General features: G+C 72.1%; 37 protein-coding genes (1 of these 37 only partly in view). 15 read left to right on the top strand and 22 right to left on the bottom strand.

Features of this window, described 5'->3' with window-relative positions; genetic code table 11:
• Positions 1–375, top strand: partial view of a dihydrofolate reductase family protein gene (locus tag AB0C87_RS21820; protein WP_345172653.1) — the 3' portion only. The gene continues 189 nt to the left of window position 1, outside the view; only the last 375 of its 564 coding nucleotides appear in the window; the start codon falls outside the window, past its left edge; it ends in the stop codon at positions 373–375.
• Positions 376–516: 141 nt separating this feature from the next.
• Here the strand turns inward: AB0C87_RS21820 and AB0C87_RS21825 are convergent, their stop codons facing one another.
• Positions 517–1524: an RNA polymerase subunit sigma-70 gene (locus AB0C87_RS21825; protein ID WP_360579216.1), complete on the bottom strand. Its 1008-nt coding sequence runs from the start codon at positions 1522–1524 to the stop codon at positions 517–519.
• A gap of 277 nt (positions 1525–1801) precedes the next feature.
• On the opposite strand from AB0C87_RS21825, the gene AB0C87_RS21830 reads away from it, so the two are divergent.
• From AB0C87_RS21830 to AB0C87_RS21840, 3 genes are all read left to right on the top strand, one after another.
• Positions 1802–2053: a DUF4873 domain-containing protein gene (locus AB0C87_RS21830; protein ID WP_345172648.1), complete on the top strand. Its 252-nt coding sequence runs from the start codon at positions 1802–1804 to the stop codon at positions 2051–2053.
• Positions 2054–2768: 715 nt separating this feature from the next.
• Complete coding sequence (locus AB0C87_RS21835) at positions 2769–3557, top strand: ABC transporter ATP-binding protein (RefSeq protein ID WP_345172646.1); 789 nt, start codon at positions 2769–2771, stop codon at positions 3555–3557.
• Positions 3558–3624: 67 nt separating this feature from the next.
• The gene (locus AB0C87_RS21840) at positions 3625–5997 is read left to right on the top strand and encodes an ABC transporter permease (protein ID WP_360579219.1); all 2373 of its coding nucleotides are present in this window, start codon (positions 3625–3627) and stop codon (positions 5995–5997) included.
• 80 nt (positions 5998–6077) lie between these two features.
• Here AB0C87_RS21840 and AB0C87_RS21845 read toward each other — a convergent pair whose 3' ends face one another.
• Positions 6078–6461: a DUF5997 family protein gene (locus AB0C87_RS21845; RefSeq protein ID WP_345172642.1), complete on the bottom strand. Its 384-nt coding sequence runs from the start codon at positions 6459–6461 to the stop codon at positions 6078–6080.
• A 55-nt stretch (positions 6462–6516) separates the two neighbouring features.
• Here AB0C87_RS21845 and AB0C87_RS21850 point away from each other — a divergent pair, with 55 nt between their 5' ends.
• The 3 genes from AB0C87_RS21850 (at position 6517) to AB0C87_RS21860 (ending at position 9837) form a co-directional block, all read left to right on the top strand.
• Complete coding sequence (locus AB0C87_RS21850; protein ID WP_345172640.1) at positions 6517–7200, top strand: LysR family transcriptional regulator substrate-binding protein; 684 nt, start codon at positions 6517–6519, stop codon at positions 7198–7200.
• Between the two features lie 94 nt (positions 7201–7294).
• On the top strand, positions 7295–8299 hold the full coding sequence (locus AB0C87_RS21855; RefSeq protein WP_345172638.1) for a hypothetical protein: 1005 nt from the start codon (positions 7295–7297) through the stop codon (positions 8297–8299).
• A gap of 218 nt (positions 8300–8517) precedes the next feature.
• Entirely contained in the window at positions 8518–9837 is a 1320-nt protein-coding gene (locus AB0C87_RS21860) for an MFS transporter (protein ID WP_360579221.1), read from the top strand.
• Between the two features lie 138 nt (positions 9838–9975).
• Here AB0C87_RS21860 and AB0C87_RS21865 read toward each other — a convergent pair whose 3' ends face one another.
• Genes AB0C87_RS21865 through AB0C87_RS21885 form a run of 5 tightly spaced genes read right to left on the bottom strand, consistent with a single transcriptional unit; the run spans position 9976 to position 18047 of the window.
• Positions 9976–11202: a Wadjet anti-phage system protein JetD domain-containing protein gene (locus AB0C87_RS21865; RefSeq protein ID WP_360579222.1), complete on the bottom strand. Its 1227-nt coding sequence runs from the start codon at positions 11200–11202 to the stop codon at positions 9976–9978.
• Positions 11199–14543: an SbcC/MukB-like Walker B domain-containing protein gene (locus tag AB0C87_RS21870; protein ID WP_360579224.1), complete on the bottom strand. Its 3345-nt coding sequence runs from the start codon at positions 14541–14543 to the stop codon at positions 11199–11201. Before AB0C87_RS21870 ends, AB0C87_RS21865 begins: the two co-directional genes overlap by 4 nt.
• Positions 14540–15211: a DUF4194 domain-containing protein gene (locus tag AB0C87_RS21875; RefSeq protein WP_360579226.1), complete on the bottom strand. Its 672-nt coding sequence runs from the start codon at positions 15209–15211 to the stop codon at positions 14540–14542. The genes AB0C87_RS21870 and AB0C87_RS21875 overlap by 4 nt, the downstream gene beginning before the upstream one ends.
• The gene (locus tag AB0C87_RS21880; RefSeq protein ID WP_360579227.1) at positions 15208–16782 is read right to left on the bottom strand and encodes a DUF3375 domain-containing protein; all 1575 of its coding nucleotides are present in this window, start codon (positions 16780–16782) and stop codon (positions 15208–15210) included. Before AB0C87_RS21880 ends, AB0C87_RS21875 begins: the two co-directional genes overlap by 4 nt.
• 47 nt (positions 16783–16829) lie before the next feature.
• Positions 16830–18047: an NAD(P)/FAD-dependent oxidoreductase gene (locus AB0C87_RS21885; protein ID WP_360579229.1), complete on the bottom strand. Its 1218-nt coding sequence runs from the start codon at positions 18045–18047 to the stop codon at positions 16830–16832.
• 154 nt (positions 18048–18201) lie between these two features.
• Here AB0C87_RS21885 and AB0C87_RS21890 point away from each other — a divergent pair, with 154 nt between their 5' ends.
• Both AB0C87_RS21890 and AB0C87_RS21895 read left to right on the top strand, forming a co-directional pair.
• Positions 18202–18834, top strand: coding sequence for a TetR/AcrR family transcriptional regulator (locus tag AB0C87_RS21890; protein WP_345172624.1), 633 nt, complete (start codon positions 18202–18204; stop codon positions 18832–18834).
• Between the two features lie 42 nt (positions 18835–18876).
• Positions 18877–19785, top strand: a complete 909-nt coding sequence (locus tag AB0C87_RS21895; RefSeq protein ID WP_353833084.1) for an alpha/beta fold hydrolase — start codon at positions 18877–18879, stop codon at positions 19783–19785.
• A 108-nt stretch (positions 19786–19893) separates the two neighbouring features.
• Here the strand turns inward: AB0C87_RS21895 and AB0C87_RS21900 are convergent, their stop codons facing one another.
• The 10 genes from AB0C87_RS21900 to AB0C87_RS21945 all read right to left on the bottom strand — a co-directional run bounded on the left by AB0C87_RS21900 (position 19894) and on the right by AB0C87_RS21945 (position 29976).
• The gene (locus AB0C87_RS21900; RefSeq protein ID WP_360579232.1) at positions 19894–21039 is read right to left on the bottom strand and encodes a serine hydrolase domain-containing protein; all 1146 of its coding nucleotides are present in this window, start codon (positions 21037–21039) and stop codon (positions 19894–19896) included.
• 489 nt (positions 21040–21528) lie between these two features.
• A complete protein-coding gene (locus AB0C87_RS21905; protein WP_360579233.1) occupies positions 21529–22191 on the bottom strand; it encodes a DedA family protein in 663 nt (220 codons plus the stop codon).
• 123 nt (positions 22192–22314) lie between these two features.
• Positions 22315–23451: a hypothetical protein gene (locus AB0C87_RS21910; protein ID WP_360579235.1), complete on the bottom strand. Its 1137-nt coding sequence runs from the start codon at positions 23449–23451 to the stop codon at positions 22315–22317.
• Positions 23448–23981 (bottom strand): SigE family RNA polymerase sigma factor, encoded by a 534-nt coding sequence (locus tag AB0C87_RS21915; RefSeq protein WP_360579237.1) that lies wholly within the window; start codon positions 23979–23981, stop codon positions 23448–23450. Before AB0C87_RS21915 ends, AB0C87_RS21910 begins: the two co-directional genes overlap by 4 nt.
• Positions 23978–25432, bottom strand: a complete 1455-nt coding sequence (locus tag AB0C87_RS21920; RefSeq protein ID WP_360579239.1) for a glycosyltransferase family 39 protein — start codon at positions 25430–25432, stop codon at positions 23978–23980. The genes AB0C87_RS21915 and AB0C87_RS21920 overlap by 4 nt, the downstream gene beginning before the upstream one ends.
• Before the next feature lie 252 nt (positions 25433–25684).
• On the bottom strand, positions 25685–26212 hold the full coding sequence (locus tag AB0C87_RS21925; RefSeq protein ID WP_360579241.1) for an STAS domain-containing protein: 528 nt from the start codon (positions 26210–26212) through the stop codon (positions 25685–25687).
• Between the two features lie 11 nt (positions 26213–26223).
• Complete coding sequence (locus AB0C87_RS21930; protein WP_360579243.1) at positions 26224–27657, bottom strand: DUF1254 domain-containing protein; 1434 nt, start codon at positions 27655–27657, stop codon at positions 26224–26226.
• A gap of 4 nt (positions 27658–27661) precedes the next feature.
• Positions 27662–29254: a DUF1214 domain-containing protein gene (locus tag AB0C87_RS21935; protein WP_360579245.1), complete on the bottom strand. Its 1593-nt coding sequence runs from the start codon at positions 29252–29254 to the stop codon at positions 27662–27664.
• A 247-nt stretch (positions 29255–29501) separates the two neighbouring features.
• A complete protein-coding gene (locus AB0C87_RS21940) occupies positions 29502–29675 on the bottom strand; it encodes a hypothetical protein (protein ID WP_353833075.1) in 174 nt (57 codons plus the stop codon).
• 1 nt (position 29676) lies between these two features.
• Entirely contained in the window at positions 29677–29976 is a 300-nt protein-coding gene (locus tag AB0C87_RS21945) for a hypothetical protein (RefSeq protein WP_345172601.1), read from the bottom strand.
• 217 nt (positions 29977–30193) lie between these two features.
• Between AB0C87_RS21945 and AB0C87_RS21950 the strand changes: the two genes are divergently transcribed.
• Positions 30194–31138 carry a helix-turn-helix domain-containing protein gene (locus AB0C87_RS21950; RefSeq protein ID WP_360579247.1) on the top strand — a complete coding sequence of 315 codons (945 nt, stop codon included), beginning with the start codon at positions 30194–30196 and terminating at the stop codon, positions 31136–31138.
• 56 nt (positions 31139–31194) lie between these two features.
• Here the strand turns inward: AB0C87_RS21950 and AB0C87_RS21955 are convergent, their stop codons facing one another.
• Together AB0C87_RS21955 and AB0C87_RS21960 are read right to left on the bottom strand one after the other, a co-directional pair.
• Positions 31195–32223 carry an RNA polymerase subunit sigma-70 gene (locus AB0C87_RS21955; protein ID WP_360579249.1) on the bottom strand — a complete coding sequence of 343 codons (1029 nt, stop codon included), beginning with the start codon at positions 32221–32223 and terminating at the stop codon, positions 31195–31197.
• A 99-nt stretch (positions 32224–32322) separates the two neighbouring features.
• Positions 32323–33315 (bottom strand): zinc-binding dehydrogenase, encoded by a 993-nt coding sequence (locus AB0C87_RS21960; protein ID WP_360579250.1) that lies wholly within the window; start codon positions 33313–33315, stop codon positions 32323–32325.
• A gap of 229 nt (positions 33316–33544) precedes the next feature.
• On the opposite strand from AB0C87_RS21960, the gene AB0C87_RS21965 reads away from it, so the two are divergent.
• Entirely contained in the window at positions 33545–35014 is a 1470-nt protein-coding gene (locus AB0C87_RS21965; protein WP_360579252.1) for a serine/threonine-protein kinase, read from the top strand.
• Here AB0C87_RS21965 and AB0C87_RS21970 read toward each other — a convergent pair.
• Positions 35000–36154, bottom strand: coding sequence for an epoxide hydrolase family protein (locus AB0C87_RS21970; RefSeq protein ID WP_345172591.1), 1155 nt, complete (start codon positions 36152–36154; stop codon positions 35000–35002). The genes AB0C87_RS21965 and AB0C87_RS21970 overlap by 15 nt on opposite strands.
• Positions 36155–36216: 62 nt before the next feature.
• On the opposite strand from AB0C87_RS21970, the gene AB0C87_RS21975 reads away from it, so the two are divergent.
• Positions 36217–37287, top strand: coding sequence for a WYL domain-containing protein (locus AB0C87_RS21975; RefSeq protein WP_353835791.1), 1071 nt, complete (start codon positions 36217–36219; stop codon positions 37285–37287).
• Positions 37288–37357: 70 nt separating this feature from the next.
• Here AB0C87_RS21975 and msrA read toward each other — a convergent pair whose 3' ends face one another.
• Both msrA and AB0C87_RS21985 read right to left on the bottom strand, forming a co-directional pair.
• Entirely contained in the window at positions 37358–37867 is a 510-nt protein-coding gene (msrA, locus tag AB0C87_RS21980) for a peptide-methionine (S)-S-oxide reductase MsrA (protein ID WP_360579254.1), read from the bottom strand.
• 73 nt (positions 37868–37940) lie between these two features.
• The gene (locus AB0C87_RS21985) at positions 37941–38684 is read right to left on the bottom strand and encodes an NAD(P)H-binding protein (protein ID WP_353835792.1); all 744 of its coding nucleotides are present in this window, start codon (positions 38682–38684) and stop codon (positions 37941–37943) included.
• Between the two features lie 81 nt (positions 38685–38765).
• Between AB0C87_RS21985 and AB0C87_RS21990 the strand changes: the two genes are divergently transcribed.
• The 3 genes from AB0C87_RS21990 (at position 38766) to AB0C87_RS22000 (ending at position 41396) form a co-directional block, all read left to right on the top strand.
• On the top strand, positions 38766–39239 hold the full coding sequence (locus tag AB0C87_RS21990; RefSeq protein ID WP_353835793.1) for an Rrf2 family transcriptional regulator: 474 nt from the start codon (positions 38766–38768) through the stop codon (positions 39237–39239).
• A gap of 61 nt (positions 39240–39300) precedes the next feature.
• On the top strand, positions 39301–40590 hold the full coding sequence (locus AB0C87_RS21995) for a VWA domain-containing protein (RefSeq protein WP_345172581.1): 1290 nt from the start codon (positions 39301–39303) through the stop codon (positions 40588–40590).
• A gap of 2 nt (positions 40591–40592) precedes the next feature.
• Positions 40593–41396 (top strand): hypothetical protein, encoded by an 804-nt coding sequence (locus tag AB0C87_RS22000; protein WP_353835794.1) that lies wholly within the window; start codon positions 40593–40595, stop codon positions 41394–41396.
• The last annotated feature ends 104 nt before the right edge of the window (positions 41397–41500 follow it).

Genomic DNA, 41500 nt, shown 5'->3' on the forward strand with positions numbered 1-41500 from the left:
GACCAGCAGCCCGGCGCCACACCGGCGCACATCGAGTTCGCCCGCCGCTGGCGGGACATGCCGAAGGTGGTGTTCTCCTCCACGATCAGGAAGGTCGACTGGAACGCCCGCCTGGTCACCGGCGACGCGGTCACCGAGATCACCCGGCTCAAGGGCGAGGACGGCGGCCCGATGGACATCGGCGGCGCCACACTCGCCGCCGCGGCGATGCGGGCCGGGCTGGTCGACGAGTACGTGCTGGTCACCCACCCGGTCCTGGTGGGCGGCGGCGCGCCGTTCTTCACCGCGCTGGACAGCTGGGTGAACCTGGACCTGGTCGAGACGCGGACCTTTCCCGGCGGCGTGGTGCTGACCCGGTACGAGACGAGGCGGTGAGCGCGGGCCGAATGCTCGGAAGATGAGGACGACGGCGTCGTTGACCGCGATGGCTTGAAGACGCCCCGCCGGCGACGCCGGCGGGGCGGTGGTGTTCCGCGGTGACTTCGGTGCCGCCGACCGTGCGCTGGACTTGTCCGATCACAGCGTCGCGGGCAGGTCCAGCCATGGTTTGTCGGTGGCGTCGAATCCGGTGAGCTCGGCGATCTTCCCGTCGACGATGCGCAGGACCGCGATGTTGAACAAGCGGTACTCCGGGTCGCCGGGGGTGCGGAGGTAGAGCACGGCGGCAGGCATGCGGTTGACCGTCGTGGCGATGCAGCGCCAGTCGTCGCGGCCGCGCTGGAAGAGCCCGCCGGAGACCCAGCCGTCCACCGCGTCCTTGGCCGTGACGGTCAAGGTGCCCCGCTCGGGCAGCATCACGAAGCGCAGGTCGTCGCGCAGCAGGGCCGTCAGCCCGTCGAGGTCGTTGCGCTCATGGGCGTCGATGTACGACTTCACCACGCCGCGCTCGTCCTGCGACAGCTCGTTCGTGGCGGGACTCCGCCAGTCGAGGCGGCGGCCGGGCAGCTGCTCGCGCATCGTCACGCGTGCCCGCTGCAGTGCGCTGGTCACCGATGCGACGGTCAGTTCGAGAGCGCCCGCGACCTTCGACGCCGGCCAGCCGAGGACGTCGCGCAGGATGAACACCGCCCGCTGCCGCGGCGGCAGGTGCTGGACGGCAACGATGAACGCCAGCTCGATCGTCTCCCGCGCCACCAGCGATTCCTGCGGGTCCTCCGGGAGCATCCGGTCCGGGTAGGGCTGCAGGTAGCTCACTTCCGAGCCCGCGTCCGGCAGGTCGGCGGGCACGGGTGTGCGGTCGTTGCGCTTCTCCAGGAAGTCGAGGCAGGTGTTCGTCGCGATCCGGTACAGCCAGGTCCGCGGCGAAGCGTGGCCCTTGAACGACGCCCGCTTGTTCCACGCCCGCAGGAACGTCTCCTGCGTCATGTCCTGGGCGTCCTCGTAGTTCGCGAGCATCCGGTAGCAGTGCACCTGCAGCTCACGCCGGTGGCGCTCCGTGATGAGCGCGAACTGCGCCGTGTCATCCGAGCGGGCGGCCGCGATGAACGCGGCCGTGTCGGCGCCTGGCGGCGTGGCGTCGGTCATGGTCGTCAATCCTTCCGCGGGTGGCGAGGGGCTGCCAGAACTGACGACGTGGCGGAGGATTTCTGATCGGTGAAGCAGCCGACACCGGGCCGTTCGCCAGGCCGGATGGGTTGGGGTCGATCCAGGCACGTGTTCGGCGCCGCCGGGCGCGACGCCACTCGTCCAACGAAGGGTATGCCCCGAGCGCTTCACAAGGCGGCCTGGGAACGTCCGACCCTCGCACTAGGGTTCGTCTTATGAACACATTCCGCACCAGCCGTGATGAGAAGGCCCCGGCGTGAGCCGGTACCGGGGGTCCGCCACCCTGATCGACAGCGCGGGAACCGAGATCGAGGTCTACGTCGATCTGCGCGCCAAGCAGCGGGAATGGTCCGGGACCGCGACCATCGCCGACTTCGATGCCGACGGCTCTCACGACCAGACGCTGAGGCTGCCCGACGGCCGCGAGGGGCAGGTCACGCTCAACGGTTCGCAAGCCTGGTCCGACGTCATCACGCTGGTCGGAAGCGGTCCGCCGCCCTTCGCCTAAGCGGGGGCCGAGGGAGGTTCGGGCACCCCGGCGGTCACCTGACGGGCTTGCCGCGCGCCTCCTCTAGCGGCTGCCGCATGTCTCGATCGTGGGCATCTCAGCTCCTGCTCGCCTGCCGGGGCGACGGGACCTCACGCGTCCCCTCCTGAACGCCCGGCCCCGGCCGCCTGGACGCTCACCCCATCCGCGGTGCGCGGCGTTGTCCTGCTGACGCGGGCACTCGCCCGGCTTCGACGGTCTTTCCGTCGCCGGGCTCACGGGCTGGATCGATGGCCCACTGCACCTGGGGCGCTCTGCGCTCTTCAGCCCCGGCACTTACGGCCTCGCTGGCTGCGGCGGCAACTCCGCGGGCGTGCCGGAGATCGCCCATCAGCCCGAGCCAGGGTCCTTCGTTCGACCGCCCTCGGGCCGCCGACGGACGGCACGCCTGCGCCGCGGAACAGCCGGTCACAGGCATCGTGACCGGCCGTGTCTCCCCGCTGTTGCGGGACAACCCTGAGAAGGACCCTCGGGAAGATCGGGGATCGTTCGGGGTGCTCCCCAATGGCGAGGCGGTGTCACCGACCTCAAGACTCGACCCATGAGCTTCGCCAGCTCGCCGACGCGTCGAGCTCGATGAGTGGCGCCTACCCCGCGGGAGAAATGAGTTGCAGTGCGCCTTGTAGGAAGACGCCGGAATCGCGGCGGCCTGGCCCCGGTGGACGCCCTTCCAGTAGTGGTGCGGCTGGACAACGTGGTTCGCCGTTACGGGGGCGGTCAGGCCGAGGTGGCCGCCCTGGATGGCGTGTCGCTCGACTTCGGACCTGGGACGTTCACCGCGATCATGGGGCCGTCGGGCTCCGGCAAGTCGACGTTGCTGCACTGTGCTGCCGGGTTGGACCGTGTGGACGAGGGCCAGGTGTGGTTGGCCGGGCAGGATCCGTCCCGTCTGCCGCGGCGGGCGTTGACCGAGCTGCGGCGTGACCACACCGGGTTCGTCTTCCAGGCGTTCAACCTGATCCCGACGCTGACGGCGAAGCAGAATGTGGAGCTGCCGGTACGGCTGGCAGGCCGTGTACCCGACCCGGACCAGGTGGCACGCTCGCTGGACCGGGTGGGACTCGCCGACCGCGCCGACCACCTGCCGACACAGCTTTCGGGCGGTCAGCAGCAGCGGGTGGCGGTCGCGCGTGCGCTCGTCGCCCGCCCCCGGGTGCTGTTCGCGGACGAGCCCACCGGGGCTCTGGACATCCGTTCGTCGCGGGAGGTCCTCCGCCTGCTGCGTGACACCGTGGCGCAGAGCGGAACGGCCGTGATCATGGTGACGCACGACCCCGTGGCCGCGGCACACGCCCAGCGGGTGGCGTTCCTCGCCGACGGGCGTCTCGTCGGCGAGCTGGCCGGTGCGAGCGCGGAGAGGATCGCCGCGCGCATGGCGCTGCTGGAGTCCGGTCGATGGGCCGATGGTCAGGACGGCCACGCGCCGGACCGTTCCGGTGAGGGAGCCGTCCGTGCGCGGGGTTGACCGGCTGACCTGGGAGCTGGGACTGGCCAGCGTGCGGCAGCGCTGGTCGAGCTTCGTGGGAGCGTTCGTGGCCCTGGCGGTCGGGACGATGATCACGGCCGCCAGCGTTCACGTCCTGTCGGCGACCACGAGTACGCCCTCACCAGGGCCCCAGCGTTTCGCGGCGGCTCAGAGCGTCGTCGTCCCGGTCGACGGCCTCGGGACGCCGTTGCCGGCCCCGGCGGGCCTGCCCCGAGAGGCCGTGGAACGCGCCCAGCGCGCCGGCCCGGCCGTGGTGGATCGCAGCTTCGCGGTTCGAAGCCTGACCGGGGGCGGGGCGGAGGCTGTGGGGCACGGATGGTCCTCGTCGTCCCTCGCCTCCTACAAGCTGCTCTCCGGGCATCGGCCGGTCGATGACCACCAGATCGTCGTGACGGCCGACGACACCGGCTCCGCTCCCCTGGGTGAGCAGGTCAGGGTGGTGACGCCGCTGGGAACGGCGTGGTACACCGTCGTCGGCGCGGCAGAGCGCAAGCCGTTCGAGGACGCGGTCTTCTTCACTGACGCGGAGGCCGCTCGCCTGTCCCCGGCTGTGAACGCGGTGGCCGTCCAGGCGCCGGCCTCCGCAGTTCGTGCTCATGTGCCCAGCGAGACCGCCGGAGTGCTCTCCGGCGACCTGCGGCGAGTGGCGGATCCGCCCACTGTCGGCGGTATCGGCAAAGCCCGGTCCGTCGTGCAGATGACCACCGGGCTGTCGGTCTTGGTGGTGGTGTTCGTCCTGATCGCGACGTTCGCCTTCGTCGTCGAGCAGCGGTCGCGCGAGCTGGCGCTGCTGAGTCTGGTAGGCGCCTCGCCCGCGCGGATCCGGAGGATGGTCCGTGCGGAGACCGTGGTGGTCGGCGCCGCCGCGGCGCTGCTGGGGTGCCTGCTCGGAATCCCCGCCAGCCTGCTGCTGCGGTCCTGGATGGTGGCCAACAGCCTGGCACCGGAGTGGTTCCACGTCGGTTTCCACCCCGTGGCGTTGGTGATCGCGTTCCTGGTCGGCATCGGAGCGGCGGTGCTCGGCTCCGCCGCCGCCTCATGGCGCGCGTCTCGCGCCGAGCCCCTCGACGCCCTGCGGGAGACGATGGCCTCGCCCCGCGTGATGTCACCGGTGCGGTGGATCCTCGGTGGCCTGATCCTGGCCGTCGCCATCACGGTCGCGCTCGTGTTCGCCGTGATCAGCCCTTCGAGCGCCGCCAATCCCGGAACCTATTTCGAGGTGCCGATCCTTTGCGCGGCGGGTCTCGCGATTCTTTCGCCGGCGCTGGTCCGCCCTGTGGCACGGGTCGTGACCTGGCCGCTGATGCGCTTCGGCGCGCTCGCGCTGGTCCTGCGGCAGAGCACCCTCAACGGGGGACGCCGTGTGGCTGCCATCGTGACGCCGGTCGTCCTCGCCGTCGGCATGTTCGGCGGGATGATCAGCATGCAGGATTCCGGCCGTGACGCGGCCGCCCGCCAGCGCACTGCCGCGGTCCGGGCCGACTTCGTCGCCACTCCGGACTTCGGCGGCACCTTCAATCTCCCAGCCGTCTCCGCCCTGCGCCACGCCGGCGGCGTCCGGAGCGTCGAAGTGACCGACGAGGTCGTCACCCTGGCCACGAAGGGCGGCCAGGTCCTCGACACGGTCGACGCGCGAGGCGTCGACCTCAGCGCCCTCGGCGACGTGGTGACGCCACGGGTGCGGCAAGGCTCGCTCGACGCGCTCCCCGCCGATGCCATCGTGGTGAGCCGCGACCTGGCCGCCTCCGCCGACCTGCGGATCGGCCAGCTCCTCGTGGCGCGGATCGGCAACGGTCATCGCGTCACCGTGCATGTCGCCGCCGTTGTCGACTCAGTGCTCGGAGGCGGTGCGGCCTACGTGCCCGCCGAGCTCCCGGGAAGCATGACGCCCGGCACAGCGTTCCTCCGCACCCTCCCCGGCAAGAGCGCGACACCGCAGTTGAGAGAACTGCGCGAAGCGGGCGTGCGAATCGAGCCCGTCTCGACGTACGTGGCCCGAGCGAGCCAGGCCGAGAAGGAGGACTCGCACCTCGCGAACGTCGTCATCCTGGGCATCGTGATGGCCTACGCCCTCCTGGCCCTCGTCAACACCCTCGTGACGAGCGTCTCCGCGCGACGGCGAGAGATCGGCGCCCTCACCCTCACCGGCGCCACCCACCGGCAGATCGTCGGCATCGTCGTCAGCGAGGCAGTGCTGGCGGTGGCCGTCGGCACCCTGGTCTCGATCCTCTCCGCGGGAGCAGTGCTCGGACTGCAGCACGTCACGCTGAGCCGCGTCATCGACCATCCACCTCTGGCACTGCCCTGGACCAGTCTCTGGCAGATCGTCGCGCTGTGCACCGCGACAGCCGCGCTCGCTGCCTTCGTCGCCGTCTGGCGCACCCTCGCACGCTTCGAGGCCACACCCACAAGCGTGTAACGGGCCGATGACCAGCAAGAAGGCCTGGACACCGGTCGGGCTGCGGGACGGCCACAGCTCGGCCGGGGGCATGAGGTGAGTCAGGACTTGGCGCGCTGCTGTTTGAGGCGGAGTTCCTCTTCGCGGACCTTGGCCCGGATGGCCTGCTCGCGTACCAGCCAGTCGGGGTTCTCGGCCTTCAGGTCCTCGATCTCCGCGGTGGTGAGGGGACCCGTGATGCCTGCGCGGGCCAGACCTGAGGCGGAGACACGGAGCTTGGCGGCGATGACCTGGCGGGGGTGGGGGCCGTCGCGGCGAAGGTCGGCGAGCCAGGCGGGCGGGGCAGCCTGGAGCGCGTTCAGTTCGTCCCGGGAGACAGGGCCCTCCTGGAACTCGGTGGGCGCTGCCGACAGCAGGATCCCCAGCTTCTTGGCCGCGGTCGCGGGCTTCATGGTCTGCGGGGTCTTCGCCTTGGACGCGCTCATGACCTCAAGGGTAGCCAGCGGCGGGGGGCCGCCTGGACGTGGCTAGGCTGGGGCGGTGACCGAAGGTGAGTTCCGGCTGGCCTACGTGCCGGGAGTGACGCCCGGAAAGTGGGCCGGGGTGTGGGCCGAGCGGGTGCGGGATGTGCCGCTTCGGCTGATGCAGTTCCCCGCCGCCGAAGTCGTCCCCCTGCTGCGGAAGGGCGATGTGGACGCGGCGTTCGTGCGCCTGCCCGTCGACCGCGAGGGCCTCCACGTGATCCCGCTCTACCTGGAGACGACCGTCGTGGTGGTGCCCAAGGACCACGCGGTCGCCGCGGTGGAGGAGCTGGAGCTTGCCGATCTCGCCGACGAGGACGTGTTCGAGCCGCTCGACGAGGTCCTGACCTGGGACGACCGCCCCGGGCAGCCCGCCTTCACCCGTCCCGAGACCACCGCTGCCGCGATCGAGCTGGTGGCGTCGGGGGCCGGCGCCCTGCTGCTTCCGCAGTCTCTGGCCCGCCTCCACCACCGCCGGGACCTCACCTACCGCACCGTGACCGACGCTCCCCAGTCCCAGATCGGCCTGGCCTGGCTTGAGGCCGTGACGACCGACCTCATGGAGGAACTGATCGGGATCGTCCGCGGCCGCACCGCCAACAGCTCCCGCGGCCGCAACGCCCAACAGCAGCCCGCCCGCAAGAAGCCGCAGCGCCGGCGCTCCACCCCCAAGCGCCGCCAGCCGAAGCGCCGCCGGACGTGAAGAAGGCCGCGCTCGGCGGCGGTAGCGTGCACAATGCTCTGCACGGTCGTCTCGTTCCGGCCGGCTGGTACTCATCCTTCCCGTGGGCGTGAACATGGACGCTGAGAAGCAAGGGGCCCCCGTTCAGCCTGGCCGGCTCGCGAACCTCCGGTCCAGGCTCCGCGACGGGCAGGACCGCCCGCCGACCTCGGTCTTCGTCGTCGGCACGCTGTTCTCGGGCTCGACCCTCATCGGGCGCGACATGACCACCCGGATCCGGGGCGCCCACTACGTCGGCGAGCTGAACAACTTCACGCAGATGCCCGACTACAGCCACAAGGACGCCGGCCGAGGCTGCGGGCCCTGCTCCCTGCTCGGCAAGGAGTGCCGCCACTTCACGGACGCGCTCCGGGAGCAGGTGTCCTACGACGACATCATCGGCATGCACCGGCGGTTCGCCCGGTCGCTGGGCGCCTCGGCGGTCGTCGACGGGAGCAAGTACGTCACCTGGCTCCGGCAGGCCGTCGAGCAGCAGCTCGCCGCCCCGGCGGACCGGGCGCAGGTGAGCGCGATCGTCACGGCGCGGAACCCGATCGCCTTCGCGACCAGCTACCGGAACCGGACGGGGGAGCCGCTGTGGCGGGGCGCGGGCATCTGGCGGGACACGTACGTGGACGCCCTCCGCACCGCCAACACGTACGGTCTGCCGCACATCGTCGTCCGCTACGAGGACCACATGGCGCACCCGGAGCGGTCGCTTGAGCGGCTGGCAGGCTTCCTGCACCTTCCGCTGGACGCGGAGCCCGACAACACGAGGATCCACGACACAGGCGGCAACTGGAGCTCCTTCGTCCCGTACGTGGGGAAGGAGCAGCTGGAGGACTACATCCAGCGGCTCGACGGTCCCGGGCGCGCGGAGGCGGAGGACTTCGTGAGGCATGCGCGGGCGTACTGGAACGACGAGAAGCCCCGGGAGGACACCCGCTGGCGGGGCGGCCTGGAGGCCGGTGAGGCCAACGCGGTCCTCAGCACTCCGGGACTGACCGACGTGGCGAGCATCCTCGGCTACAACGTCGCGGAGGTCGTCCAAGCGGCCGTCCGGGGCGCGCCGGCGAAGTAGTCCCACCGGGGAAGGCGCCAGGTCCTCGCTCAGTGTGGAGTGAAAGCCGCTGAACCGAACCGCGGGTGAGGCGCCCCCTGGGTGAGCCCGCCCTGCGCATCGTTTGCGGTTCAGATTGCACATCCATCCATCTCTTGCTTTGTCGTGCACTGGCCGGACGGTCCTTGCCGTGGCGTTTCAAGGGGCGCCATGAGAAGACCACGCAAACGAGAGGAATAATGATGTCCGACATTTCGGGCAAGGATGGAGCCGAGTCCGCAAGGGAGGGCCCGGCAGGCAGGGATCCTGAAGCGGTTCAGCAGGACCCCGGCCTGTTCCGCGCGCTGCGGAACCATCGCAACTACCGGCTGTTCATGACGGGTCAGAGCGTCTCCGGTGTCGGCACCTGGATGCAGCTGACCGCCCAGGACTGGCTGGTGCTGGAGCTGACGCACGGAAGCGGCGCCGCAGTCGGCATCACGGCCGGCCTGCAGGCACTGCCGGTGGCGCTGTTCAGCCTGTACGGCAGCGTCCTGGCCGACCGGTACCGCAAACGGCGCGTCCTCCTGATCAGCCAGGCGGTGATGGGGGCGCTCGCGCTGGTGCTCGGCCTGCTCACCATCACCGGTTCCATCGAGGTGTGGAATGTGTACGCTCTGGCCTTCGGTCTCGGCCTGGCCGTAGCGCTGAACAAACCGGCCTGGATGGCGTTCACCTTCGAGGTGGTGGGGCCCGACGACGTGTCCAACGCCGTGGGCCTGAACAGCGCGACACTCAACACGGCGAAGATTCTGGGCCCGGCCGTCGCCGGCGTACTGATCGCCGCCGTCGGCACCGGTCCGGTCTTCCTCATCAATGCCGCGTCGTTCGCCGTCATGGAACTCGTGCTCTGCCTCATGCGTGAGGACGAGCTGTACGTCAAGGCTCCGCTGGCACGGGCAAAAGGCCAGTTACGCGAGGGCCTGCGCTACGTCCGGGACCACCGCGACCTGCTCATGGTGATGACCATCATGCTGCTGGTCTCCGCGTTCGGCATGAACTTCGCGGTGACCGATGCCCTGATCAGCCGAGAGGTCTTCCACACCGGAGCCTCGTCATTCGGCCTTGTCACGACGATGATGGCCGTCGGCGGGCTGGCCGGCTCGCTGCTCTCCGCCCGCCGGAGGCAGCCGAGTATGCGGGGCATGCTGACCGCGGCGGCAGCCTTCTCGGTGCTCGTCATCGTGACCGGGCTGATGCCGAGTTATTGGGCGTTCGCGGCCATGCACCTACCGGCGGGCATGGCGATGACGTCGTTCGTCACAACGGCCTCTTCTCTCACGCAGCTGAGCGCTCCGGAGGAGATGCGCGGCAGAGTGACGGGCTTGTACGTGCTGACGCTCATCGCGAGCAACCCGATCGGCTATCCCCTGATCGGCTGGCTGGCCGAGATCTTCGGGCCGCGTTCGACCCTGGTCATCGGGGGCTTCGTGTCCCTGGTCTCAGTGGTGGGCGCCGTCGCCGTCATGGCGCCGGTGGCCACGGGGCTGCTCGCACGCGGAGCAGCGCCGCGGCCCTGACCAACCCCGTCGGCACGCAGTGCTGGCGCGACTCACACTCAACGAGTGCTCCAACCAAGGGCCCGGCGTCAGCCGGGCCCTGCTCACTTGGACCGCCTGCCCCCGGACGCGGCCGAGGCGAGAAGGCCGGCGGCCCGGTTACGGGCGGGATTTCGCGGCGGCGTCCAGCAGCCGGGTCGCCGCGTGGTCGAGGGGGATCATCTCCTGTTCGATCCGGCGGAACGGGGTGGGGCCTGCGGTCGCGACGGTGTCGTAGGCGGTCGCCTCGGCTTCGGTGAGGTGCGGCAGGATCGCCGGGGACGGCCTGATGGGACGACCCGCGGTGTCGTGATTCACCCCGTGCCGGGCGTAGTGGTGCAGGTCGGTGGCGTCCATGAGGATCGAGGTGACCGGCTTCGGTGGCGCGTCGTCCGGGGCGGGCTCGGCCAGTGCGGCCCGGAACCGGTCGAGGATCGCGTATCCGTCCGCGTCGATGTCTCCCCAGTAGACGATGTGGTCCGCGGCACGGAGCCAGGGGACGTTCGCTAGGAGGGCCGCGGCCGCCTTGCCGCCGCCCTCGACCACGATGGTGTCCCGCACCGGTGGGAACCAGAGGCGGCAGTCGCGGTTCTCGACGACGAGAACGGTCCGCGGCCGGTAGGCGATGTCGTGCGTGTCGCCGGTGGTCCATGCGTCGTGTCTGCGGCGGCCCGACGCGACGTGATCGGGGTCGACGTAGGTCAGGTGCAGCACGGCCGGGCGGGGGCGGACCTCGTCCCGGACGTCGCGTCCGGCGACGTCGCGCAGCAATGCGCCATGGGTGTCGAGCCACTTGGTGTGCATGCCGGGGACCGGGAGTTGCCGTGCGGTCCATGCGCCCGCGTCCGGGTTCCGGCGCAACCAGGTCACCGCGCTGAGCAGCACCTCCGCGTCGTCGGCTCCGAGCCGGCAAGCGGCCCGGACGGTGGCCGGGGTGAGGACCGCGCCGGCGGACCGCAGCGACGACGCGAGCGCGCGGGCGCGGCCGACGTCCACGGGCGGCGGTCCCGATTCGGAGACCAGGGCGACGGCGGCGTCCAGGCCCGCGACGAGCATGGCGGGGTAGTCGTCCGTCACGCCTTGGACGGACACCGGCTTGCGGACGATCTCCACGCCCGTCGGGTGCCGGCCTGCGAACCCGCGCCAGCGCATGTGCCACTCGTGCCAGGCGGCGTGCCCGATCCGCGCCACCGCGCTGCCGGTCGACACGCCGGGGCGGAGCGGGACGGAGAACGTGACCGGCTCTCCGGCGCCGAGGTCGGCGCACACGGCTGCCGCCCACTTCTGGTGGACCTTGCGGCGGAGCGCCTCGACCGCGTCGGCCGGGGTGACCAGGCGGGGGGTCATGCGTCGGGAACCGCCACGATGGGTTTCGCCCACGACCGCCCCTCAGCGTTCTTGAGGGTCAGGTACTCGGCGTCCACGTGGGGCTCGATCGCGCTGTGCTTGTCGTTGGGGGCGCTGATGACGAGTTGGAAGCCGAGCCCCCGCCACGCGCCGATGGCTCGGCCGGTGAAGTGCGCGTCCGCCTTGATCAGCGCCTCGTCGAGGAAGACGGGGGCGTAGCGGGGGCGTTCGGCGCCCGCGTCGCCGAGCTGGTAGCGCAGCGCGGCGCCGACGATGAACGCGACCAGCTCCTGGGACTCGCCGCCGGACTTCTCCCCGATGTGGTCGTAGACCGCGACGTGCTCGCCGGCGAGGTCGATCTTCTCCGCGCTGATCCGGACGTGGTTGCGCACGTCGACCAGGTCGGCGAACTCGGGCGCCGTGCGGCGGATGCGGTCGATCACCCTGGCCATGCGGTGGTAGGCGCGTTCCCGGTCGGCGTCCGTGGCCGCCTTGTCGATGACGGCGCGCACGTCGCGCAGCTCCTTGCGGAACCGGGCTCGCACCGCGGAGTGGCTCTCCTGCGGGTCGATGCGCAGCCGGTGGCCGTCGTCGGCGAACGGCAGTTCGGCGAGGATCCGGTTGACCGGGTCGATCCGGTCGCGGATCTCGCGGACGGCGGCGGCGAGCTCGCTGTCCAGGCTGGTCAGGTCGTTGCCGGAGAGTCTGAGCAGGCTGTCGCGCCACTCGGTCTCCAGTTCGTGGAGGCCGCTGGTCTCCAGATCGGTGAGCAGGCGGTCAAAGTCGCGGTAGGAGTCCTCCGGTTCGGTGCCGAGGTTCGGGTTCGGCCAGCGCTCGACGAACGTCGAGAACGTGTCCCGCAGCGCCTTGCGCGACCGTTCGATCTCCTCCTCCGACGACGTGCGGTCGGCGCGCATCCGTTCGGAGCCGCGACGGTGCGCGGCGTCGAACTCCCTCAGCGCGGCCGCCGGGTCGGCGCCCTCGGGGACGGCGTCGAACAGCCCCGTGAGGTAGTCCCGGTGCTCCGCGCTCACCTCGGTGCCGGTCGCCGCGGCGGTGTCGAGCGCCTTCTGGGCGCCGTCCACCTCGTCGACGATCGACTCCCACTGCTTCTCGAGCTCGTGCAGCTCCCGCTTCCGCCCGCCGACGCGCTCGGTCAGGTCCTTGATCTCCTGCTTGAGCTCCTCCGCCTCGCGCTGCAGCCGGTCGATCTCCGGGTTGCCCTCGCGGACCTCGTCGATGACCTGCTTCCAGCGGTCCCGTTCGGCGGCGACCGACGCGACGTCCACCTGCTCCCAGGACAGTTCGGTCACCGCCTGGTAGGCGGTGCGCCGCTCCTCGAACGAGTTGAGGGTCCGCTCCGCCTCCGCCTCCCGCGCGACGGCGTCCTCGTGGCGCTCCCGGGCGTGCCCGATCCGGGTGTCGAGGTCGGCGAGCAGCCGGGTGTTGCTGAACCCCAGCAGGTTGGCCCGGCCGTGGCCGCCGTGCGCGCCCCGGCTGCCCTGCGACATCTGGCCGGTGATCGTGAGCGCCTTCGCGTGCTGCTTCAGCAGCTTGGGCGTCTCGACGCAGACGAAGTCGAAGCCGCGGACGAGTTCGCTCTTGAGCCAGGCGGTGAACGGCGACGGCCGGTAGTCGAGCCGGCCGGGGAGCGTCCTGTCGTTCAGTCCGATCTGGTCGTGCATGCCGGTGCGGACGCCTTCGAACTGGATGCGCCGGGGAAGGCTCACCGCGTTGATCGCCTCGCGGAACGCGTTCAGCCGGCCGATGTCGATCAGCATCCGGGTGGCGAATCCGCCGAGCGCCAGGTTGAACGCCTCCCGCCACGGTTCGAACTCCGTGCGCACCTCGATCAGCTCGCCGACGAACGGCAGGTCGTCCGGGGTGACCCCGGCGGCGTCGGCGAGCCGGTCGCGGGCGGTGTGCAGGTCGGCGGGGATGTTGCCGCGGCGGGCTTGCGCCGCCGCGCGCTCGTCGCGCAGGGCGGCCAGGTCGCGCGCGGCGGCCGCGGCCTCCCCCGCCGCCTTCGCGAACGCGTTCTGGGCGGTCTTCCTGGCCTGGGAGTCCGCCAGCGCCCGCCGCGCCGTCTCGGCCAGCGCGGCGAACTCCTCGCCGGTCGACACGGTGGCGCCGATGGCGCCCAGGGCCCGGTCCAGCCGATCCCGGCCGCGTTCGACGTCGGCCAGCCGCCGCTCCACGTTGCGGATCTCCCGGAGCGCGGTCTCCAGCCGGTCGCCGCCGGACGCGCGCAGGGTGTCCAGCAGCGCCTCCCGCCGGGACTCCGCCACGCCGATCGCCGTGGCCGTCTCCGCCACCTGCTGCTCGGCCCGCCGGCGCCGTCCGGTCAGGTCCTGCTCGGCGGCGCGCAGCAGGTCCAGCCGGCGTTCGTGCCACCACAGCGCCGCGGGGGACGCCGGGTCGGTGAACGATCCGACGGCCTCGATCACCCGCAGCCGCGCCGCCGCGCCGTCGATGGCCCTGCGGTGGTCGCGGATGGGGGCCAGCGCCCGCACCTGCCGCCGGGCGGTGATCATCCGCTCGCGGGTGCCGGACAGCTCGTCGAACTGCTGCACCACCTCGTCCGCCGTCGCCAGGGTGGACGGCTCCTCCAGGACCATCGTCTTGTACAGCGCGTCGACGGTGGTGATCTGCTGGCCGGCCTGGATCCGGCCGAGCAGCCCGACCGCCTTGTGCCCGTCCCCGGCGGCGCCGATGCCGAGCGCGGTGTGCAGCCGGGCGGTGAAGTCACGGTCGGTGCCGAAGCACGTCAGGCCCGTCGCGGCGACCGCGTCGCGGGCGAACCTGCTGCCCGCCGGGCCGTCCAGCTCGCGCAGGTCGTAGTCGTCGTCGCGGACGGCGCGGACCACAACGACGTCGTCGAGGGCGCGGGCGGACGCCGGCACGTACCAGGCCCGGATCGCGGTGAACACCGCACCGCCCCGGTCCGCCCAGGTCATCGCGATCGCCGTCCAGGTGTCGCGGCCGTCCCCGCGCAGCACCCGCACCTTCGTCCCGCCGTCCGTCCGCGATTCGTCGAGCTTCCCGCGCGCGTAGGAGAGGATGTTGCGCTGGTCCTTGCCGCGCGGCCGGCCGACCACCCCGCCGTTGGACGCCCCGTTGAACGGCGTGGTGTGCGGCATGAGCAACGCGATGTAGGAGTCCATCAGCGTCGACTTGCCCGACCCGGAACCGCCGCTGAACAGGGTCGCGCCCGGGGCGAACCGGACGCGGTGATACCCGTCGTAGCCGCCCCAGTTGACCAGCTGCAGGTCCCTCGCGACCCACTGCTGCCCGCGCGATGCCGCCGGGATCAGCCCGAACAGCGTGTCGATCATGCTCATGACGCGGCCTCGTTCTGCTCCCGCAGCCACCGGCTCAGCTCGGTGAGCTTCTCGGTGCTCAGCACGACCTCGACCAGCGGCGTGATCCGGTACCGGCCGGCGGACTCCTCCGCGAGCAGCCCGTCCTTGGCCAGCCGCTCCACCGCGTTGCGGATCTCGCGCTGGCCGCGGGCGAGGTTGTGGTCGTCCGGGTCGAAGTAGGTGAGCACGGTCTGCTCCAGCTCCTCGATGTCGACCCGCGCGGACGTCTCGCCGGTCCCGCGTTCCCGCTGGAAGACGGTCCGCAGGTGAACCAGCACCAGGGTCTCGGCCCGGGTGTAGGGGTCGTCCTTCAGCAGGATCGGGACGTCCAGCTCCCCCGAGCGCACCTGCTGCTTGTAGGCGATGCCCCGGTCGTGGTCGACCACGAGCCGGACGAACAGGTCGTGCAACCGCGACTCGATGAGCTGCTGGTTCTCCAGCAGCGTGCGCCACTGCGCCGAGTTCTTCTCCGCCAGCAGGAACCTGCGCTGCAGCAGCCGCACCAGCACCCGCCGCACCTCCACGTCCAGCGTGCCCGTGTCGCCGGCGAACAGGTCGGACGGGTCGTCCTCCATCGCCACCGGGTCGATGAAGCCGGCCTCCGCGCCGGTCGCCCAGTCGTCGTCCGCGCCGTTCGGTTCGCTCATCGCCGCTCCCCCGGCCCCTCGTCGTCGGCGCCGGACCCGTCCGCGGCGGCGGACGGCGCCGGGTTCGCCGCCAGCACTCCGCCGAACGCGAGACGCCGCCGGGTCTGGTCGGGCCGGACCGCGTCGACCACCGCGACCTCGGCCGTGTCGGTCATTCCGAGGCCGTGAGCGATCTCCAGCAGGCCGAGCAGGTCCACCGGCCGCCGTATCCGCTCGGCCGCCGCGCGGAACGCGGCCGCGACGTCGACGCCGTCCGCGTCGCCGTCCCCGGCGAACGCCGCCAGATGCGCGCGCAGTTCGGCGTACTGGGGACCGCCCCATGCCCGGGTGTCCGCGTCCGGCACGTCCTCCACCTCGTCCCATTCCCGCAGCGGCGTGGGCGGCTGGGGCGGACGCAGGTCGCTCAGGGTCTGGCGCAGCTGCCTCACATCGGCCACCGGCAGGCGGCGCAGCGGAGCGACGACCGCGCCGCGGCGCGACCTCGGCACCCACGTGTGGAACCCCGACATCACGTCTCGCAGCAGCTCGTCCACCTGGCGGTCGCGCATCGGGTCGTGGTCGCGGACCTGGGTGGTGATGACGTGCGACGCCTGCCGCTGCGCGGCCAGCACCTCCTTGACGCCCTGCTCGATCCGGCGTGCGACCTCGGCGAGTTCCCGCCGCTGCGGCTCCGGCATCAGCTCGGTGAACCCGTGCCGCAGCACGGTGCGCAGCAGGTTCCACAGGTCGTCGATCTGCGCCGGGTCGCCGATCAGGCGCATCGCCCCGGCGAACGCGCGGCCCTCCGGCGTCGTGTCCATGATCTGCCGGCCGCGCTCCAGGTACTCGCGCAGCACCTCCCCGGTCGGCCGCGCATCCTGCCGCAGGTCGGCGACGACGTCCCGCTGCATGGCCTTGATCGACTCGGCGACGCGGGCGAAGTCGGCGGGCAGCTCCCGCGCCAGATGCAGCACGTTCTCGGCCGCCTCCAGCAACTGGTCGTCGTCGACGGTGTCGATGACGCCGCCCCGTTCGAGCCGTTCGAGTTCCCTCCGGCGTTGATCGATCTCCGTCTGGAGGCGCGCCATCCGGGCCATCACGTCCGGGTCCGCGTCCTGCGCGAGCCGCTCGACCGCCTCCAGCAGCGTCCGGACCCGGGACTCCGAGACCCTGGTGCGCGCCCCGCCGACCCGGCCGGCCACCTCCAGCGCGCCGACCCCGTGTGCGGACAGCCGGTACACCTCGACGTCGTCGGAGACCTGCCGCACCAGCCAGCCCGCGTGCACCCACTGCCTGCACAGGTCACGGGCGTTTCCCGCGGGCAGGGGCTGGTCGCCCTCATCGCCGTAGCCCGCCGCCCGCAACTGTTCGAGGGCGTCGGCGACCTCCGCGTGGGCGTCCGCCACCGCCACCGCCGGCCGCTCCGGCGTGAACATCATCGCGAGCACCGTCACCACGAACGGCGCATAGGTCCGGTGGAGCAGATCGAGCATCGGGTTCTGAAACGCCCGAAGGGCACCCTGATATGCACCCTCCACCCCTCGTGTTCCCATCGCCCACAAGAATAGGACCTGCGCCACCACGCCACGCATCCGAAAGCCGGGCCCTCACTGCCCCCGCGCACCGGTGGGTCGACGGCTCAGCCGGGCAGGTCGGCCAGGACGGCTTCGGCGGCGCGGCGGCCGGACACCAGGGCGCCCTGGATGGACCCGGTGTCGCGGTGGTCGCCGCAGACGTAGCGTCCCCTGCGGATCCGCACCGGGCGGCGCAGCCTCAGCGGCGGAGGCATCGCCGGAAGAGCTCCCTTGATCGGATAAGTGGCGATCAGCTGCCACGCGGCGGCGCCGCCGTAGATCTCGTCCAGCCGGCCGCGCACGCGCGACTCGTCGGCGTCGATCCCGAGCACGGAGGTCGCGATGAGCGCGCGGCCGTCGGCGGAGTACTCGGGCGCCGCGTCGGTGAGGACGAGGGTGTCGGTGATGATCCCCTCGGTGTCCAGGATCTGCAGGGGCTCCTCCAGCGGAGACTTCGGCGCCGCGTGGTAGAAGGTGGTGACGTCCCGCATGACGGGCGCCTCGATCTCGGGGACGAGGGCGGCGGCCCGGACGGGGTCGGTCGCCACGATGACGGCGTCGGCCTCCACCGTCTCCCCATCGGAGGTCCGCACCCCCTCACCGGTGACCGCTCCCACCGCGGTCTCCAGCGACAGCGCTCCGTCCGGCAACCGCGCCGCGAGTTGCTCCGCCATCCGTCCCATCCCGAGGGCGGGGACACCGATCGTGCCGCGTGCGAACGACCGCCAGATCAGGTGGAAGAAGCGGCTTGAGGTCTCCAGCTCCCGTTCCAGCAGCACCCCGGCCAGGAACGGGCGCAGCAGCTTTTCGGTCATCCGCTCGGAGATGCCCCAGTGGCGAAGCTCCGCGGCCGTGTCGCGTTCGGCTTCGCGCAGGATCCGGGGGACGGGAAACGTCAGGTCGCGGGCGGTCATCGCGGCCAGCCCGGCCTTGTCGCGGACGGAGCCGACGTCGGCAAGGGCACCGCTCAGCGCATGCCGGGGATGCTTCCAAGGGAGCATCACGCGCTCACGCCGTCCCTCATGGAACACGAGCAGACCGGAAGCGAACGGCCTCAGGTCCAGGGCCCGGATGTCCAGGACACGCCTGGCCTCGGGATAGGCAGTGTTGAAGACCTGGAAGCCCCGGTCGAGACGGAATCCGTCGACGATGTCGGTCCGCGTCCGGCCCCCGACCCCGTCGGACGCCTCCAGCACCCGCACCGGCACCCCGGCCTCGTTCAGCCTCACCGCACACGCCAGCCCGGCCAGGCCGGCGCCGACGATGACCACGGCACCAGACACGCGACCCTCGCTTCCGTAACGGTCCCCCTGAATGGGCGTTCTGTCTCCCCGGTCCTCCTGCCCCCCCTTTGGCCCCTTATCCGGTCGCGCCGGCCACTGTTAATGCAAAGAATTTCGCGTTACTCTCTAGGCGACCCACGGAGAGGGGCGCCGCATGGACGCGAAGCCGCGCGCGACGGGGGCCGTGAGGCCTGGCGGCCGAACGGCGCGCACTCGTGCCGCGGTGCTGGCCGCGGCCCGGGACGAGCTGGAGGCCGGCGGATACGCCGGACTCACCCTGGAGAAGGTGGCCGCGCGTTCGGGCGTGCATCTGGCCACGCTGTACCGGCGATGGCGGACGGTCGAGGGACTCGTCGTCGACCTGCTGGGCGAACTGGGCAAGACCGAGATCCCGATACCGGACACCGGCTCGTTCAAGGACGACCTCCGGGCGCTCGCGCTGGAGATCGCCGCGCTGTACCGGCAGCCCAGGGCCCGGGCGCTCGTCGAGGGCGTCGTGGCCGCCGCCGTCCGGTCCCCCGAGGCGTCCACCGCCTGGGCCACGGTGATCGCCGAGCGCAACCGCCTCGCGTCCCGGATCGTCGAGCGGGCCGTGGGACGCGGCGAACTGCCGCCGGGGACCGACGGCGTCGCGATCATCAGCGCCGTCGGCGCCCCCCTCTACTACCGGCTGCTCGTCGCCCGCGGGCCGGTGGACGACGAGATCGCCGAGAGCGCCGCAGCGGCCGCACACGCCGCCGCGCTCAGCGGCGTCTTCACCCCCGCCGGATCCCCCGGCCCTCCATAGACCGCGGCGGACAGCCGCCGCACCAGCGAAAGGACCCGCACAATGCGCCAGGACATCGAGTTCGTCTCGGCCGGGACGACCCTCCGCGGATGGCTCTACACCCCCGACGGCGCCTCCGGCCCGCACCCGGCCGTGGTCGTCACCCACGGGCTCGGGGCGGTCAAGGAGCAGTACACCGACGACATCGCCGAAGCGCTCGCCGCGGCCGGGCTGGCGGTCGTCCTCTACGACCACGCCTCGTTCGGCGCGAGCGACGGCGAGCCGCGCCAGGAGGTCGACCCCTGGACACAGATCCAGGGATACCGGGACGCCATCACCTTCCTGTGCACGCGTCCCGAGGTGGACGCCGAGCGCATCGGGGTCTTCGGGTCGAGCTTCTCAGGCGGGCACGTGCTCGTCGTCGGGGCGATCGACCGGCGGGTCAAGGCCGTCTACTCGCAGGTGCCGGTCATCAGCGGCGGGACGACCCTGTCGCGGTTCATCCCCAGCGAGGCGCTCGCCGAGGTGCGCAGGAGCTTCGACGCCGACCGGCTCGCCCGGTTCAACGGCGAGGCGCCGGCGATGATCCCCCTCATCACCGCGACCCCCGGGGAGCCCGCCGCGATGGCCGACCGGGAGACCTACGAGTGGTACCAGACGATCGAGCCGGAGCGCCTGGCGACCTGGCGCAACGAGGTCACGCTCCGGTCGGTGGAGGCGATCGCCGGCTACGAGCCGGGCGACTACGTCGCCCGCATCTCCCCCACACCGCTCATGCTCGTCGTCGCCCAGCACGACATCCTCACTCACAGCGACCTGGCCTTCGCCGCCTACGAACGGGCCCTGCACCCCAAGCGGCTCGTCACCCTGCCCGGCGGCCACTTCGTCGTCTACAACCAGGAGTTCAAGAACACGCTCGCCCTCATGACCGAGTTCTTCCTCCAGCACCTCGCCCCCCGGACGACCGCCTGACCGACCACCCCGCCCCGGGCGCTCCGCCCACCGGGACGCGGTTCGTCTCGGCGGGTGGGAGGCGCCGTTGCGGTCGAGCCGGCCGGCGTGGGGATGTCGGTGTGACCGTCAGCAGAACACCTTGCCCGCGAAGGCGTAGAGCTTGTCGGCCGAGGGCGGCGAGGAGCCGAGGTTCACCGACAGGTTCATCTGCCGCCCGTCGTCGGAGCGGAGCGCGTAGGTGGTGTAGCCGATGAGCTGGCCGCTGTGCCCGATCATGCGCTTGCCGCAGGGCAGCGTGTACTCCTGGAGCCCGAGCCCGTAGGCGAATCCGGCGCCGGTGGGCCGGGCCGCACGCATCGCGGCGAGCGTCGAGGGGGACAGCAGGCGTCCGCCGAGCAGCCCGTCGAGGAACCGGCCGAGGTCCCGGGTGGTGGAGATCATCTCGCCGGCCGCCCAGTCCAGGGAGGGGTTCATGCGCGTGGCGTCCACGGTCCGCCCGTCCGGCAGCAGCGCGTAGCCGTGCGCGTGCGGGCGGGGGAGCCCGGGCCGGTTGCCGGGAACGATCGTCTGCGTCAGCCGGAGCGGGCGCAGCACACGCTCTTCCACCTCCTTCCCGTAGGGCCGCCCGGTCAGCCGCTCGATCAGTTTCCCCACGACCACGTAGTTGGTGTTGGAGTATTTCCAGGTGACGTCCGGGGGAATCTGGGCGGGGACGCGGAACGCCTGCGCGAGGAGCCGGTCGGGCCTGTAACCGCGGAACCGCTGCGCCCCGCGCCAGCGGTTGGTGGACCACCCCGGGTCGCTCATGTAGTCGCGAAGCAGACTGGTGTGCTGGAGGACCTGCCGCACCGTGATGCGCTCGCCGTCCGGGACGACCCCGGGCAGGTGCTCGGCCACCGGGTCGTCGAGCCGCAGCCGTCCCTCGTCGACGAGCTGCAGCAGGACGGTCGCCGCGAACGTCTTGGTGACGCTGCCGATCCGGAAGTACCCGGCCGGATCGGCCGGCCGCCCCGTCCGGACGTCGGACACGCCCGCCGCACCGGACCACTCGCCCCCGCCCGCGGTCCGCACCCGGAGCAGGACGGCCGTGGCCGCCCCGGTCTTCACCAGGTCGTCCAACATCGCCTGGAATCCGTCCTGGGACGCAGGGGTCCGGTCGGACCGCGACTGCGCCGTACGCGCGTCGGGAGCGGCGAGGAAGACCGTGGCCGCCGCGAAGGTCGCCGCCGCACCGGACACCGCGAGAGCCGTCCACCGAGAAATTCTGATCACGGATGAACGCTACGGAGCCGGATCCCTTGCCGCCCATGCGGACGACCGCCCGGCCCTTTGCGGAAAACCGCACCCGCCGCGCTGCGGACTCCCCCTTCGACAACGTCATCGGTCGGCCTGGTCGTCGGGCGGGGCGGCCGGGGGGCGCCGTGGCGGCTGCCAGGTGGTGCTGGTCGTCCAGATGCCGTAGGCCATGGCGAGCACGGCGACGAAGATGATCGCCAGCCGCGGCGGGGTCGTCCTGATCTGCCAGCCCCACGGAGGCGCCCGAGCGCGAGGCCCTGGTCGTGTAGTGCGACAGGGCCAGCAGGCCGATCACGGTCACCGCGACGAGCCCGCCGCAGGCGAACCACGCGGCGCCGCTCGGATGTCTGATGCCACCCTGCGGGGCGGCCGCGACCAGGAAGGCGACCAGTCCCGCCGTGGCCAGCGCCGCCGCGAACCCGAAGAAGACCGAGGCGGCCAGGGCGATCGCAACCGCCAGGACGTTCACTCGGACCGACCGGAGCGTCCGCCGCCCGGGCCGCCGTGGCCGTCGCGTCTCCGGCGCAAGTGATCGCGAAGCCGCCAGACGACGACGGCGAGCACGACCACAGCGACGATCACGATCGCGGTGATCCGCCCGGCGACGTGCTCGACCCGGGCGTAGGCGTGCCCGGCGAAGTATCCGAGCAGCGTGAAGGTCACGCCCCAGACCAGGCCTCCGGCGGCGTTGTAGAGCAGGAACACCCGGCCGGGCATCCCCGAGACCCCGGCCAGCGCGGGCATGATCGCGCGGAAGAACGCGATGAACCGCCCGGCGAAGACGGCGGCACCGCCCCGGCGCCGGATCAGGTCGCGGGCGCCGTCCACGCGGTCGCGGTGGCGGCGGAGCGGACGGCTGTCCAGGATCGGCTGCCCGGCATGGCGCCCGATCTGGTACCCGACGAAGTCCCCCGCGATCGCCGCCAGGACCACGATCACGGCGAGCCACACGACCGAGACCTTCTGCTGGGCGGCCAGCGCCCCGCCGAGGACGACGGCCGTCTCACCGGGCAGCACGAAGCCGAAGAACAGGGCGTCCTCGCAGAACACGAGCCCGCCGACGACCCCGTAGACGACGGGCCCGGACAGCCCGGCCACCCACGACACGACCGAGGCGAGCAAACCCAACGCCTCCATCCAGATCTCTGGACGCCGGCAGCGCTCCGGGCCCGCCGACACCTCCCCTACCGGCCCTTCCCCTTCCCGGGATCAGTACCCCGACCGGCCGGGCCGCGCCTCCACGGGCGGGAACTACCAGGCGATCAGGCCCAGGTCGCTGCGGTGCATGTCGGGGAGACGGTGGAAGCGGCCGTCGTCCATGCGGAAGACGGCCCGGTCGTGGCGCGAGCTGACGAGGAGGTGCCTGCCGGTCGCGTCGAGGGAGGTCCGGAAATCCACCGGTGCCGCGGGCGCGATCTGCCGGGCCGTCATGCGCGCGAACTCGCGGACGGGCGCCGTGCGGGACGTGTCCCCGCGAGACAGGGGCAGCTCCACGATCGCGACGGATTCGAACGTCCCCCCGACGTAGGTCTTCTCCTCGATGGCCGTGACGGTACGCCCGTCCGGGGAGGGCCGGAAGGAGGACAGGTCGGCCACGCTCCTCAGAACCGCGGGGGCGTGGGCGAGGTCGGCGTCGGCCCTGCGGGTGTCGAGCTCGCGCAGGACGATGCCGTTGTACTCCCCCTGGGGGCTCTCCGGGGCGTTGGTGACGAAGAAGAGGGTGCGGCCGTCCGCCCCCCATGCCGGGGACTGCGCGTACTCCAGTGAGCTTGCGCTCGGCGGCGGCAGACGCCATCCGCGGTGGGCGCCGGACGGGGAGTCGACGACCGCCACGTCGTCGCCGCGGCAACCGGTGAGGTTGTTGAAGACGAGCGCGACGCGGCCGCCGTCCGCGGTGGCGGCCATCTCGTCCACCCGGGTGTCGAACCCGCCGGGCAGGGTCGTCCTGCTCGCCACGGTCCCGTCGCGGCGCAGGCCGACCTTCTCGATGCGCGTGCGGCAGGGGCCGCTCTCGTCGGCGAGGAAGGCGGTGCGCCGGTCGCCCGAGACGGCGAGCGCCGAGTAGTGCCCGGCGCGGGGCCCGATGTCGGCGATCATGCGTCCCGTCCAGGAGTCGAAGACCCCGACGCCGCCCTTCCGGTGGGTCGCCAGGAAGTACGGGGGCCCCTCGTGCGCGCCGACCACGTCCGGGCTGCGCAGGGCGCCGCGGAGAGCGACGGTCACGGCCGCGACCGCGATGACCGTGAGGGCGGCGGCGACGGGCACGATCCACCGTCCCGCCGGCCGCCGGCGGCGCGCGGCGGGCAGGGCCAGGGGCGGCAGCGACTCGCGCGTCACCTCGCGCGTCTCGGCGGCGGCGGCGTCCTTCAGCAGCCGTTCGACGTTCACGAGGTCTCTCCCAGCATGCGCTCAAGGGCGGTGCGCCCGCGTGACGTGTTGGACCGGACGGTGCCCCGGCTCACCCGCATGATCTGCGCGGTCTCCTCCTCGGACAGATCCAGGACGAACCGGAGCACCAGTGTCTCCCGCTGCCGGTGCGGCAGGCGGCGCAGCGCGTCGAGGATCTCCCTGCCCTGCTCCCGTCCGAGGACCCGGCTCTCCGCCGACGCGGCGGGCGGATCCTGGGCGCCGAGAGGGCGGCGGCCCCGGCGGCGCAGCACCGACCGGCAGTTGTTGAGCACCGACGACCTCAGGTAGGTGAGGGCCTTGCCGGGGTCCTTCAGCCTGCCCCACCGCTGGTACAGCCCGAGGAAGGAGTCCTGGACGACGTCCTCGGCCGTCGGCCTGTCGCCGACCATCACCAGGGCCAGCCTGACGAGTTCGAGGGCGTGCGCTTCGTACAACTGCGTCACCGCTCTCTCGGGCGAAGGCGCCATCAGGTCCGGGGGGCCGTCCTTGCGGAAGTTGAGGAGGCTCACGGGGAAGAGACGCGGCCGGGGCGCCGATGTTGCACGGCCGGCCGCACTTTTTCCGGGCGGGCCGTCCGCCGCTGGAACAGTGACAGCGTGATGCCGCGGACGCGCCAGACGCCGGCCTGCCGGAAGTGCCGCTGGAGGACGTCGACTTTCGCCTGGTCCCGCGGAACCAGGGACGGCATGCGCCAGGGCCCCTCCAGCAGCCACACCCGGTCCGTCGCGGCGCCGGTCAGCCGTTGGCCGATCTCGGCCGGTTCGAACTCGGTGCCGCCGAAGTTGCCCGCCTGGGCGGGGGTCCGCCGCAGCGCGACGTCGCGCAACCCGCGGAACCCGTCCGGGTACGCCTCGGCGATCGACCGCCGGTCCGCCGTGAGGAAGAGGATCGCGTCCCCCGGCCGGGCCTCCCGCTCGACGACCGCCGCGGCCCCGCGGAGGTCGTCCCACCAGTTCTCCGGACGGCGCTGCTCGACGTGCAGCGGCGCCACCAGGACGGCCATCGCGACGAGCGGCACGAACCACGTCCGGTAGGGCAGCCGGGCGAGACCCGCGGCGGCCAGCAGCGCCATGGCGGGGAGGCTGCCGATCACGTAGCGGCTCGTGTAGAAGGGATGGAGCTGGGAGACCAGGAGCAGCACCGTCGCGGGCAGCAGCAGCCACGGGACGGCCAGTGCCCGCAGGCCGATCGGGCCGCGGCGCCGCGCCGTGACCAGTCCCACCGCCATGGCGGCGCCGAGCAGGTACGCCACGATCGGGGGGCCGGTGAACGCCTCGGCCAGATAGAGCACGTCGCGCCATCCCGGGCGCGTCAGCCAGTCGAGGGCGTTGCGCTGGGTCACGGCCAGCGCGATCAGCGGGCTCACCGCGAGCACCGCTCCCGCCGTGGCGGCGCACCACCGGCGCAGCATCGTCCTGGTGCGGCGCGCCATCAGCAGGGTCGCCAGATGGGCGGGCAGGACGAGCAGTGCGAACAGATGGACCAGCCCCAGCAGGGCGACGCCCGCGCCGTAGGCGGCGTACCGGCGCCGGGAGCCCCGTTCCGCAAGATCCACGAACAGCACGGTCAGCCACACGGTGAGCGCCGCGATGAGGGAGTAGGACCGGGCCTCGTGCGCGTAGTGGCTGGCGAACGGGGCCGCGGCGCAGAGCAGCCCGGCGACCAGCCCCACGGGCCCGGACATGATCCTGCGGCCGAGGACGGTGATGCCCGCCGCCGTGGCCGCGAACGCCGCGATCGAGGGGAGCCGCAGCGCGAACTCGCCGGCCCCGAACACCTGCACGACGCAGTGCATGAGCAGGTAGTAGGCGGCGTGGACGGCGTCGATGTGCCACGCGCACCACAGGATGTCGGGGATCGAGCGGCGGGCGATCTCGGATGTGATCGCCTCGTCGCGCCACAGCGGCAGCCCTCCGGCGCCCCAGAGGCCCATCGCCAGCGCCAGCAGGGCGGGCGCCAAGGGAAGGAGCCAGGCCCTCCGCCGCTCTCGCCCCGCCTCCCCGCGCCGACCTGCGACTTCGGTGGGCGGGCCGGGACGCCCGGTCGTCGCCGGGCGTTCGCCGGGCAGAAGATCCAGTTTTGAGTTCACGCCAAGAGACGCGAAAAGCCCCGCGATGTTGCATCCCCCGGCCCTTGTTCACCGGCGCAGCTCCGGCCCGCCTGTCCTCGGCCAGACGGCTTGTGCGCACGGCGCGGCCTTGCCCGGCCAGGGTCAGGTTCCGGTGCTGGACGCGTCGACGGCCGCCTGGACCGTGGGATAGACGTGCCTCAGCTCCGCCCTGGCTCCGGCGGTGCGCAACACGTCCCGAACCTGGCCCACATCCCCGGCCGCGGCGTCGATCACGACGGCCGTCGCCCCCTCCCGGCCGGCGGCGCTCCGCACCGTGGACCGGATCCGCTCGGCGTTGGCGAAGTAGATGCCCGCCTCGACGCGCAGCACGACCACCCCCGGGATCCTGCGGCCGTCCGTGTGCCTGTCGAGCGCGGCGAAGTGCCCGTCCTCCGGCAGCCGCCCCAGTTCGCTGATGACCGGGCGAGATGAGCGGTAGAGGAGCAGCAGCAGCGAGACGCCGATGCCGATGAAGAGGCCGGGCAGCGTGTCGAAGATCATCACCCCGAGCATCGCGGCGACCGCGGTGACGAAGTCGGGCCCCGCCGCCGCGGCGATCACGAGCAGCAGGTTCTTCGGGTTGACGGCGGACGGCGCGAACCGGCCCAGGATCCAGCCGAGGAGCAGCACGGCCGCCTACCTCACACCGGTTCGACCTCGCCCGGCCGCCAACTCCGGTCGAACCAGCCTTCGAGCGGGCCGTAGAGGCGCAGGACGACGAACCATCCCTTGCCGGGGACCGTCTGGATCCAGTTCGCCTCCCCGCCCGGCGGCGCGGCCGGGCCGAAGTGGACGACCGTGTCGCCGCGGTCATCGGTCCGCACGGCGTCCGACAGGCTGTTCACGCTCGGGTAGGGGTCGCCGGTGCGCAGCAGCGACCGAGTCTGGGGGTCGTAGACGTCCACGGCCCAGAAGTCCTTCGCCGGGATGTCCTTGGGAAGGGTGAGCGTGTAGCTCTTCTCGCCGTCGAGCCAGGCGCCGGTGGAGTCCTCCGCCGTGTAGGCGTACTGCGATCCGGCCCCGACCGTCGCCCTCGCCATCGCCGGCGTGATCACGAGCGCCCCGTGGTGGAAGACGGCGCGAGCGTCCAGGAGCCGCGCACCCTGCGGTGAGAGGAACTCGTGGCTTCCGGACGGGAACATGTTCTTCCACGAGCTGCCCGAGTAGTAGTAGAAGCCCGGGTCGCGCGGTTTGAAGGTCAGCGTCCGCACGAGGCCCGACCCGACTCGTGCGGCGGTGCCGAGGATCGAGCGCATGCGGTCGTCCGGCCGGAAGGGGCGGCCGGGCACGATGCCGATCGAGGCGAGCTGTCCCGCGCGCTCGGGGTCGAGCGCCTCGGGCGGCTCCTCCTGAACGATCTCGTCGACCTCCTCGAAGAACGAGAAGTCGTTGGCGGGGACCGTGGTGAAGACGGAGTCGGCGAAGTCGACGAAGCGCTGCTCGGGCGGGTCGGCCGCGGCCGAGAGCGGGTACATCCGCGTCTTGAGCAGGCTCTCGACGCCCCCCAGCACGCGGAGCGCCGCCCAGCAGGAGAAGGTCGGCGACCGCGAGACGAAGTAGCCGTCCGGGACGTCGCCGTCGTAGCCGGGGGGCAGGAAGAGGTACCTGCCTCCCTTGCCCGCGTCGGGTCCGGTGATCCCCATGTCGGCGACGTAGCGCTGCCAGAGATCGTCGACGACGCTCAGCGAGCCCTCCGGCGCCTCGATCACGGTCGGGCCGTCCTGATCGAGCGCCAGGAAGGCCATCCCGTACGTGGTCTCGGTGTTCGCCGTGAGGATCAACGGCGCCGAGCCGCAGCGCGAGGCCGTGTACCCGATCGTGCGGGAGTCGACGCCGAGGCTCCGCAGCCCGCGCCGCATCGCCACCATCGCCGCGCCGGGCAGGCAGTTGAGGAAGACGTCGATCCCGCGCAGCAGGTCGAGCGCGTCATAGCTCCGGGCGACCGTGTCGGGCAGGGGCAGGCCGTCGAAGAAGCCCATCGGACCGAAGACCGAGTCCAGCCGGTCCGGGATGCCGATCGACGCGAGGGTCTCGGCTGATACGCCCGGGCTGGGCGCGTCGCTCAGGTGAGGCATCGCGTCAGCCCGCCGCCTCGACCTCGCCCGGCCGCCAGGTCTTGTCGAAGAACGGCGGCAGCGGGCTGTAGAAGCGCAGGACCACGAACCATCCCTTGCCCGGCACGGTCTGGATCCAGTTGCCCTCAGGCACACCGTCGGGCCGGTCGGGCCCGAAGTGGACCGTGGTCGTGCCATCCGCGTCGGCGACCGCCGCCGGGGTCGGATAGTCCTGGCTGCCCGCCCGGGGGAAGCGCTGCGGCGTGGAGAGCATCGAGCGGGTCTGGTTGTCGTAGACGGTGCACGACCAGAAACGGGCGGCGGGAATGTCCGGCGGGAGCACCAGACGGTAGTGCCCGCCCCCGTCAAGGGCCCGGTCCTCCTGGTCCGCGCACGCGAACAGGTACTGCGAGCCGATGCCGGGCAGGGGCGCGGTGAACGCCGGGCTGATGCCCACGCCCAGGTACCACCACCAGTTCCGCAGGTTGAGCTTGCGGGCGCCGTCGCTCGCACGGAGCTCGACGCCCCGGTCGGTGATGTCCGGGGGCGGGGTCATGAAGTCGTACCCGGCCGGGAGCAGACCGTTGATCCACTGGGAGGACGCACCGTAGAAGTGCGCCCCCTCGTCCGGACGCAGGCGGCAGGCGAGGGTGCGGGCCGTCGCGTTCCCCACCGCGGCCGCCTCGGCGAGGATCTTCCGCATCCGCGGATCCGGCTGGAAGGGCCGTCCCTTGGCGATCCCGATTGCGGCCAACGCACCGGCGATCTCGGGATCGAGCGCCTCGACCGGCTGATCGTGCACGAGCTCGCTCGCGAGGTCGAAGTACGTCGAGTCCGCGGGCGGGACCGTGTTCACGGCGAACCCGGTGCCCTCGACGAAGCGCGGCGGGTCGGGCCTGCGGAGCGCGGCGGTCCACGTCTGGGCGGTCCACGGCGACGGCGGGGCCGCGCCCCCCATGACGATCTCCCCGATGCTCGTCCCGAAGAACCCGGGGGCGTAGCGGTGGATGCGCAGCCCCTCCTTGATGCGCTCGACCGCGGGCCTCGGGTCGTCGTTCTCCAGGAACGCTCGCCCGCCCAGGAGGAGCCGCGTGGTGCGGGTCGGCTGGGGGAAGAAGCCGCCCTCCGGAAGAGGACCCTCATATCCGGGCGGCACGAAGAGGTACTTGCCGCCGGCCCCGCGATCCGGCCCCGCCATTCCCGGATCCGCGACCCAGCGGAACCACATGTCGTTGACGAAACAGAGGGAGAGGGGCGGCATCTCCACGACCAGCGGCCCCTCGGTCAGGTCGAGGAACGTCACGAAGTAGACGGTGTCCGCGTTCCCCGTGAGCACGAGCGTCTCGGGATCCATGAACTCCGAGAAGAGCAGGACGTCGTGGTCCATGACGCCGGCATCGAGGAAGCCCCTGCGCGCCGCCCACACATTGACCCCGGAGTACGCGTCGAGGAAGGCCCGGACGGCGTGCAGATGGTCCAGATGGTCGTAGACGCGCTCGGCGGTCTCGGCGGTGGGCCTGCCCAGCGGGAACTCCAGAGTCCCCAGACCCGTCTCCACCCGCTCGGGCGTCGAGAGCGACTCCATGACCTGTGGCGAGATCCGTCCGGCTTGCTGCAAGGCATCGCTCCGTTCTCGGGAGAGGTCTCCTCTCGCCCACAGGGCCGTACCTGCCGCAGACCGCCATTAAACACAGCGCCCTAATTCATTGTTTTCATATTACTCGGCAGGCCGCGGGGATGCCGGGCCAAAAAGCTTGAGCCAATGATTTCTTCAAAGAAGAACGCTCGGAGTTGACCGGACAGGCCTTGCAGGAAGATGGGTCGGCCAGGGGGATGGTGAGCCACGCCAGGCGGGGTCGGCGCCTTCAGCTCGTCTGGCGCCGCTTCTTCCATTCGGCGACAACGGCCACGACATGTTTGCGGATGTCGTCACTGCGGTCCGCGCTGCCGTTGACCTCACGGCACGCCTCGCCGTACTCGTCCCACAGGACGTCGTCGGCGAGGCGGAACCTGCGTTGCGGGTTGCCCGGTGTAGGCATGTCAGCCGCCGAGCTTCACGACCAGCGAGCGCAGGTGCTGCGTCGCGGCGTTCTCCCGGCCGCGCTTCACCCACGCTGCGATGTGTTCGCTGACCAACTCGGCGAGGCTCGCACGCTCGTCATCGCTGAGCTCGACCGTGGTCGTGGTGCTGGTCCGGCAGTCGTAAGCCGTGAAGAGGATGTCTCCGACCGCCTGCTCGGCCGCAGGCGGCTTGCGGTTGCGCTGAGCATGCCACCCGGCGCTGCTGTTGACGACGCCCCAGCCATGCAGGGCCTCGTAGTTGGTGAGTTCGAGCCTCATGGGCCGATGCCTCTCGCTGAAAGGGTGTGGCCACACCCTGCTCCTCACCTTACGCGGGTCTGGCCGCAAGACCGGCCGGACGACACGCACCAGCACGTCCGGGGCCCTCTCACGCGTGCCGGCGCCTCGGGCTTCGTCGCGCCGGCGGTTGCGTCGGCGAGGGCGCCCGGGTGATGCTGCTGGTCGGACCCCGCAGCGTCAACAGTTTTGGTGAGTCATGGACTTCGCTTTCTGGCGCGAGATGAGTTCGAAGATGTGGATGCCGCTTGATGCCCGCAGCGAGCCGCATCTGGAAGGCACGTTTCAGGCCCATGTCGCTCTGGGCGGGCTCGGCTCCGTGCAGGCGACCCTGTTGAGTGCGAAGTCGCTGACGATCCAGCGCACGCACAGGCTCATCCGCCAGTCCGACCCGGAGACCTTTTTCGTGACCTGCGTCGTGCGTGGTCACGCCACAGGAGAACAAGCCGATCGGGATGCGGAACTGCGTGCCGGGGATCTGATGCTCCGTGACAGCTCGCGTCCCTACCTGACCAGGTTCGGATCGGCGGACCCTGCGGGCGGCCAACTGCTCTCGTTGCAGTTTCCGCGGTCGGTGCTGCCCCTGCCCGAGCGGGGCCTGCGGGAGCTCAGCGGGGTCCGGATCCGGGGCGATCAGGGTGTCGGCGCGCTGGCTTCGCAGTACCTGCTGGAGCTGGCTCGGCGCCTTGAGCAGTTCAGTGCGGCCGAGGCCCTGCGAGTGTCCGCCCTGACTCTGGACGTCCTGGCCGCCGCGCTGGCCAGCGCGCTGGACGCCGACAGCGACGTACCGCTGGGCAGCCGACGGCGCGCGCTGCTCGCCCAGATCCACGCCTTCATCCGGGCGAACCTGGGCGACGTGCACCTGACCCCGGGGGCGATCGCCGCCGCCCACCACATCTCGTTGAGCTACCTGCACCAGTTGTTCCGAGCCGAAGAGCACACCGTCGCGGGCTGGATCCGCGAGCGCCGCCTGGAGCAGTGCCGCCGCGATCTGAGCGACCCGCTCCTCGCCGCCACGCCGATCGGCGCCATCGCGGCTCGCTGGGGTTTCACCAGTCCGGCCCACTTCAGCCAGGCCTTCCGCGCCGCCTATGGCCTGTCACCCCGTCAGTTCCGCCGAACGGCCGCGATCGGTTCCTCGTAGGCCCCTGCTGTGTCACCGTCCAGGTCGGACGGCCGTGGCCTCGACCTCGGCCGTTCCTACGAGAGGTGGGAGGTCGGCCAGCCGGCGGGGCGGTCCGCGAGCACGTCCGGGAAGCCGAACGCCGCGGCCAGCGCGGGGTCATGGAACTTGACCACGCGGGTGACGCCGGTGGCGGCCGGGGCCAGCACCACGACGCCGTCGGCGCGGAGCGCGCCGTCCCCGTCCCGGTGGTACACGACGGCGGCGGGCTGGCCGTTGGCCGCGGTGGCGATCATCCGCCACTCGCCCGATGTGCCCAGCACGTACGCGTCGAGCATGTGGACGCACATCGCCCGGCCCGCCTGCCACTCGCGGAACGGCGTCGCCTCCAGCGTGGCGTCCGCGCGTAGCACCTGCTCCAGCAGGGCGGCGTCGGAGCGTTCGAAGGCCGCGATGTAGCCGTCGAGAAGCGCGCGCGCCCGTTGGTCGGTCGGTTCGAGCAGTTCCTCGGGCTTCGGCTCCAGCTCGTCCAACCGGGCACGGGCGCGCTGCAGACCGCTCTTGACCGCCGCCGTGGTGGTGTCGAGGATCTCCGCGGTCTCGGCCGCCGAGAACGCCAGCACCTCGCGCAGGATGAGGATCGCGCGCTGCCGGGCGGGCAGGTGCTGCAGGCTGGCGATGAGCGCGAGCCGCAGCGACTCGCGTTCGACCGCCACCGCCGCCGGATCGTCGGCGGGCGGGGCGATCCACGCGTCCGGCAGCGGTTCCAGCCACGCGACCTCGCCCGGCGCGGCGGGGCTCGGCGGGCGGTCGGGCCGGTCCTGCGGGCCGCCCAGCCCCGAGGGCAGCACCCGGATCGGGCGCGGCTTCATCGCCGTCAGGCAGACGTTGGTGGCGATCTTGTAGAGCCAGGACCGGACCGACGCCCGGCCCTCGAACCCCGCGTAGGACCGCCACGCCCGCAGATAGCTCTCCTGCACCAGGTCTTCGGCATCGTGCGCCGATCCGACCATGCGGTAGCAGTGCGCCAGCAGCTCCCGGCGGAACCGCTCGGTCTCGGCGGTGAACCGCTCTCGACTCGGTGTCGCCCGCGGATCCGATGTCACGCCACGAGCCTAGTCACGAAGCGCTCTCGGCCTGGTCCACGTGCCGCCGCCGCACCCCGCGATCAGGTGCGGCGTCACCGGCTCGGGTCTGAAGGTTCTTCAGGGCAGCAGAGCCAGCTTTCCGACGGTGGCCCTGGCCTCCAGTTCCGCCAGCGCTTTCGGGCCGTCGGCCAGGTCGTACGCGGTGGGGAGACTGGGGGTGAGCACACCGGCCGCGACCAGCGCGGACAACTCGCCCATCACCTCGCCGAAGATCTGCGGAGCGGCCTGGATCAGCGCGCCGATGTTGAGCCCGATGATCTGAACCTGGTGCTCGTACACCAGCTCCCAGTTCGTGATCGAGGCCTCGCCGCCCGCCATGCCGAAGACGATGACCCGGCCCGTGACCCGCCTGGCCGCGGCGAGGCCGGCGGCGAAGGTGGCGCCGCCCGCCGACTCCAGGACCACATCGGCGCCGGCGCCGCCGGTCAGCTCCCTCACCTCGGCGGCGAGGTCGCCGCCGAGGGAGTCCAGGACGTGGTCGGCTCCGAGGGCCCGCACCGTCTCGTGTTTGCCCGGCGAGGCGGTGGCGATGACCGTCGCGCCGTAGTGCTTGGCCATCCTCACCGCGGCCTGGCCGGTCCCGCCCGCCGCGGCGTGGATCAGCACGGCCTGCCCGGCGGCGACACCGCCCAGAGGCCTGAGCGCGGCCAGCGCGGTGGGCCAGTTCACGACCATCCCCAGCGCCTGCTGCTCCGTCCAGCCCGGGGGGACCGGCACCGCCCCGGCCGCGGGCAGGAGCATGTACTCGGCGAACGCGCCGTCCCCGACGCCGACGACGCGGGCCCCCGGCCGCGGGCCGGCCGTCGCCTCGCCGACCGCGACGACCTCCCCGGCGGCCTCGAAACCCGCCACGTACGGGGGCCGCGGGCCGTCTCCGAACGTTCCGCGCGCCTTCGAGACGTCGGCGAAGTTGACCCCGGCGGCGGTGACGCGGACCAGGACCTCGCCCTGGCCGGGGCTCGGCACCGGCGCGTCGGTGATCAGACGCATGTCCCGCGGGCCGTTGAAGGTGGTCTGTTGCAGCGCACGCATGGTCGCGGGAACGCTCATCGGCGATCGGCCTTTCCTTCTCGGTGTGCATGGGAGAGACCGACCGGCCCGCCGCGCGGGCCGCGCCTCCCACCATGTAGACCTCGCGCCCCGCCGAAAGGAATCGGCCGAGACTTCGAGTACACCTGGAGGGAGTTCGCGGACGTCCAAGCGCTGCCGCTTCCCGAAGTTCAAGTGAACGTTAGTGTTTTTTAGACGGGCCGTGCGGCTTTTGGGCTACGGTCCTGACGTGGCTGAGGACCTCGGGCGAAGGTTGCTGGGCCGGTACCGGCTCATGGATCCACTGGGACGCGGCGGTATGGGCACCGTCTGGCGCGCGCATGACGAGCGGCTCGGCCGCCAGGTCGCGGTCAAGGAACTGCGGCTGCCCGAGGGTCTGGACGCCGAGGAGCGCGACGCGTGGACGGCGCGGGTCGACCGGGAGGCGCGGGCGGCGGCCCGGCTCCGGCACCCGGGCATCGTCACCGTCCACGACCTCGTCACGACCGATGACGGGCAACCCTGGATCATCATGGAGCTGGTTCCCGGTCCGTCCTTGGCCGATGTGCTCGCCGAGCACGGTCCCCTTCCGCCGGACCGCGCCGCCGCGCTCGGCGCGAGGGTTCTGGGTGCGTTGCGCGCGGCCCACCAGGCGGGCATCGTCCATCGCGACATCAAGCCCGCCAACGTGCTGCTGGAAGGTGACCGGGTCGTCCTGACCGACTTCGGCATCGCCGCCGTCGAGGGCGACGCGACCCTGACGCGTTCGGGCGCACTCCTCGGGACCCCCGCGTACATGTCCCCCGAGCAGGTCCGCGGCCTGCCCGCCGGGGCGGAGTCGGACCTGTGGTCGCTGGGGGCGACCTTGCACACCGCGGTGGAAGGCCGTCCGCCTTTCGCGGGCACCAGTCCCGGGGCCGTTCTCGTCGCCGTCGCGACCGAGGAGCCCGCCCCCGCTCCCCACGCCGGTCCCCTCGCACCTGTTCTGCGGGGCCTGATGCGCAAGAGCGCGGCCGAACGCATGCCGCTCGACCAGGCGCAGCGGATGCTGAACTCGCTCGCGTCCCGACCGGCCGGGCCCGCTCCCGCGCCGGTTCCCGGACCCGCGGGCGGCGCCGCACCACCGCCACCGGGCCAGGCCCCCTGGCAGCCGCCGGCGCCCGAACCGGCGACGCGCGTGACGCGCCCGCGCGGACGCCACGGCCGCTGGCCGGGGTTCGTCATCGCAGGCGCGGCGGCACTGTTGATGATCGCGGTGCTGCTGCCCTGGCAGACGGTGACCGTCTCCATCGCGCAACTCCCCCGCGACATGACGGCCACCTCCGCCGGAATCGATCTGGTCTGGGGACGGGTGACGCTGCTGTGCGCGGCGGCGGCCGCCGTGCTGGGCGTGCTCGGCGGCGTCCGGTCCAGGGGCCGGCTCGCGGCGACGGCGGCGGCGCCGGCGCTGGTCGGCCTGCTCATGCTGGCCACCGCGGCCGTCCTGCCCAAGATCAGGAAGCCGGCGGTCCCGGAACCGGGAAACCTGCCTCCAGCGCTGCACCAGATGGTGAAGGACCACACCGAGACCTCCGTGGGACACGGGTGGTACCTGGCGGTGCCGCTGACACTGCTGATCATGGGCCTGAGCATCGTTTCCCTCGTGCTCGCGCTCGACGCGCTGCGGCGGGAGCGGGCCGTGCCCGCTCCCGCCGCGGCCGGGGATTCAGCCCTTCCGTAGGGCGGCGAAGAAGGTGCGCAGGTCGGAGGTCACCGCTTCGGGGACCTCCAGGGAGGCGTAGTGGCCGCCGGTGGGGAACTCGCTCCAGTGCACGATGTTGGTGTTGTCGCGTTCGGCGAGGGAGCGGATGGTCTGGAAGTCGTCGGCGAAGACCGCGACGCCGGTCGGCGCGGTGTTGATGGCCGGTTCGGCGCCGGAGTGCGCCTCGGCGTAGTGGTAGCGGCCCGCGGTGGCCTGGGTGTTGGTGAGCCAGTACAGCGTGACCTGGGTCAGGATCTGGTCGCGGGTCACCAGGCTCGTGCCGTTGCCGAAGGAGTTGAACAGCTCGCTCCAGGCCAGCTGGCCGACGGGCGAGTCCGCGATGCCGACCGCGACGGTCTGCGGGCGAGAGGCGTTGATCGCGTTGTAGCCGCCGACCGACTGGAACCACTGCATGTGCTCCAGCGCCGCGTACTCCTTGGGGCCGAAGCCGGCGAACTCGTCCGGGTCGCCCGAGGGGAAGGAGAACAGCTGCAGGACGTGCATGCCGAGGTATCCGGGCGGCTTCAGCAGTCCGAGCTCGCGGGAGATCATGGTGCCGGCGTCGCTGCCGTGCGAGCCGTAGGTCTCGTAGCCGAGCCGGCGCATGAGGGCGTCGAAGGTGCGGGCGACGCGCGCCATCGTCCAGTCCCCGTCGGACAGCGGGGTGCTGAAGCCGAAGCCGGGGATCGAGGGGACGACCACGGAGAACGCGTCCTCGGCCCGTCCGCCGTGCGCGACCGGGTCGGTGAGCGGGCCGATCATGTCGAGGAAGTCCACGAACGAGCCGGGGTAGGTGTGGATGAGCAGCAGGGGGGTGGCGTCCGGCTCGGCGGAGGGGACGTGGATGAAGTGGACCTCCTGGCCGTCGATCTCGGTGAGGTAGTGCGGGAACTCGTTCATCCGCGCCTCCTGCTCCCGCCAGTCGAAGCCGTTGCGCCAGTGCTCGACGGTCTCGCGCAGGTAGCTGTTCGGCGTGCCGAGGTCCCAGTTGTCGACCGCGGCGGGGCGGGGCAGCCGGGTGTTGGCCAGCCGCAGGGCGAGGTCGTCGAGCTCGGCCTGCGGGATCTCCACGCGGAAGGGGCGGATCTCGGCGGAAGCGGACTTCTTCGTCGTCGTCATGGCTTCACAGTAGAACCCATATAGGAAGATTCGATTCCTAATGGTGCGGCATCATGCAGGTCATGCTGGAAACTTCCGCGAGACTCCTCGCCCTGCTCTCACTCCTGCAGTCGCGACCGTCCTGGCCGGGCTCTGAGCTGGCCGAACGCCTCGGCGTGAGCAGCCGCACGATCCGCAACGACATCGGGCGGCTGCGCGAGCTCGGCTATCCCGTGGAGGCCACGCGCGGCACGACCGGCTCCTACAGCCTCGGCGCCGGCACGAAGCTGCCGCCGCTGCTGGTGGACGACGAGGAGGCCGTCGCCATCGCGATCGGGCTGCGCGCCGGAACCGGCATCAGCGGCATCCAGGAGAGCAGTGCCCGCGCCCTCGCCAAGCTGGAGCAGGTGCTCCCGCACCGGCTGCGCCGCCAGGTCGCGGCGATCCACGAGTCCACCTCCCAGGGGCCCCACAACACCGCCTCCAACGTCGAGGACCCCGAGGTCGACGCGGCGGTCCTGGCGCAGATCGCCACGGCCGTCCGCGACCACGAATGGTTCCGCTTCGACTACACCACCGGGCCCGACGAGCGGGAGGGCGAGCTGCCCTCGGGCACGGCGGCGACGTCGGGGCCCAAGCTCGTGGAGCCCTACCGGCTCGTCAGCTGGACGCGCCGCTGGTACCTGGTCGGACGCGATCCGCAGGCCGGCACCTGGGCGACGTTCCGGGTCGACTGGATCACCCCGCGCATGCCCACCCACCGCGTGTTCACCCCCACCCCGTTGCCCGGACTCGACTACACCAGCTTCGTCCTGCGCGACGTCGCCTCGACGGGCTGGAAGGTGCACGCCCGGATCACCGTGTTCGCCCCCGCGGAGGAGGTGCTGTCGCGCATCAACGCCACCGTCGGCGTGGTCGAGTCGGTCAGCGACGAGAAGTGCGTGCTCGTGACGGGAGCCGACAGCCTGGAGACCATCGCGGTGTACATCGGCATGCTCGGACTCGACTTCGAGGTCACCGGACCCGCCGGTCTCGTCGACCACCTCGCTGTCCTGGGCGAACGCTACCTGCGCTCGATCGGCAGGATGAGCAGGAGCCGCGAGGCCGAGGGCGGCGGTGATGCGGGCTCGGTTCGGCCGGGTAGGCCGTCGTAGGACAGGTCGAAGTCGGCAAGGTGCCGGCAGCGCGGACGGCACGCATGGCCGTCCGCGCTCTCCCGCGGGCTCAGGCTTCGGCGGTGCGCTTGGGCAGCTTCCAGCCGGGGCGGGGGAAGTGGCACGTGTAGCCGTTCGGGTACTTCTGCAGGTAGTCCTGGTGCTCGGGCTCGGCTTCCCAGAAATCGCCGGCGGCCGTCACCTCGGTGACGGCCTTGCCCGGCCACAGGCCGGAGGCGTCGACGTCCGCGATGGTGTCCTCGGCGACCTTCCGCTGCTCGTCCGATGTGTAGAAGATGGCGGAGCGGTAGCTCGTGCCGATGTCGTTGCCCTGCCGGTTCACCGTCGTGGGGTCGTGGATCTGGAAGAAGAACTCCAGCAGCGCCCGGAAGTCGGTCAGGTCGGGGTCGTAGACGACCTCGATGGTCTCGGCGTGGGACCCGTGGTCGCGGTAGGTGGCGTTGGGCACGTCGCCGCCGCTGTAGCCGACCCGCGTGGAGACCACTCCGGGCTGCCGGCGGAAAAGCTCTTCCATGCCCCAGAAACAGCCGCCCGCGAGCAGGGCCCTCTCGGTTGCCATGTTCACTTCCCCCTCGTGTCCTTCGTCGCTCACTACAGCGGGCGTCGCAGCGGCCTTATTCCATGGGCCGCCCCTACCGCTGTTCGGCGAGCCACTGGTCGAAGGTGGTCGGCATGATGCGGGCGTCCGGGCCGGGCAGCAGCACGTTGCCCGCCGCCTCCGGGCTGAATATCGCCGACCACGTCGGCACCAGCTTCACCGTGCGGCCGCGCGCCTGGCCGGTGCGCCTGGCCATGTCGACCAGGTCCTGCGGTTCGGGCCCGGCGACATCGCGGTAACGCCCCCGCGGCCGGCCCGTCGCGATCTCGGCGAGCACGGCGGCCACGTCCGCGGGCGCGACCGGCCGCACCAGCAGGGGCGCGATCGCGGCGACGCCGTCGCGCTCGGTCCAGCTCGTCACCATCGCGGCGAAGTCGTGGAACTGCGTGGCCGGGACGATCGTCCACGGCACCGGACCGGCGGCCACCAGGCGCTCCTGCTCCCGTTTGCCGGCGTAGTGCGCGTTGCCCTCGATGCGGTCGACCCCCACGATCGACAGCAGCACGTGGTGACCGACGCCGGCCCGCTCCTCGGCGGCGAGCAGGTTGCGCGTGACGGCGCCGAAGTAGGCCACTGTCTCGGCCGGGTCGGCCGCGGTGCTGTTGGTGGCGTCGACGACCGCGTCGACGCCGGCCAGCACGTCGTCGAGGCCCTCGCCGGTCGTCAGGTCCACGCCGAGCGAGCGGCTGATGCCCACGACCTCGTGGCCGTCCCGCTGGAGAGCGGCGGCGGTGAGGGTTCCGATGTTCCCGGTCGCGCCGGCGACGGCGATCCGCATGGTGTCCTCCCATGTCCTGGCGGTCGAGCGAAGAGTATCATGGATAAAACAGATCCATGATATCTGCGATACGCTTCGGGTGTGAAACTGCCTGTTAGCACCGAATGGGTCCTGCACTGCGCGACCACGCTGGCCCAGCTGGATCCGGGAGTCAGCGCGTCGACGGCTCAGCTGGCGCAGTACTACGACCTGCCGGCGCCCTATCTCGCCAAGCAACTGAAGGCCCTCGTCAAGGCAGGCCTGCTCACCGCGACCGCGGGCCCGCGCGGAGGATTCCGTCTCGCGCGGCCGGGCTCCGAGATCACGCTCCTGCAGGTCGTCGAGGCCGTCGACGGCACGTCCTCACCGTACGAGTGCCGCGAGATCCGCCGGCAGGGCCGGGGAGCGCTGCCGGCCGCCGAGTGCCGGAGCACCTGCGTGCTCGCCGCGAAGATGGCGGACGCGCACCAGGCCTGGCGGGACAGCCTCTCCGGCGTCACCCTGGCCGACGTCCTCGACACCCTCCCGCCGTCGGCACCCTCCCGCACCCGGGCGCGCCTGGCGGAGATCACATAGCTCGGGAGGAGGCTTTCCGATCTCCGCTCGGGGGGCCTCCGGGCGTCATTAGGATCCCCTGGTGATCTTCAAACGATCGTTCGCGGGCGGCTGTCTGCTCGCCCTGCTCGCCCCCCTGGCGCTGGTCGGCGCACCCCCCGTCTCCGCCGATGACGGCGACCCCGCGGAGCCGCCCAAGGTCGAGCTGGTGCTCGACGTCAGCGGCTCCATGCGCGCCCGCGACATCGACGGGCTCAGCAGGATGGCGGTCGCGCAGCACTCCTTCGGCGCGGTGGTCGACTCCCTGCCCGAGGGGACGCAGCTGGGCATCCGCGTCCTCGGGGCGCGGCACCGGTTCCCCGGCAGCCCCAAGGCCGTCGGATGCACCGACACCCAGCAGCTCTCCCCGGTCGGCCCGGTGGACAAGGCGCGGGCGAAGGCGGCGATCGCGACGCTGCGCCCCACCGGCTGGACGCCGATCGGGCTCGCGCTCCGCGCGGCGACCAGGGACCTGGGCACCGGGGAGACGACACGAAGGATCATCCTCATCACCGACGGCGAGGACACCTGCTCGCCCCCCGACCCCTGCGAGGTGGCGCGCCAGCTCGCCGCCCAGGGCACGCACCTGGTCGTGGACACCCTCGGGCTGACCCTCAACGACAAGGTCCGGCAGCAGCTCACCTGCATCGCCGACGCCACCGGCGGGACCTACACCGCCGTCCAGCACCAGGAGGAGCTGACCGGCCGCCTCAACCAGCTCGTCCAGCGCGCCGGCACCACCTACAAGAGGACTCCGGAGAAGGTCGCCGGGACCGCGGGGTGCGCCGACGCGCCCACGCTCGCGCCCGGCGTGTACACCGACCGGGAGCGGTTCAGCGAGCACCGCTGGTACCGGGTGTCGGTGGCTCCGGGCCAGGAGCTGCGCGCCTCCGTCAGCGTCTCGCTCGACCGGACCCTGAACCCCGACCACGGCGTCCTGCTGCGCGCGGTGTCCGGGGCCGGGCAGGAACTCGTCCGCGGCACGGACGCGGGCAGCGGACGCACCGACGTGCAGTCCACCGGCCTGCGCTGGTCGGACCAGCGGACCGGGGCGGACGCCTCCGCCTCGCCGTCGCCGGACGGCGGTTCCGGCGGCACGCCGGTCTGCCTGGTGGTGAGCAACTCCTTCTCCGCCCCGCCCACGGTGCGGACGGCGCCCGGCATGCCGCTGGAGCTGACCGTCGACCTCGTGCCGTCCTCGGACACGCCGGGCGAACCGGACCTCGGCCGCGGCTGGCTGCTGCTGATCGTGCTCGCCGCGACGGGCCTCGTCGCCGGCCTCGCCACCGGATGGCTCGCCCGGTGGCGGGTGGCCGTCTGGAAGGAGAACTGACCATGCGCGCCTCCCTCCTCCTCGCGTCCGCGGCCGCCTGCGCCGTCCTGCCGGCGACCGCCGCGCCGGCCGCCGCGGCCCCCTCCCCGAGCCCGCGACCGACGATCGGCACCGCGGGAACGTCCTTCCTGACCGCGACCACCGTGGAACCCGGGCAGCCGGTCCGCGTGCCCGCCTCGACCGGCGACTACCTGTACTGGTCGTTCGCCGCCGCGGCCGGGCAGACCGGGCGGATCGCGGTGACGGTCGCGCTGCCCCCCGCGGCGAGCCGCCACGGCGCCGCGACGTACGGCATCGACGTCTTCGACGGGCTGCGCCGCCGCCAGGCGTGCACGGCCGGTCCGCAGAACGCGACGGCGGCGGCCGGGGCCGCGAGCGTCCGGCTCCGCTGCACGCTGCGGCGGGTCCGGGCGTGGGCCGAGCCGTGGTCCGACGACCCGCTGCCCGGCACCTACTACCTGCGGCTCGCGGCGAGCGGCCTGCCCGAGCAGGACCTCGGCCTGCCGATCCGGGCCGACGTGCGGATCAGCGCGAAGGACGGGGACGCCCGGCCCGCGGGCGCGAAGCTGAAGGCGCCGCTGTCCCCGGCCGTCGACCCCGGGGCCACGCTCGCCCCGGGCGCCGCGCCGTCGGCGGGCCCCGTGGACTCGGCGCCGAAGCCGGCGGAGCGGGTCAAGGGCTGGTTCTCCTGGCCGTCCGGCCGGTGGTGGTGGACGATCGGCGGCGGCGTCCTCGCCGCCGTCATGTCCGTGGCGGGCTACAGCCTGACCCGGCATCCGCGCCGCTGGTTCTCCGCGCCGCGCTGAACCGGTCCGGGCCGGGGCCGGGGGGGGGGGGGCGGGGGGGCCCCCCCCCCCCGCCCCCCCCGCGGGGGGGGGGGGCGGGCGGGGGGGGGGGGGGGGGGCGCGGA

It is taken from the genome of Actinomadura sp. NPDC048021 (assembly GCF_040653135.1).
GTDB lineage: Bacteria > Actinomycetota > Actinomycetes > Streptosporangiales > Streptosporangiaceae > Spirillospora > Spirillospora verrucosospora.

What these genes read in the sequence shown, in the direction of transcription:
- AB0C87_RS21825 (WP_360579216.1), bottom strand. Translation starts at nt 1,524, where the DNA reads ATGACCGACGCCACGCCGCCAGGCGCCGACACGGCCGCGTTCATCGCG.
- AB0C87_RS21845 (WP_345172642.1), bottom strand. Translation starts at nt 6,461, where the DNA reads ATGAGCGCGTCCAAGGCGAAGACCCCGCAGACCATGAAGCCCGCGACC.
- AB0C87_RS21855 (WP_345172638.1), top strand. Translation starts at nt 7,295, where the DNA reads ATGGACGCTGAGAAGCAAGGGGCCCCCGTTCAGCCTGGCCGGCTCGCG.
- AB0C87_RS21860 (WP_360579221.1), top strand. Translation starts at nt 8,518, where the DNA reads ATGATGTCCGACATTTCGGGCAAGGATGGAGCCGAGTCCGCAAGGGAG.
- AB0C87_RS21865 (WP_360579222.1), bottom strand. Translation starts at nt 11,202, where the DNA reads ATGACCCCCCGCCTGGTCACCCCGGCCGACGCGGTCGAGGCGCTCCGC.
- AB0C87_RS21870 (WP_360579224.1), bottom strand. Translation starts at nt 14,543, where the DNA reads ATGAGCATGATCGACACGCTGTTCGGGCTGATCCCGGCGGCATCGCGC.
- AB0C87_RS21875 (WP_360579226.1), bottom strand. Translation starts at nt 15,211, where the DNA reads ATGAGCGAACCGAACGGCGCGGACGACGACTGGGCGACCGGCGCGGAG.
- AB0C87_RS21880 (WP_360579227.1), bottom strand. Translation starts at nt 16,782, where the DNA reads ATGCGTGGCGTGGTGGCGCAGGTCCTATTCTTGTGGGCGATGGGAACA.
- AB0C87_RS21890 (WP_345172624.1), top strand. Translation starts at nt 18,202, where the DNA reads ATGGACGCGAAGCCGCGCGCGACGGGGGCCGTGAGGCCTGGCGGCCGA.
- AB0C87_RS21895 (WP_353833084.1), top strand. Translation starts at nt 18,877, where the DNA reads ATGCGCCAGGACATCGAGTTCGTCTCGGCCGGGACGACCCTCCGCGGA.
- AB0C87_RS21930 (WP_360579243.1), bottom strand. Translation starts at nt 27,657, where the DNA reads ATGCCTCACCTGAGCGACGCGCCCAGCCCGGGCGTATCAGCCGAGACC.
- AB0C87_RS21940 (WP_353833075.1), bottom strand. Translation starts at nt 29,675, where the DNA reads ATGCCTACACCGGGCAACCCGCAACGCAGGTTCCGCCTCGCCGACGAC.
- AB0C87_RS21945 (WP_345172601.1), bottom strand. Translation starts at nt 29,976, where the DNA reads ATGAGGCTCGAACTCACCAACTACGAGGCCCTGCATGGCTGGGGCGTC.
- AB0C87_RS21950 (WP_360579247.1), top strand. Translation starts at nt 30,194, where the DNA reads ATGGACTTCGCTTTCTGGCGCGAGATGAGTTCGAAGATGTGGATGCCG.
- AB0C87_RS21960 (WP_360579250.1), bottom strand. Translation starts at nt 33,315, where the DNA reads ATGAGCGTTCCCGCGACCATGCGTGCGCTGCAACAGACCACCTTCAAC.
- AB0C87_RS21970 (WP_345172591.1), bottom strand. Translation starts at nt 36,154, where the DNA reads ATGACGACGACGAAGAAGTCCGCTTCCGCCGAGATCCGCCCCTTCCGC.
- AB0C87_RS21975 (WP_353835791.1), top strand. Translation starts at nt 36,217, where the DNA reads ATGCTGGAAACTTCCGCGAGACTCCTCGCCCTGCTCTCACTCCTGCAG.
- msrA (WP_360579254.1), bottom strand. Translation starts at nt 37,867, where the DNA reads ATGGCAACCGAGAGGGCCCTGCTCGCGGGCGGCTGTTTCTGGGGCATG.
- AB0C87_RS21985 (WP_353835792.1), bottom strand. Translation starts at nt 38,684, where the DNA reads ATGCGGATCGCCGTCGCCGGCGCGACCGGGAACATCGGAACCCTCACC.
- AB0C87_RS22000 (WP_353835794.1), top strand. Translation starts at nt 40,593, where the DNA reads ATGCGCGCCTCCCTCCTCCTCGCGTCCGCGGCCGCCTGCGCCGTCCTG.